Origin of the sequence: Kitasatospora sp. NPDC087271, from assembly GCF_044744605.1 — a bacterium.
Lineage (GTDB): Bacteria > Actinomycetota > Actinomycetes > Streptomycetales > Streptomycetaceae > Kitasatospora.
Map to the genome: position 1 here is coordinate 78,687 of NZ_JBIUYQ010000018.1, position 56,173 is coordinate 134,859.

The 56,173-nt window shown below is 73.8% G+C and carries 48 protein-coding genes (1 of these 48 running past the window's edge); 21 read left to right on the forward strand and 27 right to left on the reverse strand.

The genetic code is table 11. From position 1 onward, the window contains the following. Window positions 1-511: 511 nt before the first annotated feature. A complete protein-coding gene (locus tag ACIO9K_RS26945) occupies window positions 512-1,405 on the reverse strand; it encodes an IclR family transcriptional regulator (RefSeq protein ID WP_079136066.1) in 894 nt (297 codons plus the stop codon). Window positions 1,406-1,830: 425 nt separating this feature from the next. Between ACIO9K_RS26945 and ACIO9K_RS26950 the strand changes: the two genes are divergently transcribed. From ACIO9K_RS26950 to ACIO9K_RS26970, 5 genes are all read left to right on the forward strand, one after another. Next, on the forward strand, window positions 1,831-3,141 hold the full coding sequence (locus ACIO9K_RS26950) for an extracellular solute-binding protein (protein ID WP_363585231.1): 1,311 nt from the start codon (window positions 1,831-1,833) through the stop codon (window positions 3,139-3,141). Between the two features lie 124 nt (window positions 3,142-3,265). Continuing rightward, on the forward strand, window positions 3,266-4,246 hold the full coding sequence (locus ACIO9K_RS26955; RefSeq protein WP_063350256.1) for a carbohydrate ABC transporter permease: 981 nt from the start codon (window positions 3,266-3,268) through the stop codon (window positions 4,244-4,246). Window positions 4,247-4,251: 5 nt separating this feature from the next. Then, window positions 4,252-5,151, forward strand: coding sequence for a carbohydrate ABC transporter permease (locus tag ACIO9K_RS26960; protein WP_400333896.1), 900 nt, complete (start codon window positions 4,252-4,254; stop codon window positions 5,149-5,151). Window positions 5,152-5,440: 289 nt separating this feature from the next. Next, the gene (locus ACIO9K_RS26965) at window positions 5,441-7,834 is read left to right on the forward strand and encodes an excinuclease ABC subunit UvrA (protein WP_363620916.1); all 2,394 of its coding nucleotides are present in this window, start codon (window positions 5,441-5,443) and stop codon (window positions 7,832-7,834) included. An 81-nt stretch (window positions 7,835-7,915) separates the two neighbouring features. Continuing rightward, window positions 7,916-8,503, forward strand: coding sequence for a hypothetical protein (locus ACIO9K_RS26970; protein ID WP_400333761.1), 588 nt, complete (start codon window positions 7,916-7,918; stop codon window positions 8,501-8,503). Here the strand turns inward: ACIO9K_RS26970 and ACIO9K_RS26975 are convergent. The 12 genes from ACIO9K_RS26975 to ACIO9K_RS27030 all read right to left on the reverse strand — a co-directional run bounded on the left by ACIO9K_RS26975 (window position 8,500) and on the right by ACIO9K_RS27030 (window position 23,834). Then, a complete protein-coding gene (locus ACIO9K_RS26975; protein ID WP_400333764.1) occupies window positions 8,500-10,125 on the reverse strand; it encodes an amidohydrolase in 1,626 nt (541 codons plus the stop codon). The genes ACIO9K_RS26970 and ACIO9K_RS26975 overlap by 4 nt on opposite strands. Next, complete coding sequence (locus tag ACIO9K_RS26980) at window positions 10,122-10,976, reverse strand: PaaX family transcriptional regulator C-terminal domain-containing protein (protein ID WP_363620923.1); 855 nt, start codon at window positions 10,974-10,976, stop codon at window positions 10,122-10,124. The genes ACIO9K_RS26975 and ACIO9K_RS26980 overlap by 4 nt, the downstream gene beginning before the upstream one ends. Window positions 10,977-11,029: 53 nt before the next feature. Then, complete coding sequence (locus ACIO9K_RS26985; protein ID WP_363620925.1) at window positions 11,030-11,788, reverse strand: Asp/Glu racemase; 759 nt, start codon at window positions 11,786-11,788, stop codon at window positions 11,030-11,032. A 48-nt stretch (window positions 11,789-11,836) separates the two neighbouring features. After that, entirely contained in the window at window positions 11,837-12,739 is a 903-nt protein-coding gene (locus tag ACIO9K_RS26990; protein ID WP_363620927.1) for a fumarylacetoacetate hydrolase family protein, read from the reverse strand. Between the two features lie 52 nt (window positions 12,740-12,791). Beyond that, complete coding sequence (locus tag ACIO9K_RS26995; protein WP_363620929.1) at window positions 12,792-13,973, reverse strand: cupin domain-containing protein; 1,182 nt, start codon at window positions 13,971-13,973, stop codon at window positions 12,792-12,794. Further along, a complete protein-coding gene (locus ACIO9K_RS27000; protein ID WP_400333770.1) occupies window positions 13,970-14,941 on the reverse strand; it encodes a carbon-nitrogen hydrolase family protein in 972 nt (323 codons plus the stop codon). Before ACIO9K_RS27000 ends, ACIO9K_RS26995 begins: the two co-directional genes overlap by 4 nt. A 17-nt stretch (window positions 14,942-14,958) precedes the next feature. Next, entirely contained in the window at window positions 14,959-17,361 is a 2,403-nt protein-coding gene (locus ACIO9K_RS27005) for an FAD-dependent monooxygenase (RefSeq protein WP_400333773.1), read from the reverse strand. Then, entirely contained in the window at window positions 17,358-19,385 is a 2,028-nt protein-coding gene (locus ACIO9K_RS27010) for an AMP-binding protein (protein WP_400333776.1), read from the reverse strand. The genes ACIO9K_RS27005 and ACIO9K_RS27010 overlap by 4 nt, the downstream gene beginning before the upstream one ends. Before the next feature lie 209 nt (window positions 19,386-19,594). Continuing rightward, on the reverse strand, window positions 19,595-20,584 hold the full coding sequence (locus tag ACIO9K_RS27015; protein ID WP_400333779.1) for a hypothetical protein: 990 nt from the start codon (window positions 20,582-20,584) through the stop codon (window positions 19,595-19,597). A gap of 301 nt (window positions 20,585-20,885) precedes the next feature. Then, entirely contained in the window at window positions 20,886-21,899 is a 1,014-nt protein-coding gene (gene adhP / locus ACIO9K_RS27020) for an alcohol dehydrogenase AdhP (protein ID WP_363620936.1), read from the reverse strand. 109 nt (window positions 21,900-22,008) lie between these two features. Beyond that, window positions 22,009-22,512, reverse strand: a complete 504-nt coding sequence (locus ACIO9K_RS27025; protein ID WP_363585211.1) for a GNAT family N-acetyltransferase — start codon at window positions 22,510-22,512, stop codon at window positions 22,009-22,011. Then, window positions 22,509-23,834: a DUF6271 family protein gene (locus tag ACIO9K_RS27030; RefSeq protein ID WP_400333783.1), complete on the reverse strand. Its 1,326-nt coding sequence runs from the start codon at window positions 23,832-23,834 to the stop codon at window positions 22,509-22,511. Before ACIO9K_RS27030 ends, ACIO9K_RS27025 begins: the two co-directional genes overlap by 4 nt. A gap of 374 nt (window positions 23,835-24,208) precedes the next feature. On the opposite strand from ACIO9K_RS27030, the gene ACIO9K_RS27035 reads away from it, so the two are divergent. Continuing rightward, window positions 24,209-25,408 (forward strand): peptidoglycan-binding protein, encoded by a 1,200-nt coding sequence (locus ACIO9K_RS27035; RefSeq protein ID WP_400333785.1) that lies wholly within the window; start codon window positions 24,209-24,211, stop codon window positions 25,406-25,408. A gap of 71 nt (window positions 25,409-25,479) precedes the next feature. Next, entirely contained in the window at window positions 25,480-26,487 is a 1,008-nt protein-coding gene (locus ACIO9K_RS27040) for an LLM class flavin-dependent oxidoreductase (protein WP_400333788.1), read from the forward strand. Between the two features lie 77 nt (window positions 26,488-26,564). Here the strand turns inward: ACIO9K_RS27040 and ACIO9K_RS27045 are convergent, their stop codons facing one another. Together ACIO9K_RS27045 and ACIO9K_RS27050 are read right to left on the reverse strand one after the other, a co-directional pair. Further along, the gene (locus ACIO9K_RS27045) at window positions 26,565-28,127 is read right to left on the reverse strand and encodes an APC family permease (RefSeq protein WP_400333791.1); all 1,563 of its coding nucleotides are present in this window, start codon (window positions 28,125-28,127) and stop codon (window positions 26,565-26,567) included. 131 nt (window positions 28,128-28,258) lie between these two features. After that, the gene (locus tag ACIO9K_RS27050) at window positions 28,259-29,869 is read right to left on the reverse strand and encodes an amidohydrolase (RefSeq protein WP_363620946.1); all 1,611 of its coding nucleotides are present in this window, start codon (window positions 29,867-29,869) and stop codon (window positions 28,259-28,261) included. Between the two features lie 259 nt (window positions 29,870-30,128). Here ACIO9K_RS27050 and ACIO9K_RS27055 point away from each other — a divergent pair, with 259 nt between their 5' ends. From ACIO9K_RS27055 to ACIO9K_RS27075, 5 genes are all read left to right on the forward strand, one after another. After that, window positions 30,129-30,737 carry a TetR/AcrR family transcriptional regulator C-terminal domain-containing protein gene (locus ACIO9K_RS27055; RefSeq protein WP_363585199.1) on the forward strand — a complete coding sequence of 203 codons (609 nt, stop codon included), beginning with the start codon at window positions 30,129-30,131 and terminating at the stop codon, window positions 30,735-30,737. A 667-nt stretch (window positions 30,738-31,404) separates the two neighbouring features. Then, entirely contained in the window at window positions 31,405-31,788 is a 384-nt protein-coding gene (locus ACIO9K_RS27060) for a hypothetical protein (protein ID WP_063350270.1), read from the forward strand. A gap of 88 nt (window positions 31,789-31,876) precedes the next feature. Continuing rightward, window positions 31,877-32,929 carry a hypothetical protein gene (locus tag ACIO9K_RS27065; RefSeq protein WP_400333796.1) on the forward strand — a complete coding sequence of 351 codons (1,053 nt, stop codon included), beginning with the start codon at window positions 31,877-31,879 and terminating at the stop codon, window positions 32,927-32,929. A gap of 82 nt (window positions 32,930-33,011) precedes the next feature. After that, on the forward strand, window positions 33,012-33,407 hold the full coding sequence (locus ACIO9K_RS27070; protein WP_350879110.1) for a roadblock/LC7 domain-containing protein: 396 nt from the start codon (window positions 33,012-33,014) through the stop codon (window positions 33,405-33,407). Window positions 33,408-33,500: 93 nt separating this feature from the next. Continuing rightward, window positions 33,501-33,875 carry a hypothetical protein gene (locus tag ACIO9K_RS27075; RefSeq protein WP_063350272.1) on the forward strand — a complete coding sequence of 125 codons (375 nt, stop codon included), beginning with the start codon at window positions 33,501-33,503 and terminating at the stop codon, window positions 33,873-33,875. An 87-nt stretch (window positions 33,876-33,962) separates the two neighbouring features. On the opposite strand, the gene ACIO9K_RS27080 is transcribed toward ACIO9K_RS27075, so the two are convergent. The 7 genes from ACIO9K_RS27080 to ACIO9K_RS27110 form a co-directional block, all read right to left on the reverse strand. Then, complete coding sequence (locus ACIO9K_RS27080) at window positions 33,963-34,379, reverse strand: DUF6188 family protein (protein ID WP_363620949.1); 417 nt, start codon at window positions 34,377-34,379, stop codon at window positions 33,963-33,965. A gap of 129 nt (window positions 34,380-34,508) precedes the next feature. After that, window positions 34,509-35,636, reverse strand: coding sequence for an NUDIX domain-containing protein (locus tag ACIO9K_RS27085; RefSeq protein WP_400333801.1), 1,128 nt, complete (start codon window positions 35,634-35,636; stop codon window positions 34,509-34,511). A gap of 108 nt (window positions 35,637-35,744) precedes the next feature. Then, window positions 35,745-36,626 carry an SGNH/GDSL hydrolase family protein gene (locus ACIO9K_RS27090; RefSeq protein ID WP_400333804.1) on the reverse strand — a complete coding sequence of 294 codons (882 nt, stop codon included), beginning with the start codon at window positions 36,624-36,626 and terminating at the stop codon, window positions 35,745-35,747. Beyond that, a complete protein-coding gene (locus tag ACIO9K_RS27095) occupies window positions 36,601-37,797 on the reverse strand; it encodes a glycosyltransferase (protein ID WP_400333807.1) in 1,197 nt (398 codons plus the stop codon). The genes ACIO9K_RS27090 and ACIO9K_RS27095 overlap by 26 nt, the downstream gene beginning before the upstream one ends. After that, window positions 37,794-39,011: a glycosyltransferase family 4 protein gene (locus ACIO9K_RS27100; protein ID WP_400333810.1), complete on the reverse strand. Its 1,218-nt coding sequence runs from the start codon at window positions 39,009-39,011 to the stop codon at window positions 37,794-37,796. Before ACIO9K_RS27100 ends, ACIO9K_RS27095 begins: the two co-directional genes overlap by 4 nt. 108 nt (window positions 39,012-39,119) lie before the next feature. Then, window positions 39,120-39,308 (reverse strand): DUF1508 domain-containing protein, encoded by a 189-nt coding sequence (locus ACIO9K_RS27105; RefSeq protein ID WP_063350276.1) that lies wholly within the window; start codon window positions 39,306-39,308, stop codon window positions 39,120-39,122. A 192-nt stretch (window positions 39,309-39,500) separates the two neighbouring features. Continuing rightward, window positions 39,501-40,334, reverse strand: coding sequence for a helix-turn-helix transcriptional regulator (locus ACIO9K_RS27110; RefSeq protein ID WP_400333814.1), 834 nt, complete (start codon window positions 40,332-40,334; stop codon window positions 39,501-39,503). 142 nt (window positions 40,335-40,476) lie between these two features. Between ACIO9K_RS27110 and ACIO9K_RS27115 the strand changes: the two genes are divergently transcribed. Both ACIO9K_RS27115 and ACIO9K_RS27120 read left to right on the forward strand, forming a co-directional pair. Then, complete coding sequence (locus ACIO9K_RS27115) at window positions 40,477-40,743, forward strand: Atu4866 domain-containing protein (protein ID WP_363620961.1); 267 nt, start codon at window positions 40,477-40,479, stop codon at window positions 40,741-40,743. After that, the gene (locus ACIO9K_RS27120; protein ID WP_400333817.1) at window positions 40,740-41,474 is read left to right on the forward strand and encodes an SDR family oxidoreductase; all 735 of its coding nucleotides are present in this window, start codon (window positions 40,740-40,742) and stop codon (window positions 41,472-41,474) included. Before ACIO9K_RS27115 ends, ACIO9K_RS27120 begins: the two co-directional genes overlap by 4 nt. 447 nt (window positions 41,475-41,921) lie before the next feature. Here ACIO9K_RS27120 and ACIO9K_RS27125 read toward each other — a convergent pair whose 3' ends face one another. Continuing rightward, the gene (locus ACIO9K_RS27125; RefSeq protein ID WP_363620965.1) at window positions 41,922-43,634 is read right to left on the reverse strand and encodes a protein kinase domain-containing protein; all 1,713 of its coding nucleotides are present in this window, start codon (window positions 43,632-43,634) and stop codon (window positions 41,922-41,924) included. Between the two features lie 141 nt (window positions 43,635-43,775). On the opposite strand from ACIO9K_RS27125, the gene ACIO9K_RS27130 reads away from it, so the two are divergent. Then, window positions 43,776-44,570, forward strand: coding sequence for an FHA domain-containing protein (locus ACIO9K_RS27130; protein ID WP_363620967.1), 795 nt, complete (start codon window positions 43,776-43,778; stop codon window positions 44,568-44,570). Here ACIO9K_RS27130 and ACIO9K_RS27135 read toward each other — a convergent pair. The 3 genes from ACIO9K_RS27135 to ACIO9K_RS27145 all read right to left on the reverse strand — a co-directional run bounded on the left by ACIO9K_RS27135 (window position 44,561) and on the right by ACIO9K_RS27145 (window position 48,234). Further along, window positions 44,561-44,812: a hypothetical protein gene (locus ACIO9K_RS27135; protein WP_363620969.1), complete on the reverse strand. Its 252-nt coding sequence runs from the start codon at window positions 44,810-44,812 to the stop codon at window positions 44,561-44,563. The genes ACIO9K_RS27130 and ACIO9K_RS27135 overlap by 10 nt on opposite strands. Before the next feature lie 32 nt (window positions 44,813-44,844). Next, entirely contained in the window at window positions 44,845-47,418 is a 2,574-nt protein-coding gene (locus ACIO9K_RS27140) for a hypothetical protein (RefSeq protein WP_400333822.1), read from the reverse strand. An 81-nt stretch (window positions 47,419-47,499) separates the two neighbouring features. Further along, window positions 47,500-48,234, reverse strand: a complete 735-nt coding sequence (locus tag ACIO9K_RS27145; RefSeq protein WP_363620974.1) for a Crp/Fnr family transcriptional regulator — start codon at window positions 48,232-48,234, stop codon at window positions 47,500-47,502. Window positions 48,235-48,407: 173 nt separating this feature from the next. Between ACIO9K_RS27145 and ACIO9K_RS27150 the strand changes: the two genes are divergently transcribed. The 6 genes from ACIO9K_RS27150 to ACIO9K_RS27175 all read left to right on the forward strand — a co-directional run bounded on the left by ACIO9K_RS27150 (window position 48,408) and on the right by ACIO9K_RS27175 (window position 55,870). Further along, complete coding sequence (locus ACIO9K_RS27150) at window positions 48,408-49,151, forward strand: hypothetical protein (RefSeq protein WP_363620976.1); 744 nt, start codon at window positions 48,408-48,410, stop codon at window positions 49,149-49,151. 7 nt (window positions 49,152-49,158) lie between these two features. Then, window positions 49,159-49,575, forward strand: coding sequence for a hypothetical protein (locus ACIO9K_RS27155; RefSeq protein WP_400333826.1), 417 nt, complete (start codon window positions 49,159-49,161; stop codon window positions 49,573-49,575). Further along, window positions 49,572-50,774, forward strand: coding sequence for a protein phosphatase 2C domain-containing protein (locus ACIO9K_RS27160; protein ID WP_400333829.1), 1,203 nt, complete (start codon window positions 49,572-49,574; stop codon window positions 50,772-50,774). The genes ACIO9K_RS27155 and ACIO9K_RS27160 overlap by 4 nt, the downstream gene beginning before the upstream one ends. Continuing rightward, a complete protein-coding gene (locus ACIO9K_RS27165; RefSeq protein WP_400333832.1) occupies window positions 50,771-51,916 on the forward strand; it encodes a hypothetical protein in 1,146 nt (381 codons plus the stop codon). Before ACIO9K_RS27160 ends, ACIO9K_RS27165 begins: the two co-directional genes overlap by 4 nt. Before the next feature lie 16 nt (window positions 51,917-51,932). After that, window positions 51,933-52,583 (forward strand): VWA domain-containing protein, encoded by a 651-nt coding sequence (locus ACIO9K_RS27170; RefSeq protein ID WP_363585981.1) that lies wholly within the window; start codon window positions 51,933-51,935, stop codon window positions 52,581-52,583. A 1,451-nt stretch (window positions 52,584-54,034) separates the two neighbouring features. Continuing rightward, entirely contained in the window at window positions 54,035-55,870 is a 1,836-nt protein-coding gene (locus ACIO9K_RS27175) for an ABC transporter ATP-binding protein (RefSeq protein ID WP_363620984.1), read from the forward strand. 66 nt (window positions 55,871-55,936) lie between these two features. Here the strand turns inward: ACIO9K_RS27175 and ACIO9K_RS27180 are convergent, their stop codons facing one another. Further along, window positions 55,937-56,173, reverse strand: the 3' portion of a protein-coding gene (locus ACIO9K_RS27180) for a hypothetical protein (RefSeq protein WP_363620986.1). It continues 183 nt past the right edge of the window; 237 of the gene's 420 nt are visible here — the last part of the coding sequence; its start codon lies beyond the right edge, outside the window; the stop codon is at window positions 55,937-55,939.

Here is a 56,173-nt window from a genome sequence, read left to right on the forward strand (position 1 = left end):
TGATTCCTCGTCAGGCGTCAGTGGTGCTACCAGAGCACGTCCTACTTTCAGTAGGAAGAGTCCGTGCGATCCGGGCCTGGCGCTCCAATTGTCGGACGGGGTCCGGTGCCTTTCTAAAGGTGCCGGGCCTTGTTTGCTTTTGGGGTGTGGGTTGGTTGGGGTTCGGTGTGTGGGTGTGGGGCTGGTATTGTTCTGGGTGTCGCGAGGGGGATGATTCCTCGTCAGGCGTCAGTGGTGCTACCAGAGCACGTCCTACTTTCAGTAGGAAGAGTCCGTGCGATCCGGGCCTGGCGCTCCAATTGTCGGATGAGGTCCGGTGCCTTTCTAAAGGTGCCGGGCCTTGTTTGCTTTTGGGGAGGCGATCTCCGTGCTCGGCCGGACGACGACGTCGGTGATCCTCTCCTCCCCGGTGGAGCAGCGGGTCCTGCTGCCCTCGGAATAGCCCCGGCCGGAAGCCCGGAAGCCCGGAAGCCCGGAAGCCCGGAAGCCCCGGCCTGGGCCGGGCCGGGGCTCAGGACGGTTGGCGGTCGGAACCGAGTTCGCGGGAGATCCGCAGTCCGGCCTGGGCGACGACGGGGCCGAGGGCGCGGACGCGGGCGGCGGTCATGCGGGAGGTCAGGCCGGAGACCGACAGGGCGGCGGTGACCTCGCCGGCGTGGTCGAAGATCGGTGCGGCGACGCAACGGACCTCGGGTTCGTTCTCGCGGTCGTCGATGGAGTAGCCGCGGGCGCGGATCCGGGCGAGGTCGGCGCGCAGCCGGGTCTCGTCGGAGATGGTCCAGGCGGTGACCGGGCGCAGGCCCGCGGCGACGACCTCGGTGACGGCCTCGTCGGGCAGCCAGGCGAGGATGGCCTTTCCGGTGGCGGTGCAGTAGGCGGGGGCGCGGCTGCCGACGCGGGAGGCCATGCGGACGTTGGTCTCGTCCTCGACCTTGTCCAGGTAGACGATTCCGGGGGCCTGCCAGACGGTCAGGTGGACGGTCTCGCCGGCCTCGCGCTGGAGTCGGCGCAGGTGTTCGGCGGCGACGCTGCGCAGGTCGAGGGTGGAGAGGTAGGCCTGGCCGAGGCGCAGTGAGCCGTGGCCGAGCCGGAACCAGCCGGTCTCGCGGTCGCGGTCGAGGAGGTGCTCGTCGAGCAGCGGGCCCGCGAGCCGCAGCACGGTGCTCTTGTTGAGGCCGAGCGCTTCGGCGAGTTGGGCGAGCGGGACGCCGCGCCCGTCGCTGTGGTCGCGGACGTGGCCGAGGACGGCGAGCGCGCGGCGCAGCGAGGACGACTGGTTGCGCTCGGTCGCGGGTTTGCGCCCGGCGGCCGCGCCCGAGGGCCGTTCGGCCGCAGCGCCGGTGGGTCTGTCGGCCGCCGTGCCCGCGGGCCGCTCGGTCTCCGCGTCGGGCCCCGTCTCCGTCATGGGTGGTCCGTCCCTGTCTCGTTCCGCTGTCGAGTGCCACTGCCGTGTACTGCAGCTGTGTGCTGCCGCCGCGTGCTGCCGGTGTTCCCCCGCTCGACGGCGGCGGTTGTCAGAAGGTACCCGTTCGCGTCCGCAACGCCGCTTCTTCGACACAACGTTGTGCAGTGCAAAACTTCCCGAACCCCCTCTTGTTGGCGCCGATCGCCCGCGCTTAACGTCCCTGCCATCGAGCAGGCGACGCCGCCCCACCCGAACGGTCCGCCCTGCCGTACCCCCGTACCGGCCTGCCCGGGACGCCCCCCAACGCGTCCGGGCCGTCCTCCACCCACACCCACCATCGGCCCCGGTCAGGGCCTGCTTCGACGTACCCGTCCCCAGCGGCGCACGTCTCGGCGGCAACTGTCGGGAGGGGAGGTTCTCCACCCATGCGACTCATCAGACGGACTGCCGCGGCCGCCGTGCTCGCCGCCAGCTGCCTCGCCGCGACCGCCTGCGCGCCGGGCACCGCCGCGCCGGCCGGCGACAAGGCGGCCGACGACCGGACCGGCACCCTCCAGGTCTGGCTGTACAACGAGGCGGGCAACGCGGCCAAGGAGGCCGTGGTCGGCAAGGCGGTGAGCGAGTTCCAGGCCTCCCACCAGGGCGTCACCGTCAAGGTCAGCTACATCGACACCGACGCCTCCGCCCGCGCGGCCAAGATGAAGGGCGCCTTCAACGACCCGGGCAGCGCCCCGGACCTGGTCGAGTTCGGCAACACCGACCTCCCCGGCTACGTCGCGGCCGGTGGCCTCGCCGAGATCGGCGCCGACCTCGACAAGTGGCAGGACAAGGGCGACCTCGACCCGGCGATCGTCAAGACCGCCGTGGTGGACGGCAAGACGTACGGCCTGCCCTGGTGGGTCGCCGTGCGCGCGCTCTACTACCGCAGCGACCTGTTCACCGAGGCCGGGCTGACCCCGCCGACCTCGTACGCCGAACTTGTCACCGCCACCCAGAAGATCCACGCCGCGAACCCCGACACCTTCGGCATCGCCGTCGGCGGCAAGTACACCTTCGGGGCGCTGCCGTTCGTCTGGGACGCGGGCGGCGACATCGCCGCCAAGGACGGTTCCGCGTACAAGGCGGCCATCAACTCGCCCGCCTCGCAGGCCGGGATCAAGCGCTACACCGATCTCTTCGGCGCTGACGGCTGCCCCGCCCAGCAGTGCGCCGACCTCACCGGCGGCAAGACCGTCGACCTGTTCGCGGCCGGCAAGTCGGCGATGGCGATCCTGCCCAACTCCAGCCGAAGCAAGGTCGACGGGGGCCCGGTGAAGGGCAAGTACGGCGTGGTGCCGCTGCCCGGGGAGAAGGCCGGCTCGATCGCCCCGGCGTTCGCGGGCGGCAACAACCTCGGCGTGATGAAGGCGGCCAAGCACCGCACGCTCGCCCTCGAATTCGCCGAACTGCTGGCGGGCCCGGCGTACCAGGAGCAGATGTACGACGCGATGGGCAACCTGCCGACGCTCAAGTCCGTCAGCGGCAAGGTCGCCGCCAAGGACGCCTTCCTGAAGCCGTTCACCGACACCATCGCGGCCGGCACCAGGTTCGTCCCGCTCGACCAGGCGTGGGCGCAGATCGACGCCCAGGCGGTGATCCCGACCATGCTGCAGCAGGTGGTCACCGGCAAGGCGGACGTGGCGAAGGCCTCGGGCGACGCCGCGAACCAGATCACCTCGGCCTTCGCCGCGCACTGACGGCGGCCGCGCACCCGCCTCCGACCCCGGCCCCGCCTCCAACCCCCGTACCAACCCCTGGTTCCGTACCACCTCCTGGTCCCGCACCGACCTCCTGGTCCGCGGAAGAGAGCAGGTCCCGCACGTGTCCGCATCCACCACGACCGCCCCGACGGCGCCGCCTTCCCCGCGCGGGCGCCGTGGGGGCACGGCGCCGGCCGCACCCTCGGGCGGCCGGCGCCGCCGGCCCCCGCTGCTGCTGCTCCTGCCGGCCGCGGTCATCCTGATCCCGCTGGTCGCCTACCCGATCTACCAGCTGGGCCTGCTGTCCGTGCTGGACTTCGGGCAGGCCCAGGCCTCCGGGGGCGCCCCGACCTCCTTCGTCGGCTTCGGCAACTACTCGAAGATCCTGAGCGACGGCCAGTTCTGGTCGGTGCTGCTGCAGACGGTCGGTTTCGCCGCGTTCTGCGTGGTCGCCACCCTGGCCGTCGGCGCGACCCTCGCCGTCCTGCTGACCAAGGTCGGGCGGTGGCCCCGGCTGGTGCTGACCACCGCCGCGATGGCGGCCTGGGCGGCTCCGGCGATGACCGGTTCGACGGTGTGGAGCTTCCTGTTCGACACCAACCTCGGCCTGGTCAACCACACGCTGGTGAAGCTCGGGCTCACCGGCTTCCACGAGTTCAACTGGTTCTACGACAAGTGGACGGCGTTCCTGATCGTCGGTGCCGTCGTGGTGTGGCACTCCTTCCCCTTCGTGATGGTCACCCTCTACGCGGGGATCCGGGCGATCCCGGAGGAGATCATGGAGGCCGCCGCCCTGGACGGCGCCAACACCTGGACGACCTTCCGCCGGATCACCGCGCCGATGCTGCGGCCGATCCTGACCATCGTGGTGATCCAGTCGGTGATCTGGGACTTCAAGGTCTTCACCCAGATCTACGTGATGACCGAGGGCGGCGGCATCGCCGGCCAGAACCTGGTGCTCAACGTGTACGCGTACCAGAAGGCGTTCGCCTCCTCGCAGTACGGGCTCGGCGCGGCGATCGGTGTGATCATGCTGCTGATCCTGGTGATCCCGACGGTCCTCTACATCCGCACCCTGCGACGGACGGGGAACGAACTGTGAGCGCCCTGAACCCCGTCCGGGACTCCCGGACCGGCACCGCCCGGAGCCGCACCACCCGCAACACCCGCGGCCGTTGGCGGCTCGCCGCCAACACCGGCGCGATCGTGCTGGCCGTGGTCACCGCCTTCCCGATCTTCTGGATGGTGCTGTCCGCGTTCAAGCCCAAGGGCGAGGTGCGGTCGCTGGACCCGAAGCCCTGGACGGCGCACCCCACGCTGGAGAGCTTCCGCCAGGTGCTCAGCGTGGACGGCTTCGGCCGGTACTTCGTGAACAGCCTGGTGATCGCGGTGTCGGTGGTGGTGCTCTCGGCCGTCGTGGTGTTCCTGGCGGCGGTGGCCGTGACCAGGTTCCGGTTCAGGTTCCGCACCACCATCATGGTGATGTTCCTGATCGCCCAGATGATCCCGGTCGAGGCGCTCACCATCCCGCTGTTCTTCATGTTCCGCGACGCCGGCCGGTTCGCGCCGGGCATCGGGCTGAACACCCTCGCCTCGCTGATCCTGGTGCAGTTGGCGTTCTCGCTGCCGTTCGGCATCTGGATGATGCGCGGCTTCGTCGCGGCCGTCCCGGTGTCGATCGAGGAGGCCGCGCAGATCGACGGCGCCAGCCGCACCCGCATCCTGTGGCGGATCCTGCTGCCGCTGGTGGCCCCGGGCCTCGCCGCGACCAGCGTGTTCTCCTTCATCGCCGCGTGGAACGACTTCGTCTTCGCGAAGACCTTCATCATCAGCGCCACCCAGAACCAGACCCTGCCGTCCGCGCTGCTGGTCTTCTTCAAGCCGGACGAGAACGACTGGGGCGGCATCATGGCGGCGTCGACGCTGATGACGGTGCCGGTGCTGATCTTCTTCATCGCGGTCCAGCGCAAGCTGGTGTCCGGGCTGGCGGGCGCGGTGAAGGACTGACGCCGGCGGGCGCGGTGAAGGACTGACGCCGGCCAGCGTGGTGAAGGACTGAGGCCGACCGGGGCGGTCGGGCGGGCTCCCCCCGTCCGGCCGCCCTGCGATCGTGCCACGCCGTGCGGCCGGTACCGGACGCCGATCCGCGGGCCCACCGGCGCCGGGCCGTCCTCGGGACGGCGGTTAGGCTTCCGCCATGCCTGGCCGGCACCGGTGGACGGGGCTCCCCTCCCCGGTGCGGCGGCCGACGATCAGCCACCGCGACGGCGGCTCCGCCGCACAGATGGGGAAGACGATGAGCAAGCCCACGAGGACGGCCGCGCAGCCGCCGGCGGCACCCGGTGCCGACAGTCACGACCTGATCCGCGTGCACGGTGCGCGCGAGAACAACCTCAAGGACGTCAGCGTCGAGCTCCCGAAGCGGCGGCTGACGGTGTTCACCGGTGTCTCCGGCTCCGGCAAGAGCTCCCTGGTGTTCGACACGATCGCCGCCGAGTCGCAGCGGCTGATCAACGAGACCTACAGCGCCTTCGTCCAGGGCTTCATGCCGACCCAGGCGCGGCCCGAGGTCGACGTGCTGGAGGGGCTGACCACCGCGATCATCGTCGACCAGCAGCGGATGGGCGCGGACCCCCGCTCCACGGTCGGCACCGCCACCGACGCCAACGCGATGCTGCGGATCCTCTTCAGCCGGCTCGGGCAGCCGCACATCGGCTCGCCCAAGGCGTTCTCCTTCAACGTCCCCTCGATCAGCGGGGCGGGCGCCGTCACCGTCGAACGCGGCGGGAAGACCGTCAAGGAGCGGCGCAGCTTCAGCATCACCGGCGGCATGTGTCCGCGCTGCGAGGGCCGCGGCAGCGTCTCCGACATCGACCTGACCCAGCTCTTCGACGACACCAAGTCGATCTCCGAGGGCGCGATCACCATCCCCGGCTGGAAGACCGACAGCTGGTGGACGGTGGGGATCTACGCGAACTCGGGCTTCCTCGACCCGGACAAGCCGATCCGCAAGTACACCAAGAAGGAGATGCAGGACTTCCTCCACCGCGAGCCGACCAAGGTCAAGGTCAACGGGGTCAACCTCACCTACGAGGGGCTGATCCCGAAGATCCAGAAGTCGATGCTCACCAAGGACCGGGACGCGCTGCAGCCGCACATCCGGGCGTTCGTCGACCGGGCGGTCACCTTCACCGCCTGCCCCGACTGCGGGGGCACCCGGCTCAGCGAGGCGGCCCGGTCGTCGCTGATCGGCGGGACCAGCATCGCCGACGCCTGCGCGATGCAGATCAGCGACCTGGCCGCCTGGGTCCGCGACCTCGACGAGCCGGCCGTGGCGCCGCTGCTCGGGACCCTGCGGCACACCCTCGACTCGTTCGTGGAGATCGGGCTGGGCTACCTCTCGCTCGACCGGCCCTCCGGCACGCTGTCCGGCGGCGAGGCGCAGCGGGTCAAGATGATCCGGCACCTCGGCTCGGCGCTCACCGACGTCACGTACGTCTTCGACGAGCCCACCACCGGCCTGCACCCGCACGACATCCAGCGGATGAACGAACTCCTGCTGCGGCTGCGGGACAAGGGCAACACGGTGCTGGTCGTGGAGCACAAGCCGGAGACCATCGCGATCGCCGACCACGTCGTCGACCTCGGCCCCGGCGCCGGGACGGCGGGCGGCTCGGTCTGCTTCGAGGGCACCGTCGAGGGGCTGCGGTCCAGCGGCACCGTCACCGGCCGCCACTTCGACGACCGGGCCGCCGTCCGCAAGGCGGTGCGCGAGCCGAACGGCACCCTGGAGATCCGCGGCGCGACGGCGAACAACCTGCGCGACGTCGACGTCGACATCCCGCTCGGGGTGCTGACCGTGATCACCGGCGTCGCCGGCTCCGGGAAGAGCTCGCTGGTGCACGGCTCGATCCCCACGGGCGCGGGCGTGGTGTCCGTCGACCAGGGCGCCATCCGCGGCTCCCGGCGCAGCAACCCGGCGACGTACACCGGACTGCTGGAGCCGATCCGCAAGGCCTTCGCGAAGGCCAACGGCGTCAAGCCGGCCCTGTTCAGCGCCAACTCCGAGGGCGCCTGCCCCAACTGCAACGGCGCCGGGGTGGTCTTCACCGACCTGGCGATGATGGCCGGCGTGGCCAGCACCTGCGAGGAGTGCGAGGGCAAGCGCTACCAGGCCTCGGTGCTGGAGTACCACCTCGGCGGCCGCGACATCAGCGAGGTGCTCGCGATGCCGGTGACCGAGGCCGAGGAGTTCTTCGGCACCGGCGAGGCGCGCATCCCGGCCGCGCACCGCATCCTCGCCAACCTCGCCGACGTCGGGCTCGGCTACCTCAGCCTCGGCCAGCCGCTCACCACGCTGTCCGGCGGCGAGCGGCAGCGGCTCAAGCTGGCCACCCACATGGCCGAGAAGGGCGGCGTCTACGTCCTCGACGAGCCGACCACCGGCCTGCACCTCGCCGACGTCGAGCAGTTGCTCGGGCTGCTCGACCGGCTGGTGGACTCCGGCAAGTCGGTCATCGTCATCGAGCACCACCAGGCGGTGATGGCGCACGCCGACTGGATCATCGACCTCGGCCCGGGCGCCGGCCACGACGGCGGCCGGATCGTCTTCGAGGGCACGCCCGCCGACCTGATCGCCGCCCGCTCCACCCTCACCGGCGAGCACCTGGCGGCCTACGTCGGGGGCTGACGGCCCCGGCGGTCGACCCCTTCGGCGGTCGAACCCTTCGGCGGCAGGGCGGTGCCACGCCCCGGGCACTACCCTGCTGCCATGGCGATCCACGGCTTCGGGGCCACCGAGTTCCAGCTCGTGCTGCTGCGCCGGATGGCCGACTTCAACCCGGAACCGGTCGAGCAGGCCGTGCGGCGGCTCTGCGCGACCCGGGCCGCCATGCGGGAGGCGAACAAGCGCTGGCAGGCGATGGTCCGCTCGCCCCGGTTCCCGCGCGGCGCCGACCGCTGCGCCGCCGTCCTCGGCCCGCCGCAGGCGGTGGTGCCGCGCCGGATCGGGGACCTCGCCTGCACCGCGCGGCAGTGGGCGCTGCCGCTCTGGCCGGAGCTGCGCTTCGAGAGCCTGCTCGGTCCGGCGCAGGCAGGGCGGCCGCTGCTGAACGAGTGGCTGGTGCGCGGACCGGACGCCCCGGCGCCCGGGCTGCGCACCCTCGCCGACCTCGCGCCGTGGAGCTGCGTGGTCGCCGACCTGGGCGCCGCGTTCCCGCCCGCCCGGCCGCGCGAGGGCAGCGCGCCGACCCGCTTCCAGCTCGACTTCACCGCCCCGGACGCCGACGGGCGGGCGCGCCGGTGCACCGCCGACTTCACCTGGGGGCTGCTCCAGGAGGTCCGGCCGGACGGTCCTTAGGCCTGGGCCGGGTGGACGGTCCGCCCGCCGACGACCGTGCGCTCGGGCCGCAGCTCGCGCAGCACGTCCACCGGGCAGCTCAGCGGATCGACCGGCCACACCGTCAGATCGGCCAGCGCCCCCGGCCGCAGGCTGCCGCGTTCGGGGCTCTCGCCCATCAGCCGGGCCGCGTGGACGGTGTGCAGCGCGACCGCCTCGGCCCGGTCGACGGCGTGCTCGGGCCCCACCACCCCGGCGGTGGTCCGGCGGGTCGTCATGCCCCACACCGACACCATCGCGCCGTACGGGCCGACCGGGAAGTCCGAGCCGGCGGCCAGCAACGCGCCCTCGTCGAGCCATTCGCGCAGCGGGAAGATCCCGGCGGTCCGCTCCTCGCCCCAGGCCCGCTGCTGGGCGAGCGCGCCGTCGTGCAGCAGCGGGTGCTGCACGGTGACGGGGATGCCGAGCGCGATCGCCCGGGCCCGCTGGTCGGCCCGGGCCAGTCCGCCGTGCTCGACCACCAGCGTGCCGGGCGGCAGGCCGGGGCGCCGGCCGAGCACCTTCTCGAAGACGTCCAGCAGGGTGCGCAGGCCGCGGTCGCCCCAGGCGTGCACGCCGACCCGCCAGCCGCGCCCGACCACCCGGTCGACGGCCGCGACCAGCTCCTTCGGCTCCCAGAGCAGCCGGCCGTGGTAGCAGGGCCGGTCCTGGTACGGCTCCTCCAGCGCGCCGGCCTCGAAGCCGCCGTCGATGCCGAACTTCACCCCCCACAGCCGCAGCAGATCGTCGTCCTCGCCGGCGGCGCGCCAGGCGTCCATCCGGTCCAGCAGCTCGTCGACCTGCTCGGGGGCGCGGGCGGCGAAGCCGGAGACCAGCGCCCGGACCCGGACGGCGAGCGCGCCGGCGGCCCGGGCCGCGAGCAGCACGTCGAGGTCCTCGACCGGGACGAGGCAGTCGCGGACGGTGCCGATGCCGGTGGCGGCGTAGTCGGCGGAGGCGGCGCGCAGGCCGGCCACCCGTTCGGCGAGCGCGGGGCGCGGCAGCACCCGCTCGACCAGTTCGACCGCCTTGTTGACCAGCCGCCCGGTGAGTCGCCCCCGGTCGTCGCGTTCGAGCAGGCCGCCGGGCGGGTCGGGGGTGTCGGCGGTGATGCCGGCGAGGCGCAGCGCGGCCGAGTTGAGCACCATGTTGTAGGCGCCGCGGCGGACCAGGACGGGGTGGTCGGCGGTGGCCTCGTCCAGTTCCGCGGTGGTGGGCAGCCGCTGCTCGGCGAGCAGCACCTCCTGCCAGTTGACGGTGGTGTGGATCCACTGGCCGGGCGGGGTGCGGGCGGCGCGTTCGCGGATCAGGCCGAGGAACGCGGCGAGGTCGCGCGCCCGGTGGACGGGGACGCCGTGGACGCTGTGGCCGGCCAGGATCAGGTGGGTGTGGGTGTCGTCGAAGGCGGGCAGCACCGTCGCGGCGGGGGCGTCCAGGACCTCGGTGGCCGGTCCGACCAGGTCGTCCAGGCCGTGCGGGTCGGGGGACAGGGCGGTGATCCGTGCCCCGGTGACGGCGATCGCCCGCTGTGGCGGCCGGCCGGGGACGAGGGTGTGGACGGCGGCGGCGCGGACGAGGAGGTCGGCGGGGGCGGGGTCGGTCATCGCGGCTCCTGGTGGGGTGGGGCGCCGGCCGACAGGCCGGTGACCTTCTCGACGTGCCGCAGGCTGGGCTCGGCGAGCAGCGCGTGCAGCTCGGTGAAGACGGCCCGCGCGGCGACGGCGTTCCAGTCGGCGGGCAGCAGCGGTTCGGGCAGGCCCGGGTCCAGGTAGGGCAGCCGGCGCCACTGGGTGAGCATCGGGACGTAGTCGCGGAACGCCTCGACCGGGTCGACCCGCGGCCGGCCGCGCAGTTCGGCGGCGACCGGGCGCCAGGCGTCGTCGAAGGCCGCGTACTGCGCCTCGATCGCCGGGAAGTCCCACCAGCCGGCCACCGCGGTGCGCAGTTCGGCGAAGCCCGCGTACTCGGCGGACAGGAACAGGTGCACGTAGGCGCTCAGCCCGAGGCGCTCCAGCAGCCGCCGGGCGTCCGGCAGCAGCCGGGCGGGCGCCAGCCAGACGCCGGGGGCGGCGTTGCCGAAGCCGAGCCAGCTCAGCCGGGAGCGCAGCTGGTGGCGGTGGGCGCGCTCGGACTCGGGCACCGAGAAGACCGCGACCACCCAGCCGTCGGCGAGTTCGGCGGGCTCCAGGCTGTGGAAGATCCGGCGGTCGCCCTCCTCGAAGACCGGGCCCATCGCCGGGGCGAGCCGGTAGCCGGTGCCGTCGCGGCGCTCCTGGAACAGGGTGCGGGCCTTCTTCAGCCGGGAGATGGCCGAGCGCACCGCCGGGCCGTCGACGTCGAGTTCGGCCATCAGCGCGATCAGGTCGGCGATCGAGATCCAGCCGCCGAGGCGGCGCACGAACTCGCCGTACACGGTGTGGATGAGCGAGCTGGGCCGGGTCGTGCTCTCCGACATGGTGCGCCTCCTCCCCGGCAGCTCGTGGTGATCATAGCGGTGGGAGCCCGGCGTCAGGCCTGGGCGTAGGCGCCGGAGAGCAGGTGCCCGGCGCCGGGGGCGACGGCCGGCAGGCCGAGGGCGCGCAGCAGTTGGTGGGCGGTGCAGATCGCCGCCGAGACGACCGGCTTGCCGAGCTGCTGTTCGGCTTCCTCGACGGCGGACAGCGAGGGCAGCTGCACGCAGGCCGAGAGCACCACCGCGTCGGCCTCGGCGTGGGCGAGACGCCGGGCGATGGCGGGGAGCCGCGCCGGGTCGTGGGCGGCCACGTCGAGGTTGTCGGGGATCTCCAGGGCCGCGTAGTCGAGCACCTCGATGCCCTCGTGGGCCAGGTAGTCGACCACGGTCCGGGCCAGCGGCCGCAGGTACGGGGTGACGAGGGCGACCTTCTTGGCGCCGAGCGTGTGCAGGCCGGTCACCAGGGCGCCCGCGCTGGTGACCACGGGGGCGGGGGAGCCGTTCTCGGCGGTGCGCCGGTGCAGGCGCTGTTCGGCCTCGCGGTGGTAGCCGGGGCCGGTGGCCATCACGGCGACCAGGCAGGCGTAGCCGAGCACGTCGACCCGGGCGTCGGAGAGTTCGGCCGCGCAGCGGTCGGACTCGGCGTCCATGGCGCGCAGTTGCTCGGGGGTGACCCTGGTCATCCGCATCCGGCTGGAGTGGAAGGTGAACCGCTCGGGCGCGACCGCCTCGCGGGCCCGCAGCAGGGCGGGGACCTCGGTCTCCATGGTGACGTTGGAGCTGGGGACGATCTGGCCGATCCGGTAGGTGGTCATGGGGTGCTGGGGCTCCTCTCGGGAGCTGGCCGGGGTGGGGTGCTCCGCTCAGCGGGCGTCGACCACCGGGTTGGCGAGGGTGCCGATCCGCTCGATGGTGGCCTCGACCAGGTCGCCGGGCTGGAGGAACTGCGGCGGCACCAGGCCGGCGCCGACGCCGGACGGGGAGCCGGTGGCGATCACGTCGCCCGGTTCGAGGGTGACGCCGGAGGAGATGTCGGCGATCAGGCGGGCGATGCCGAACAGCATGTGGCGGGTGTTGGAGTCCTGCCGCAGTTCGCCGTTGACCCTGAGTGAGAGGTCGAGGTCCTGCGGGTCGGGGATCTCGTCGGCCGTGACCACGACCGGGCCGAACGGCGCGTAGCTGTCCTGCCCTTTGGAGAAGAACCACTGCCCGGAGCGGCGCTGGTCGCGGGCGCTGACGTCGTTGACGATGCTGTAGCCGAAGACGTGCCGCCAGGCATCCCGCTCGGCCACCCGGAAGGCCGGTTCGCCGATCACCACGGCGAGTTCGCACTCCCAGTCGAGCTGCTTGGTCAGGTCGGCGTTGTGCCGGATGGGCTGGCCCGGGCCGGTGACGGCGGTCGCGGGCTTGCTGAACAGCACCGGCCGGTCGGGCAGTTCGCGATCGGTGTCCAGGGTGCGGTGCGATTCGGCGACGTGCTCCACGTAGTTGAGGCCGACGCCGACGATCTTGCCGGGCCGCAGGGGCGCGCGCAGCGAGACCTCGGCGAGCGGGCGGACGGCGGGGTGGCCGGGCCCGGCGTGGGCCAGCAGCGTGCGGGCGGTGGCCAGCGCGGCCTCGCCGGCCCGGACCAGGTCGAGCAGGCCGTCGGGCAGCCGGGCGCCGGCGGCGGTGGCGAGGGCGGTCAGGTCGGCGACCTGGTCGCCGAGCCGGGCGCCGAGGCGCGGGGTCTCGTCGCCGTCCGCGCAGTAGGTCAACAGGTGCATGGTCGGGGCTCCTCGGGGTTGCCGGGCGGTGGTGGGGGGCGTGTCCGGTGGGTCAGGCCGGGCCCTGGTGCCCGTCGTGCGCCGGGTGGGCCTCCTCGCGGTAGAGGCCGAGCGAGTGCATCACCGGGAAGTCGTTGAAGGAGAACAGGCAGGCGTCCTCGCCGGGGTCGAGGTTCGCGTGCTCGTGCCAGGCCCAGGACGGGACGACGAAGACGTCGCCCTGCTGCCACTCGAAGCGCCGCCCGGCGATCACCGAGACGCCGCGCCCCTTGGCCGCCGTGTAGACCACCGAGCCGGTGTGGCGGTGGGCGCGGGTGGCCTGGCCGGGGCGCAGCAGTTGCAGGTGGGCGGCCATGGTCGGCATCACCGGGCCGCCGGTGACCGGGTTGGTGTACTCCATGATGACGCCGTCGTACGGCGATCCCCCGGTGGCGCGGGCGAGTCGGCACAGCGCGTGGTAGCTCGGCTCCCAGGGCCAGCCGAGCAGGGGGGAGTAGGGCCTGCTCCAGGTCTCGACGCCGTACGGGAGGAGGTTGCCGCCGTAGCTCAGCAGCGAGGAGTTCACCACCGGGCCGGGCCGCTGGTACAGCTCCGGGTGGACCTCGTAGAAGTTCGCGTCGAGCATGTTGACCAGCGGGATGTCCAGGCCGTCCTGCCAGATCACCGGGGCGTCGTCGGACTCGTTGCCGTGCTCGTGCCAGGAGTTGTTGGGCGTGATGGCGAAGTCGCGCGGGCCGACCCTGAGCTTCTGGCCGTCCACGACCGTCCAGGCGCCGGTGCCCTCGTGGACGAAGCGCAGGGCGGCGGCCTGGTGGCGGTGCGCGGTCATCGCCTCGCCGGGGCCCATGATCTGGAGGCCGGTGTACAGCAGGCCGACGGCGGCGCTCAGTTCGCGGCGCCCGGGGTTGACCAGCATCACCACCCGGCGGCCGGCGTCGTCGGCCTTGACCAGCGGCAGCGCCTTGCGGACCAGCGGGCGCAGGTCGGCGTAGCGCCAGAGCACCGGCACCGACTTGGGCTGCGGGTACCAGGGCTCGATCTCGTTCGCCACCGTCCACAGGGCGCCGGCCTCGTGCTCGGCCAGTTCCTCGTAGTAGGCGGTGAGTTCGGGGCTGTCGGTGACCCTGGCGCGGCCGGGCTGGTCGTCGTCGTGGTCGGCCGTGCGCCCCTGGTCGGCGGTGCCGTGGGGGTCGGTGGTGCCGTGGCGGTCGGTCGTGCCGTCGTGGCTGGTCATGCCTGCTCCTCCGGGAACACCAGCGGCCGCAGTGGGCGGTTGTCCACGTGCAGCCGGAAGACGTCGAAGCGGTTGTAGTGGCCGACGATGTCGTGCATCTGCTTGGGCTGGATGCACCGGCCGAGGTCGATCTCGGCGTAGACGATGCCCTCCTCGTCCACCAGCGGCTCGCCCACCGGGCGTCCGTCGGGGCCGAAGACGCCGGACAACGCGCTGCGCGGGCGGGCGAGTTGCTTGCGCACCTGGTGGTCGTCGCCGGCGATCAGGTCCACCATCTCGGGCGAGATGGTGGAGCAGGAGACCACGGTGAACAGCTTGCCCTCGAAGCAGTGCGCGGCGGCGCGCAGCGCGATCGCCTCCGCCATGTCGTAGTCCTCGGGGGCCACCGGCAGGGCGATGTAGCTGGCGGCGTGGACGAGTTCGCCCTGGGCCAGCAGGGTGAAGCGGGCCAGGGTGTTGGTGTTCTCGCCGCAGGCGAGCACGCCGAGCGGGCCGACGGCCGTGCGGTGCACCCGCAGGGAGCTGCCGTCGCCGGGCGTCCAGGTCAGCTTCTCGGCCCAGGTCGGCACCAACTTGCGGTGCACGGCGAGGAGTTCTCCGTCCGCGCCGATGATCAGCAGGGTGTTGTGGAGCACCCCGAGGCTGTGCCGGCCGCGTTCGTTGACGCCGATCACCAGCACCACGCCGGCCTGCCGGGCGGCGGCGCGCAGCGTGTCGACGTACGGGCCGGGGACGTCGACGGCGGCGCGGTAGAGGCGCTCGTACCAGGGCGAGCCCTGCACCGGGTTCATCGTCCAGTTCCAGTACGGGTAGCCGGGGACGAAGACCTCGGGGAAGACCACCAGGGCGGCGCCGTGGCCGGCCGCCTCGTGGATCAGGGCGACGGCCTTGTCGACGGTGGCGGCCGGGTCCAGGTAGACGGGGGCGGCCTGGACGGCCGCGGCGGTGAAGCGGGGCAGGTCGGGCATGGTTCCTCCTCGGCTGCTCAGCGCGGTTCGGGGGTGGGCGGCGGCCAGCGGCGGTGCACCGGCGTGGCGGGCTCGGCGAGCAGGTGCAGGCGCGGTGCGACCCGGTCGGCGTTCGGGCCCGGTGGTCTGCGGCTGCCCGCCGACCAGGGGCCGGGCCAGTGCGCGCCCGGCCCGGTGTAGCCCTGCTCGGCGGCGGCGTGCAGCGTCCAGAGCGGGTCGTACAGCTGGGCCCGCCCGATCGCGACCAGGTCGGCCCGCCCGGCCAGGAGCACGGAGTTGGCGTCGTCGTGCCCGGAGATCGCGCCGACCGCGATGGTCGGCAGGCCGGTGGCGGCGCGGATCAGCTCGGCGAACGGGGTCTGGTACCCGCGTCCGTACGGCGGCCGCTGGTGGGCGACCACCTCGCCGGTGGACACGTCCACCGCGTCCGCCCCGCCGTCGGCCAGCGCGCGGCCGATCGTGACGGCCTCCGGTGCGGTGGTGCCGCCGGGCGCCCAGTCGCAGGCCGAGATCCGCACCAGCAGCGGCCGCCCGGCCGGCCAGGCCGCGCGGACGGCCGCCAGCACCTCCAGCGGCAGCCGCAGCCGGTGCGCGAGCCGGCCGCCGTAGCGGTCGGTGCGGTGGTTGGTCAGCGGTGAGAGGAAGCCGGAGAGCAGGTGGCCGTGGCCGAACTGCAGCTCCAGCGCGTCGAATCCGGCCCGTGCCGCGCGTTCCGCCGACTCGGCGAAGTCCGCGACGACGGTGGCCAGTTGGGCGGCGGTGGCCGCGTGCGGGGGAGGGCTGTCCGGGCCCCAGGGGAGCGGGGAGGCGGCGAGCAGCGGCCAGCCGTCGGCGAGTGGGCGCCCGATCCCGTCCGGGCCGGGTGCGGCGGTGGCGCCCCGGCGGCCGGCGTGGGTCAGCTGGAGGCCGACCGGGGTGTCGCTCACCGCGCGGACGGCGTCGACGAGTTCGCGCCAGGCCGCCTCCTGGCGGTCGTTCCACAGCCCCGGGCAGCGGTCGGTGGCCCGCCCCCCGGGGCTGACGGCGGCCATCCCGGCGAGGACCAGCCCGGCGCCGCCGAGCGCGTGCGCGGTCAGCTGGGCCCGGTCGAAGCCGCTGGGCAGGGTGTCGGTGGAGGTGAAGGTGGCGAGCGGGGGCACCACGACGCGGTTGCGCAGCTCCAGGGCGCCGAGCTTCAGCGGCCGGAACATCGGCGGCACACCGGGCGGGCCGCCGGCGGCGGCGTCCACCGCGTCGACGAAGTCGGGGTCGCGGGCCCGCAGGTTGCCGTAGGTGACCCGGCGGCTGCGGGTGAGCAGGTTGAACGCGAACCGGTCGGCGCCCTGCGCGCTGCGCCGCTCCACCGTCTCGAACCACTCCAGGCTCGCCTGCGCCGCTCGCTGGGTGGACTCCACCACCGGGCGCCGCTCCGCCTCGTAGGCGGCCAACGCCTGCTCCAGCGCCGGCTGTTCGTGCAGGCTCGCGGCGAGCGCGAGGGCGTCCTCCAGGGCGAGCTTGGTGCCCGAGCCGATCGAGAAGTGCGCGGAGTGCGCCGCGTCGCCGAGCAGCACCACGTTGCGGTGGCGCCAGCGGGCGTTGCGCACGGTGGTGAAGCGGATCCAGCGGGAGGCGTTCGGGATCAGCCGGTGGCCGTCCAGGTGCCCGGCGAGCAGGTCCGCGCAGCGCCGCACGCTCGCCTCGTCGCTCGCGCCGCGGGCCGGCTCCCGGGCGGCGAGGGCGGCGAGGGCGGCGAACCCGGCGCGGCGCCAGGCGTCTTCGGCGATCTCCACGATGAAGGTGGAACGGGTCGCGCTGTACGGGTAGGCGTGCACCTGGAGGGTGCCGAAGTCGAACCGCTCGACGATGAAGGTGAAGGCCTCGAAGACCTTGTCGGTGGCGAGCCAGATGTAGCGGCAGTGCCGCTCGTCCAGGTCGGGTCGGAAGGTGTCGGCGTAGGCCGCGCGGGTGCCCGAGTGGATGCCGTCGGCGGCGACCACCAGGTCGTACTCGGCGGCGAGCCGGTCGACCGGAGGGGCGGGGGTGCGGTAGCGCACGTCCACCGCGAGCTGCTCGCAGCGCTGTTGCAGGATCGCGCGCAGCCGGTTGCGGTCGAGTGCCGCGAAGCCGTGCCCGCCGCAGGTGCGGACCTCGCCCGCGTAGTGCACGTCGATGTCGCTCCAGCGGGCGAACTCGGCGCCGATCGCGGCGAAGACCTCCGGGTCGGCCTGGGCGATGCCGTCCAGCGTCTCGTCGGAGAACACCACGCCGAAGCCGAACTCGTCCTCCCGGCCGTCGCGTTCGAAGACGGTGATCTCCCGGTGCGGTGCCAGCCGTTTGGCGAGCGCGGCGAAGTAGAGCCCGCCCGGACCGGCGCCGATCACCGCGATGCGGCGGGCCGCGGTGGTGCGGGCGGCGGTGCTGCTGCGGGCCGGGGTGGTCACCGCACCACCTCCGGCTGTTGCGGTCCGGCCTCGGCCAGCGCGCGGCGCACCGGCGCGGGCCAGGGTTCGGCGCCCTTGGCGTTCGGCGCGGCGTGCACCACCGACATCCGCCCGGACGCGGCCAGGCCGTGCGGGCCGTGCACCTCGAAGGCGTAGTGCAGCGAGGAGCCGCCGACCCGGACCACCCGCAGCTCGGTGCGGACCAGGTCGCCGAACCAGAGCCGCTCGCGGTAGTCGGCCTCGAAGTGCACCCGCGGGATCCGCCCGAACAGCTCGGCCAGGCCCAGCCGGCGCAGCAGCGCCGCCTCCGCGGCCTCGGCCCAGCGCTGGACGGCCGAGAAGTGGTAGTGCCCGGCCGCGTCGGTGTCGGACCACTCGACCCGCCGCTCGATCGCCACGCTGGCCGGGGCGGTCGCGGCCAGCCGGCGCAGCTCGGCGCGGTGCAGCTTGCCGGTGGCGGTGCGCGGCAGCCGGGTGACGAACTCGACCGCGCGCGGGTACTTGTACGGGGCGATGGTTCGTTTGACGTGCTCCTGGAGGCTCCGCACCTGCTCCGGCCCGGCGGGCGCGCCCTCGCGCAGCACCACGTAGGCCTTCACCACGGTGCCGCGCCGTTCGTCCGGCGCCCCGACCACCGCGCAGTCGGCGACGTCGGGGTGGGCGGCGAGGGCCTGCTCGACCTCGGGGCCGGCGATGTTGTAGCCGGCCGAGACGATCATGTCGTCGTTGCGCGCCTGGTACCAGAAGTAGCCGTCCCGGTCGCGGACGTAGGTGTCGCCGGTGAGGTTCCAGCCGTTGCGGACGTAGTCGCGCTGGCGCTCGTCGTCCAGGTAGCGGCAGCCGGTCGGGCCCTTGACGGCGAGCAGGCCGGGCACGCCGTCCGGCACCGGTCGGCCCTGCTCGTCGAGGACGGCGGCCCGGTAGCCGGGGACGGGGCGGCCGGTCGCGCCGGGGCGGATGTCGCCGTCGGCGGCGGAGATGAACACGTGCAGCAGCTCGGTGGCGCCGATGCCGTCGATCAGCCGCTGCCCGGTGGCCGCGTGGAAGGCCTCCCAGAGGGTGGCGGGCAGGTGCTCGCCGGCCGAGACGCAGCGCCGTACGCCGGACAGGCGGTCGGCGAGCCCGGCGGCCAGGATCGCCCGGTAGGCGGTCGGCGCGGTGAACAGCACGCCGACCCGGTGCCGGTGGACCTGCTCGGCGAGCTGCTCGGGGGTGGCCTGCTCCAGCAGGAGGCTGGCGGCGCCGGCGCGCAGCGGGAAGACCACCAGGCCGCCGAGTCCGAAGGTGAAGGCGAGCGGCGGGGTGCCGGCGAACAGGTCGTCGGGGGTGGGGCGCAGGAGGTGGCGGGAGAAGGTGTCGGCGTTGGCGAGCACGTCGCGGTGGAAGTGCAGGGTGGCCTTGGGCCGTCCGGTGGTTCCGGAGGTGAAGGCGATCAGCGCGACGTCGTCGGCGGCGGTGGGCACGGCGGTGAAGCCGCCGCTCTTGGCGGCGCAGCGGGCGGTCAGGTCCTGGGGGCCGGGCCCGCCGAAGGCGAGCACCCGCAGGCCGGGTGTCTCGGCCCGGGCGAGGTCGTCCAGGTAGCGGTGGTCGCACAGGGCGATGGCGGGCCGGGCGATCCGGTGCAGTCCGGTCAGTTCGGTGGCCCGCAGCAGCGGCATGGTGCTGACGGCGACGCCGCCGGCCTTCAGGACGCCGAGCCAGCAGGCCACCAGCCAGGGGGTGTTGGGGCCGCGGAGCAGCACCCGGTTGCCGGTGGCCAGGCCGAGGTCCTCGGTCAGCAGCCGGGCCACCCGGTCGGCGTGGTCGCGCAGTTCGCCGTAGGTCCACTGGTCGGTCGGGGTGAGCAGGCAGCGGCGGTCGGGGCCGTACCGGGCGATCGTTCCGTCGAGCAGCGCCTGGGCGCAGTTCAGCCGGTCCGGATAGGACAACTCCGGTATGTCGAAGCGGAGTTCGGGCCACTGGTCGAAGGGCGGGAGATGGTCGCGGCAGAACGTGTCCACGTGCGCGGAGGGGGATAGCTCCATGGGCGGGCACCTCATCGTGCGAGCGGGGAGTGAGGCCAGTATGGCGTGTTGGTGACGCCAGTCAAGAGAGCGATACACGCATTCGGGGGAGCGGGCCCCTCGCGGCCTCACCGGTGGCCCCACCCGTGTCCCGGCGCAACGGCAGCCGCACCCGGCGACCGGTCCGGTCGGGGTGCGGCGCGTTCAAGCAGGGGCTGCGGGCGGCCGGGTCAGGCGGTGGCCCCCTGGGCGGCGGCGTCGGGCTCGCGGCCGTCCTCGGCCTGCTGGGCGCGCTCGGCCAGCAGGCGGGCGAACAGGGCCAGCACCGGAGTGGCGGCGTCGGAGCCCGGGCCCGAATCGCGGACGTACAGCAGCGTGGTGCCGACCCGCACCAGGGCCTCCGCCCCTTCCGCGCCGTGCGTCCGGGCGGCGCGCTGGTCGCCGATCGGGGGGAGGGGGACGGCGGCGGCCGCGTCGGCGCCGCCGACGTGGGCGAGCATCGCGTCGAAGGCCCGGCCGGCGGCGTCGGCGGAGGCGAAGGTGACCACGGTGAACTGTGCGCTGTGCGTGGTCACGGCGCGGAACGTCACGGTGGCGTACGCGAGTTGCTGGTCACAGGCGTCCGGGAGCAGGCAGGGCACGTCCTGGCCCGGGCCCGCTCCCGACTGCGGGCCGCTCTCCACCTGCCAGCCGCCCGGCATGGCCCGCAGGTCGGGTAGCACGCCCTGCACCTGGGCCGGGTCGCGCAGCGTCCGCCCGGCGTGGGCCAGGTCGGGCCCGCCCGGCCGCAGCAGCGGGCGCGAGCCCAGGTTGATCCCGACGGCGACCAGGGCGGCGACCACGATCAGCGCCAGCGTGACGAGGACGGGGGCGGCGCCGATCCGGGCGGCCCGGGCCTGGGCCCCGGCGACGGCCGGATCGACCCGGAGGTGGACGGTCGGCGGGTCGGCGGGCCGGCCGAGCTCGGTGGTGGCCAGGTACCGCGCGAACGCCGGGTCCGTGGTGAGCAGTTCGCCGACGGCGGCGGTCAGCCCGGCCCGCGCCCGGGCGTCCCCCGGGTTCGCCTCGACCGCGTCCACGGCCCGGGCGCCCTCCGGCGTCGCCCGCAGCCGCACCCGCACCAGATCCGCCACCGACCGCCCCGGGCCGCCCGACACCCCCTCGGCCGCCCGCACCAGCACGCCCACCACCACGGGCACCAACTCCTGGCCGTCCCCCACGGCAACTCCCCCCCGCCCAACGAGTCGTTGCCCCCACGATCCCGGACCGGGCGGCGCGGGGCCCCCGCCGGACGGAACGGAGACGGAACTGCAACCGGGCCCGGACGGGGGTGGGGCGGGCGTGACCCGCGGGGCCTCTGGTGCCCGAACGGGCCGGTCAAGGGGGCGGATCGGCCGCGAGCCGCGCCCCGACGGGGGACGGACGGATGCCGGGCGCGGCGAACCGGCGGGCGCGGCTGACCGGTGGGCGCACCCGTTCGGCCGGGGCCGGGTTCAGCGCAGGCCGCTCAGTGCAGGCCGCTCAGCGCAGGTCGAAGACCAGCCGGGCGGAGACCTTGCCGCCCAGCACCTCGTCGAAGCAGGCGTTCACCTCCTCCAAGCGGCGGGGCTCAAGGATGACGCGGGTGCGGCCGAGGGCGTGCAGCCGGAAGACCTCGGCGAGGTCCTGGCGGGTGCCGACGATCGAGCCGATCACCCTGGTGCCGTTCAACACGGTCTCGAACACCGGCAGTTCGAGCTTCCCGCCGGCCGGGAGCGCCACCAGCACGAGCGTGCCGCCGCGCCGCAGCGCACCGTAAGCGGCCTGGAAGGAGGCGTTGCTGACGGCGAGGGCGATGGCCGCGTGGGCGCCGCCGAGCCGCTGGACCTCCGCCGCGACGTCCTGGGTGCGCGCGTCGAGGACGTGGTCGGCGCCGAGTTCGCGGGCCAGGGCGAGCTTGTCGTCGGTGACGTCGACCGCGATGGTCTCGGCGCCGAAGATCCGCGCGTACTGGAGTGCGAGGTGGCCGAGCCCGCCGATGCCGGAGACCAGGACCCGGGTGCCCGGGCGGGCGCCGGAGACCTTGAGCGCCTTGTAGGTGGTGACGCCCGCGCAGGACAGCGGCGCGGCGTCGAGCGGGTCGAGGCCGTCGGGGACGGGCACCACGTAGTCGCCGTGCGCCAGCGCGTACTCGGCGTAGGCGCCGTCCACCGAGTAGCCGCTGTTGTGCTGCTGGAGGCAGAGCGTCTCCCAGCCGGAGACGCACTGGTCGCAGCGCCCGCAGGCGTCGGCCAGCCAGGGGATGGCGACCCGTTCGCCGACCCGCACGTTGCGCACCTCCCCGCCGACCGCCTCGACGATCCCCACGCCCTCGTGGCCGGGCACGAACGGCGGGCTCGGCTTGACCGGCCAGTCGCCGTGGGCGGCGTGGATGTCGGTGTGGCAGAGGCCGGACGCCTCGATCCTGACCCTGACCTGGTGCGGCGCGGGCTCGGGGACGGGGCGGTCCTCGATGACCAGCGGCGCGGTGAAGTCGTGGACGACGGCGGCCTTCATGCGCTCTCCCTCGGTCGGTGGTGATGCTGCTGGCGGCTGGGCACAGCCGTCAGCAGCATCACTCGACGGGGTGAGTGCCGCAGCCCGGACTACTCCGGACGAGTGAAGGTCAGCCGGCTGCCACCGGCATCGACATGTAGACGGCGCGCTTGCCGTAGCAGGACGGCACCGTCACCTCGCGGTGGGCGCGGTAGCCGAGCAGCCGCAGCAGGATGTCGGTGCCGCGGACCGCGACCATGGAGATCCGCTCGAAGCCCTGCTCGGACGCCTGCTCCCGGAAGTGCCGGATGAACCCCAGTGCGACGTCCCGGCCGCGCAGGTCCTCGGCGATCACCAGGTCGTGCACGTGCAGGTTGTCCGACGCGAACACCGCCTCCTCCGGCCGGTCGAGGTCCGGGCAGCGCAGCGGTGGGTACGGCAGGCTCAGCAGGTAGCCGCGGACGGCGCCGTCCTGCTCCAGCACGAAGCAGGTCCGCGGCGAGGCGAGGGCGCGGGACTGCAGCGCCTCCCGGCCCTCCGACAGGCCGTCGGCCGCGTAGGCGTCGTGCTCCAGGGCGACCACGGCGTCCCAGTCGCCCTCGGCCAGGAGCCGGATCCGGAGGTCCTCGCTCACCCGGCCGCAACCTCCGAGGCGGTGCCGAGCCCCTCCGCGCGGGAGGCGGCCACCAGCGACGCCCACGCTCCCATCAGCACCGCCCAGCGCTCGGCGTCCTCCTGCGCCTCGTCCAGGAGCTGCTGGCGCTGCTCGGCCACCGCGTCCGCGAGTTCGGCGTACTTGCCGCCCAGCTTGCGGTAGGAGCGGTCCAGGACGTCCAGGCAGTACTCGTTCCCGGCCCGGTCCCAGTCGACGCTGCCCCGCACCAGGTCGAGGATCGGCTCGACCTTCAGCCCGTGCCGCTCGTCCAGCAGCCCGCGGCCGAGGTCGATCATCCCGCCGTAGACCGGGTACAGGTACAGCATCGACAGCAGGAACTTGACGAACCGCATCTGGTAGGAGATGAAGCCGGCGCCGATGCGGCGTTCGGGCGTGTAGTAGTTGACGATGTGGCGGTTGTGGACGACGCCGGGCAGCCGGGAGTGGACCATGGCGTGCAGCAGGGCGTAGTCGCTGCCGATGGTCTTGACCGAGGGCAGCAGCGGCAGCACCTCGTAGGCCCGGTGGTCCAGCGCGATGTTGCACATGTAGACGTCCCAGATGTCGGGCACGCCGAGGACGGATTCGTCGGTGGTGAACGGCTCGGAGCCGGCGCCCTTGAACGAGACGTCCACCATCGCGTCCCGGTCCTCCTCCGGCCACACCGGCGGGGTCCACAGGCGCACCACGTCGCGGTAGATGTCCGGGTCCAACTCGTGGATCTCGCTGATGTCCACGTTGAGTTCGCCGATGAAGGAGCCGCTGACCAGCATCACCGGCTTGTCCGCGTCGGCCGGGTCGAGCTCGGAGCGGGTCACGTCGGCCGCCGCCTCGCCGGCCGGTCGGCCGATCGAGAGCAGCTCGTGGTGGATCGGGAAGATCTTCCGACCGTCGACGACCTGGAAGTCGGCGTCGTCGTTGCGCAGGTGCGCCGAGGTGCAGCCCAGGGCGGCCGCGCCCAGGAACAGCCGGTTGACGCAGGAGCCGTACGCGACGGCCGGCGGGAGCATCATGTCGAGCAGCAGTTCCGGGTCGGCGGCGCCGGAGCGCTCGGCCACCCGGCGCAGGAACTCCCGCTGCTGCGCGTTGCCGAGGTGGTGGACGACCACGCCGGGGGTGGGCTCCAGGGCGGCCACGGCGCCCGCGTTCTCCGCGAACTGGGCGGCGTCGGTGGTGTCGAGGATGAGGAGGTGCACCTCGACGTCGAAGTTCGCGACGGCGTAGGCCGCCTCCTCGGCGAGTTCCACGATGGTGTCGGGGCAGGATCGCATGGTGGGCAGGGCGAGGCAGACTCGTTGCATAACGGTGGAATCTCCGTCGGTTCGTCAGAATCGTGGCGGTGATGACGGTATGAGTGCTTTTCGCGCACCACCGTGGACTAGACCAGTTCCGAAGTCAACGATTGACAGAGCGGCTGCGGCGGGGTGGAATGCGCCCCCGCCCGACGGCTTTCCGGAGGCTCTCGGGCTTCCTTCCGGGCAGGGTGGAGCACGGGTCCGGCGGCACGCGGCGCGGGCCTCCGGGTCCGTACGCGAGGACGAATTCCCGTCACAGATCCGAACGGGCGCGCGAGCGCGGGTGGTTCATTGCCGTGCATTGCGCCGTTGGGGTCAATCCGGAGGGCGAACCTGCCGATACCCGCAACGACGTCCGTTCGCCGCCTGGAGGAGACCGCATGTCCGACCTGTGGCTGCCCGGTGCCGAGATCCACGACCTCGGCGACCACGCGCCGACCGACCAGCAGTACCCCCCGAGAGCCATCGCCCACATCACCTGGGACCGCAACGCGACCGCCGCCGCGCCGCAGGACTGGTGCACCTACGAGGACCTGGTGAACTACTTCACCGGCAGCGGCGCCGGTGACGCGCCGCACCTGGTCTGGGACCCGTTCAGCGGCCGGATCGCCCAGCTGTTCCCGGCCGACTCCCGCTCGAAGAGCCTGCTCAGCCCGACGACGAGCCCGACCCGCACCAACCGGGCCGGGCGCGTGGTGATCCAGATCGAGGCGGTGTTCTTCCCCTACTGCACCTACCAGGGCACCGTGTACCCGCGGCTGGTCGACACCCCGTGCGCGGGCTGGGACCGGATCCACGCCTGGATCGCCTCCTGGGGCGTGCCCGACGTGTGGCCGATGGGCCGGCCGGTCGACTTCACCAGCCACCGCGACGAGCAGGTGTGGGAGGCCAGCGGCGGCTGGTACGCACACGCCCACGTCCCGTTCAACGACCACACCGACCCCGGCTCCTGGCCCGACTTCACGGCCGGCCCAGGCACCCCGATCCCCTCGCCCTCGCAGCACCCCCCGGTGCCTCCGGCGGACCCGACCCCGGCCCGGTACCAGACCACCATCAACGGCCTCCCGTACGGCTACGGCGCCCAGGGCTACCAGGTCACCGTGGTCGGCCGGGGGCTCGTCGCCCAGGGCTTCGGCGCCCACTACCGCTCCGGCCCCGGGCCGAACTGGAGCGACGCGGACACCGAGAACTACGCGGACTACCAGCGGAGTCTGGGCTACTCCGGCCAGGCGGCGGACGGCGTGCCGGGGGAGAGCTCGCTGCGGCGGCTGCTCGGCTACCTGCCCGGTCCCCGGACGGTGTCGCTCGCGCACGTCGTGGCGGCGGCCCGCACCGACCCCGGGGCCGAACAGGGGCACCGGACGTACGGCGCCGAGGTGGCGATCGTCGAGCAGGCCCTGGCGGACGAGGGGCTGCTCGAACAGCGCTGGGTGGACGGCTCGTTCGGCAGCCTGACGGTCACCGCCTACGCCGGGTGGCAGCGCCGGTGCGGGTACGCCGACGCCGCCGCGGACGGGATCCCGGGGCAGGACTCGCTGCACCGGCTGGGCGCGGCGCAGGGCTTCTCCGTGACGGACTGACCGGGGCCCGTCCGTACCGGGGCACGGCGGAGGGGGGAATGCCCGGCTCGGCGGCGGGCGTTGTCCACCGCGTGACCAGCGCTGCGCCCATGACCAGGCTCTCCGTCCTCGACCGCTCCCGGACCAGACGGGGCGAGGAGCCGGCGCAGGCGTTGCGGGACACGGTGGCCTTCGCCCGCGAGGCCGAGCGGCTCGGGTACCACCGCTTCTGGGTCTCCGAGCACCACGGCGTGCCCGGGGTGGCGGGATCGGCGCCGACGGTGCTCGCCGCGGCGGTGGCGGCGGCCACCACCCGGATCCGGGTCGGCACGGGCGGGGTGATGCTGCCCAACCACCAGCCCATGGTGGTGGCCGAGCAGTTCGGGGTGCTCGCCTCGCTCTTCCCCGGCCGGATCGACATGGGGCTCGGCCGCTCGGTCGGGTTCACCGACGGCGTGCGGCGGGCGCTGGGCCGGGAGAAGGACTCCGCGGACGACTTCGGCGCCCAGCTGGCCGAACTGCTCGGCTACTTCGACGGCTCGCAGCAGGCCCACCCCGGCGTCCACGCCCGCCCGGCCGAGGGCCTGCGGGTGCCGGCCTTCGTCCTGGCCACCGGCTCGGGCGCCGACCTGGCGGCCGACGCCGGGCTGCCGCTGGTCATCGCCGCCGTCCGGGGAGAGGAACGGATGCTCGCGGCGATCGACCGCTACCGCAGCCGGTTCCGCCCCTCGGCGCAGGCCGCCGAGCCGTACGTGGTGGTCTCGGGCACGGTCGCGGTCGCCGGGAGCGCCGACCGGGCGCGGGAACTGCTCGTTCCGGAGGCGTGGTCCGGCGCGTACTCCCGCACCCACGGCGAGTTCCCGCCGCTGGCGCCCGCCGCCGAGATCCTGGCCCGGCCGATGAGCCCGCGCGAGCAGGCCGCCTACGAGCAGTCGCTGAAGGGCCACATCGCGGACACCCCGGAGCGGGCCGTCGCCGAACTCGCCGCCCTGGTGGCGCGCAGCGGCGCGGACGAGTTCCTGGTCACCACCAGCACCTACGACCGCGCCGCCCTCCTCGACTCCTACCGGCTGCTCGCCGAGGCGGTCGGCCAGGCCTGAGGCCGCCGGCCGGGCCGGGGCGGGTGGGTCAGGCCTGCGTCGCCGCCGTCCCGCTCAGCCCGCGTCGACCTCCGAGCTCAGCCCGCGTCGACCTCCGACGTCCCGAGCCGGGCGTACACCTCGGGCCGCCGCGCCCGCAGCCGCAGCGCGATGGCGACGCCCGTCAGGAACACCACCGGCACGATCGCCACCAGCGGCCAGTTGACCTCCGGCCCGGCATTGGTGAACAGGTCCAGCCGCCACACCACCAGCGCCGTCGCCCCGCACAGCAGCACGGTGGCGGCGACCGGCGCCACGACCGTCCGGAACGCCCCGGCGCTCGCGGCCGCCTCGCGATTGCGGCGGAAGAAGGCGTACACGGACAGCCCGGCGAGCGCCTGCAACACCAGGATGCCGACCACGCCGGGTGAGTTCACCCAGAGGAAGAACTGGTTGTACGGGTCGGCCCCGATCAGCGCCGCCACCACGACGGCCACCGCCGCCAGCACCGACTGCGCGATGCCGCCGATCCACGGGGAGCCGTGGCGCGGGTGGACCCGGCCGAGCGCGGCCGGGGCGGCCTGCTCGGTGGCGAGGGCGTAGCCGTAGCGGGTGATGGTGTTGTGGAAGGCGAGCAGCGCGGCGAGCAGGCTGGTCACGATCAGCACCCGCTGGAGGTCGGTGGCCCAGGCGCCGACGTAGTCGGTCATCGCGGTGAAGAACATCCCGGCCGGGTCGGCGGTGGCGGTCGCGACGGCCTCGGTGGCGCCGAAGGCCTGCACGATCATCCAGGTGATGAAGGTGTAGAAGAGGCCGAGGAAGGCGATCGCCGCGTAGGTGGCGCGCGGCACCGTCCGCCGTGGCTCGCGGGCCTCCTCGCGGTAGATGGCGGTGGCCTCGAAGCCGATGAACGCGGCGAAGGAGAGCCCGAGCACCCCGCCCATGCCCCCGGAGAACACGTTGTGCGGGGCGAACGAGGACAGGTCGAGCCCGTGCGCGCCGCCGCGCACCAGCACCGCCACGGCGAGCACGAGCAGGATGCCGGTCTCGGCGATCAGCAGCGCGCCGAGCACCTTCGCACCGAGGTCTATCGAGCGGTAGCCGAGGAGCCAGACCACCGCGACGCCGAGCAGCGCCCAGACCGGCCAGGGCAGGTCCAGGCCGAGCAGGTCGGCGGCGGTGGTGTGGGCGAAGAAGCCGAAGGCGCCGTACATGCCGATCTGGATGGCGTTGTACGAGAGCACCGCGAGCAGTGCGGCGCCGAGCCCGGCGGGGCGGCCGAGGCCGCGGGTGACGTAGGCGTAGAACGCGCCGGCGTTGCGGATGTGCGCGGTCATGGTGGTGAAGCCGACCGCGAAGAGGGCCAGGATGACACCGGTGGCCAGGTAGGCGACGGGCGTGCCGATGCCGCCGAAGGCGATCGCGAACGGTGCCACGCCGGCCATCACGGTCAGCGGTGCGGCGGCGGCCACGACGAAGAAGACGATGTCGCCGGTGCCGAGCACGCCGCCTTCCAGGCGGGCGGGGCCGGTGGAGCCGGCGGCCGCGGTGCCGGGCCCGGTGCTGTCGGGCCCGGTGTCGGGCCCGGCGCGGCCGGTGCCGGGGCCGGTGCGGGGGGAGCCGGGTGCGGTCGGGGAGGCCGCTTCGGAGGGCAGGGTCATGGGGGAGCTCTCCTGGGGTCGTACGGACGAGGGTAGAGCGGCCGGCCGCGGATCGGGTGCGGGCGGTCGACGGGGCGCGGACGCCGTGGGGGGCGTTCCGGCGGGCGGGGTACGGGGGCCCGCCCTGGGGGTCAGTGCGTGCGTCGGCCGCCGAGCCAGGTCCCGGCCACCGGGACGGCGGCCAGCTCGTCGGCCGGCACCGCGTAGGGGTCGGCCGCCAGGTGCACCAGGTCGGCCCGCATCCCGGGCCGCAGCACGCCCCACTCCGCCTCCTCGAAGGCCTGGTGCGCGACACCCGCCGAGTACGCGGCGAGGGCCTCGGTGAGACCGATCCGCTCCTCGGGCAGCCAGCCGCCGGCCGGCAGGCCGTCCGGGGTCTGCCGGGTGACGGCGGTGGCGAGACCGGCCAGCGGCTCGTAACGGGTGACCGGCCAGTCGCTGCCGAAGGAGACCCGGGCGCCACCGCGCAGCAGCGCGGCGATCTGGTACTGCCGGGCGCCGCGCTCGGGGCCGAGCCGGGGGAGGGTGAGTTCGGTCATCAGCGGGTCGGTCTGGGCCCACAGCGGTTCGAAGTTGGCGATCACGCCGAGTTCGGCGAAGCGGGGCAGGTCGGCCGGGTCGACCAGCTGGACGTGGGCGATCACCGGGCGGCGGGCGCGCAGGCCGTTGCGGCGGGTGGCGGCCTCGACGGCGTCCAGGGCGATCCGGACGCCGTGGTCGCCGATCGCGTGGATGTGCGGCTGGAAGCCGAGCGCGTCGACGGCGGTGACGGCGTCGGCCAGTTCGGCGCCGGTCCAGTTGGCGACGCCGTGGGAGTGCGGGCAGTCGCTGTAGGGCGCCAGCAGGGCGGCCGTCCCGGACTCGACGACGCCGTCGGCGAAGAACTTGACCGCCCGGGCGGTGAGCCGGCCGCGCCCGCCGGCCTCGACCCGCTCCCGGTCGGCGGCCAGGGCGGGGAGCCGTGCGCGCCAGCCGTCCGGTTCGAGCAGCAGGGCGAGCCCGGCCCGGACGGGCAGATCGTGCTCGGCGACGGCGGCGAGCCAGGTGTCGACCTGCGCGGGCTCGATCCAGGCGTCCTGGAGCCAGGTGAGCCCGGCGGCGGCGAGTGCGGCGGTGGTCTCGCGCAGGGCGGCGACCTGTTCGGCGAGCGGGGGCGGCGGGACGAGCGCGAGGACGGGGTTGAGGGCGCCGAACTCGCGCAGGGTGCCGAGCGGGGAGCCGTCCGGGCGGCGGACGATCTCGCCGCCCACGGGGTCGGGCGTGTCCGGCCCGTACCCGGCGCGGCGCAGCGCCTCGCTGTTGGCCCAGCCGGTGTGGTGGTCCATGGTGCGCAGCAGGACGGGCCGGTCGGGGACGGCGGCGTCGAGCAGCCGGGCGTCGAACAGGCCGCCCTCGGCGAGCCACGGATTGACGGCGTCCCCGGTGATCCACTCGGCCTCGGGGTGCCGGGCGGCCCAGGTGCGGACGGCCTCGACGACCTCCTCCAGGCTGGTGCAGTCGCGCACCGGCACGCCGCGCAGCCCGATGGCGCCGAGCAGCGGGTGGAGGTGGCCGTCGCCGAAGGAGGGCAGCAGGGCGCCGCCGGCCAGGTCGACGGTCTCGGTGCGGTCGTCGCGCAGGGCGAGCGCCGCGTCGCCGAGGGCGGTGATCCGCCCGGCGGTGACGGCGAGGGCGTGGGTGGCGGGGTGGGCGGGGTCTCCGGTGTGGATCCGGCCGCCGGTGAAGATCGTGTCGGCACGCATGGGGGAGCGTCCTCTCCGGGTCGTGGCAGGTGACGAGGGCGACCTGCCTAAACCGAATGGGGTTCGGTTACCGTAGGCGCGGCACCGGCGGGTGCGGAAGAGTTTTATTGAAAGCCATTCAGTAACGCTTGGGTAACGATGATCTTGGGGGTTCTCCGGAGGGCTCTCCGGCCCCCGCCCTCCCGGAGATCCTTCGGAAGGCTTCCTGAGGGACTCCCCGAGGGGCCCCGAAGGACTCCCCGAAAGACGAGGAACCGGCATGGCCAGGCCGCGCACACCCCTGCTGGACCGGCAGCGCATCGTCGACACCGCGCTGCGGTTGGTCGACGAGGCGGGCGACCTCACCATCCCCGGCCTCGCCGGCGCCCTCAAGGTCAGCCCCTCCGCGCTCTACCACCACGTCGCCGGCCGGGCCGAGATCGTCGCCCTGATGCGCGCCGAACTCGTCCGCACCATCGGCGAGCAGTCCATGTGGGACCAGCCCTGGGACGCGGCGCTGCGCACCTGGGCGCACGCCTACCGGGACGCCTTCGCCGAACACCCCGGCATCGTCCGCCTGCTCGCCACCGCCCCGCTCGCCGAACCGTTCATGCACGCGCTGTACGAGCGCGCCGTCGCCACCCTGGAGGGCGCGGGCTTCGCCGCACGGGATGTGATGGGCGTGATCACCGCCCTGGAGAGCTTCATCCTCGGCTCCGCCCTCGACCTGGTCGCCCCGGACGTCATGGTCGACGCCGTCGACCGTGACGCCACCCCGCGCCTGGCCGACGCCCTCGATGCCGTCCCCGCCGGCCGCGAACGTGCCGACCGGGCCTTCGAGCTGGGCCTCACCGCCCTGATCGCGGGTTACCGGGCGCTGCTGCCCTGACCGCCCTCCGTGCCGGGGCTGTCGGGGGCGCCGCGCCGGGGTCGGGTCGCCGCGGTTCCGCCGGGTCCGGTCCCGTTCCTCCCTCCGGTTTCTGAGCAGGCGTGATGACCTGCTAATGTTCTTCTCGTCGGGAGGGAAACAACCTCCCGAACAGGCGTCAGCGGTGCTACCAGAGCACGTCCTACTTTCAGTAGGAAGAGTCCGTGCGACCCGGGCCTGGCGCTCCACCCGAAGGGGCTCGTTCCGTCCAGCGGAACGGGCCCCTTCGTCATGCCCGGGGCTCCTTCGTCATGCCCGAGGGCCCCGGCGGCAGTCGGGCGGCGACCCGGTGGTGTAGACCTGCTCGCCCGGTCCTTCTACCGCATGACGGCGGTCGAAACCCTGCCGTGCGGCCGGTTCTCGGCCAAGCTCCCCTGCCAGGTGGTCGGCGGGTGGCGGTGGACTGCGGGCCTCGACCGTCCCCGGGCCAGCGGGTTCGCCCGGCGGCGGAGGCTGACGCCTCGTCATACCTTGGCCGGAAGTGGAGGCTACTGATGTGAATATGCCATTGGAATGTTCGTCATATGGAATCCGGCAGTAGCCTTCCGTGTCGAGCCCGCCACTGCTGGTGGCGGCCCGGCCGTGCCGTGCTGCGCCCGGCTGCCCAGACCCCCTCGAAGGAGCCGGTGTGCCGGGTATCGACGAATGCCTCGCCGGAGCGATGTCGATCTCCGGGGCACGCTCCGCGAGCCTGGTCGACTGGAGCAGCGGACTCGCGCTCGGCAGCCTCGGCGAGTGCCCGACCGGCGACCACGAGACCGCGGCCGCCGAGACAACCGACTTGGTACGGGCGGCCGTTGAGAGCCAGACCTTCACCGGGGCGGAGGACCGGCGGTCGCCGTTGCAGGACGTCATCGTCACCGCCGGCCGCAGCTACCACCTCATCTGCTTCATCGACACCGTCTTCGACAGCCGCCTCGTCCTCCACCTCTGGCTCGACCGTGCCCAGGGCAACCTCGCCGCCGCCCGCTACCGCCTCCAGGCGCTCGCCGAGGAACTGGTGCTGGGGTGAACGGGACGCTCACCGCGGCCATCGGGTTTCGGCCAGCACGCCGGACGGGCCGCCCCCGCCGCCCGCGCTCCACCGGCCGGTGGCCCGGATGACCGCCGCGCCCGCCGCCGTCCGCCCGCCCGCACCGCCGCAGACCCCCGGCGAGGCCCTCGGCCTGCTCGCCGCCCGCCGCGCCACCGGCGCCCTGTGCGGCCCGCTCGGCAGCCTGCACCTCGTCGACGGCCAGGTGGCCCACGCCGACTCCCCGCGCGCGCCCGGCCTGGCCGAACTGCTCACCGGCTGCGGCCGGATCACCCCCGGGCAGTGGGCGGAGCTGCTCCGGCTCCACGGCCCGCGCGCCCGGGTCGGTGAGGCCCTGGTCGAACGGCGGCTGCTCACCCGGGGCGAGCTCGAACTCGGCCACCTGGGCACGCTCTTCGACGCCGCGTTCTTCGTCCTCGCCGACCGGACCGGCGGCGTCTGGCGGTTCGAGCCCGACGCCCGGCACTGGCTGGGCCCGGTGGCCACGGTCGACCCCGGCCGGCTGCGCCGCGAGGTCGAGCGCCGGGGCCGGCTGCTGGAACGGATCTGGCCCTGGCCGCAGCTCGACACCGCGCCGGTCCGCCCGGTGGTGCCGGTCCCACGGTCGTCGAACCGCCCGCCCGGCCGTCGCCGACGCGAACTGCTGGACCACGCCGACGGCCGAAGAACCCCGGCGGACCTCGCGCGCCTGCTCGGCCGGTCCGGCTTCGGCGTCACGGCGGACGTCCGCCGCCTGGCCGCCGCCGGGCTGCTCGCCGCTCCGCGGCACGCCGCACCGGCGGCCGCGCCGGCGGTGGCACCGAGCGCTGCGACATCCGTGGCACCCGCGACATCCGTGGTACCCGCGACGCCCGTGGCACCTGGGGCGCCGAGGCCCGCGGCGCCCGTCGCGGAAGCCGAGGCGCCGGCCCCGGACGCGCCGGCCCCCGCCCGCCCGCCGGGAGGCCTGCACCGCCGGGTCCCCGGTGCCACCCTCACCGGCGCCACGCCGTCCGGCCCCGTGGCCCCCACCCACTCCGATCACCCGCCCACCACGGCCACGGCCCACCCGCTGGCCGTCCCCGACCCGGACATCGCGCTGCTGACCCGGGTCCGAACCCTTCTGGAGGCCCGACTTTGAACCACTCTCCACCCGCGACCCCGCCGTCCCGGCCATGAGGCGGGCGCTCAAGCAGCGTGTCGGAAGGAGACAACTGATCGCCTTGGAGACCGAACTGCTCGCCGAGCTCCGCGCCGTCAAGCAGCGCGTCCCGCACCTTGCGGGTGGCCTGGTGGCCAGCGTGGACGGCCTGTTGGTCGCGCACGACACCCACGGGGCGGAACCCTCCGGCCTGGCCGCGATGACGGCGGCCTCGCTGTCGCTGGCCCAGCGGCTCGCCGACACCACCGGCCAGGGCGAGTTCCGCGAGTCGCTGGTGCGCGGCGAGCACGGCTACGTCGCCACCTACGCGGCCGGGGGCAGTTGCGTGCTGGCCCTGCTGGCGCACCCGGACGTCAACGTCGGCCGGCTGCACCTGGAGGCCCGCCGCTCGGCCCAGCGGATCGCCGGGCTGCTCAGCGACAGCCTCCTGCCCAAGGACCCCCGCGACCCGGCCTGACCGGTCTGACAGGTCAGGACCCCGGCCCGACCGCACCTTCCACCCCAGCACCCCAGCACCCCAGCACCCCACCACCGAAAGGGAGTTACCCAGATGACCGACGCAGCCGGCGCGCTCAAGCAGGCCATGACCAGCATCGAGGGCGCCATCGGCGCGGCACTCGTGGACTACAACAGCGGCATGGCGCTCGCCACCCTCGACGGCCCCGGCGGGCTGGACCTCAACGTGGCCGCGGCAGGGAACACGGACGTGGTCCGCGCCAAGATGCGCACCATGGACATGCTCGGCCTGCAGGACGGGATCGAGGACATCCTGATCACCCTCAGCAGCCAGTACCACCTGATCCGGCCGCTCGCCGGCCGCACCGGCAAGGGCCTCTTCCTCTACCTGGCGCTGGACAAGGCGCGGGCCAACCTGGCGATGGCCCGCCACCAGCTCACCAGGATCGAGGCCGACCTGGAGGTCTGACAGGCCGGACAGCTCGGACAGGCGGACAGGCGGACAGGCGGACAGGCCGGAGAGTCCGACCGGACGACGCGTCGGCCCGGCGTCGGCTCAGGCCGCGCCGGGCGCCGTCCACCGGACCTCGCCGCCCGGCAGCCCCGCGCACATCGCCCCCTCCGCGGTCTCCACGCTCCACGGCGCGAGCTGCGCGTGCGGCGGGACGGACAGCGCGCCGCCCTCCGCGAAGGCCAGCTCCAGGCCGCCGGCGAGGGTGATCTCGGCGGTGTCGACGGTCCGGCCGACGAGCGCGAGCAGGGTGCCGGTCGGGCGGATGGTCAGCGCCGGAAAGTAGTGTTCGACCTCCGCCGGGGCGGTGAAGGAGGGCGCGGCGAGGCGGAACTCGTGCGCCACCCGGACGGTCACCGGCCCGTCGAGGGTGAGGTCCAGCCGGTCGCCGCCGCTGACCGACGCCACTCGCCGGCCGGCCAGCGCCTCCGTGATCCCGTGCTGCGTGATCCCGTTCTGCATGGGCCCAGTGTGACCCACCCGACCCGGCCCTGTCCGCCCTGCCCGACAGCCCCGTCCGACCAGCCGGTCCCCCCGACTCGCCCTCCTGAACCCTCCTGAACCCTCCTGAGCTCGCCCGCCCGCCCGCCGCTACCCGACGGCGCGTCCGCGCACCAGCTCGGCCGGCCCGCCCGCCCGCTCCCGCGCGGCCAGCGCGGCGGCCGTCCGGGCCCAGGACGGGCCGGTCAGCAGCGCCCGCGCCTCGGCGGGGCCGCAGAGCCGCCACTCCACCAGCTCCTCCTCCGGCAGCGCGATCGAACCGAGCATCCGCTCCGTCACGGTGCCCCCGTCGAACACGGACACCAGCACGGCGGTGTCCCGCCCGGTCGCCGGGTCGGCCTCCGGGTCGGCGGCCGACCCGGGCTGCCAGTCCAGCGCCAGCAGCCGCCCCGGTTCGACCTCCCAGCCGAGTTCCTCGCGGATCTCGCGCCGGACGGCCGCCCGGGGCAGTTCCCGGTCCGCCTCGATCCCGCCGCCCGGCAGCGTCCAGCGCGGCACCCGGCCGCGCGGCCCGTCCCACGGCCGCAGCCGGACCAGCAGGACCCGCCCGGCGTCGTCGGTGAACAGGGCCCGTGCCTTGGCCCGGATCCGCGGGCGGGTGGCGAAGTAGGTGGCCCGGTCCATCGGCGGCTCGTACCCGGGCCCCGCCGCCGGCCCGCCGGGGGCGGGGCCCAGGGCGGTCACCCCGGCCAACCCGGTGTACGCGGGCGGCGGTTCGTCCGCCGGCAGGTGGTCGAGGGTGTGCCCCACGGGCCTGCTGTCCTCCAGCTCCAGCGGACCGGCCGACCGCGGCGCCCGCAGGCAGGCCGTGACCCGGCGGGACAGCAGGGGCGGCAGCGCGTGGCCCGCCTGGTCCGGGGTCAGCCAGGTCCAGCCGCCGACCTCCGCCGCGTCCGGCCGGATCGCCGCGGCCTGTTCGGCGCTGAGCGGCTGCGCCCAGTACAGGTACGCGGCGATCGGCGGCCGGAAGTGGTCGAGCGTCCAGTCGACGCAGGCCAGCGGCCCCAGCCGGGGCGTGAACCCGAGTTCCTCCACCACCTCGCGCAGCGCGGTCTCCCGTGGGGACCGGTCCTGCGGCTCCCACCCGCCGCCCGGGATCGCCACCGGATGCTTCCGGTCGTACGGCAACCGCACCACCAGCACCCGCCCCCGCCCGTCCGGGAACAGCACCCCCGCCGCCGCCAGCAACTCCCGCCCGCTCCCGGATGACGCGTCCACCGCTGCTCCCTCCGTCAGGCCCGGTTCGAAGGCCGTGTCCCCCCGACGACTCGGCGGACCCCTTTCATGGTTCCCCCCACGAGCCGTCCTAGCCGGGCCCTCGCCGCCTCACCCCAGTGACGCGAGGGCCTGCGCCGCCGCGCGGGCCATCTGCTCGTCGTGCCGCCCGTTGGACCCGCGCAGCCGGGCGAGGCCTTCGGCCGCCGCCAGGGCGAGCAGTCCGGGCAGCAGGTCGGTGCTGCGGGCGGCCACCCAGCGGGTGCCCTGGGTGGCCATCCACCACAGGTCGGCGGCCCGGCCGGGTGGGGCCTCGGCGGGGGTGTCGACGGGCGGCGGGCCGAGGGGGTGGCCGGCGGCGGCGAGCAGCTCGTGGAACCCGCGGGCGATCAGGTGGTGGCCCTCGGCGCTGGGGTGCAGCCGGTCGACACTGAGCAGCCGGCGCTGCGCGCACCAGGGCAGCTCGGCGATGTGCAGGTGCACCGCCCGGTGCCGGGCGGCGAGGGCGTGCACGACGGTGTTGACGGCCTGCATCCGCCGCGCCAGCGGTCGGGCCAGCGGCGCGGGCAGGCGGAGCAGGGTGCCCGGGTCGGGCAGGCAGGCGGTCAGCAGGACGGCGCCGTTGCTGGAGAGTTCGCCCAGGGTGGCGTCCAGTTCCAGGGTGGTGCGCCGGATGTCGAAGCCCGCCCGCAGGGTGTCGTTGCCGCCGACCACCACGGCCGCGAACCGCGGCCGTAGCGCCAACGCGGAAGGGAGTTGACGATTCGTCAGATCGGTGGTCAGGGCGCCGCTGCACGCCAGGTTGGTGAACTCGACGCCGCCCTCGGGTGCCAGCGACCGGGCCAGGACGGCGGCCCAGCCGCGCCATCCCTCACCGACCGGGTCCCCGACCCCTTCGGTCAGCGAGTCCCCGAGCGCGACGAACCGCACCGGCCCGCCGGTGGCCGGCCGGCCGTCCGCGGACCGGTCACGCCCGGTGCCGAGCACGCTCATCCCAACCCTCCTCCACCGCACCGGGGTTCCGCACGCCGTGGGCCGCGAGGAACGCGGCCACCGCGGCCGGCCAGCCGTACCGCTCGGCACGGGCCCGGGCGCCGGCCCGCCGTGCCTGCTCCGGGCGCGCCAGCAACTCCCGTACCGCCGCGGCGAATCCGGCGCCGGTGTCGGCGGCGGCCACCCCGGCCAGGCCGATCAGCCCGGGCAGCGCGGAGGAGCGGCTGACCGCCACCGGCGTCCCGCAGGCCAGCGCCTCCAGCGCGGCGAGCCCGAAGGTCTCCACCGGCCCGGGCGCGAGCACCACGTCCGCGCAGCCCAGCAGCCGGGCCAGTTCCTCCCGCCGGCCCAGGTGCCCGAGGAGGCGCACCGGCAGCCGCAGCCGCTCCGCCCGGGCCGCCAGCCGGTCCCGCAGCGGTCCGGTCCCGGCCACCACCAGGACGGCCGGCAGCCCCCGGGCCCGCAGTGCGTCCAGCGCCTCGACCGCCCGCTCGGGCCGCTTCTCGGCCGAGAGCCGGGAGCAGAGCACCAGGAGTACGTCGTCCGGCCCGCAGTACCGTGCCCGCTCCCGGGCCCGCGCGGCCTGCGGCAGCGGGCGCATCGCGTCCAGGTCCACGCCGAGCGGGGCCCGGGCCAGGTTGGGCGCGCCGATCCGCCGGAACTCCGCCGCCGCCCAGTCGGTGGTGCAGAGCACCGCGTCGTACGTACGGGCCGTCGCCGTGTTGAGCCGGTCGGCGGCCGCGTCGGCGAGCGGGCGGGGCAGCCCCCAGGTGCGCAGCACCCCGACGGCGCTCTCGTGCGACACCATCACCGAGCGGACGCCGTGCCGCCGGGCCCAACTACCGGTCCAGCGCAACGTGGTGCGGTCGGACACCTCCAGCCGGTCGGGTTTCAGCCGGGTCAGTTCGGCGGCCACCGCCCGCCGGTCGGTGAGCATCCGGTAGCCGCCGCTGGCCGGCAGCACCGGCCCGGGCAGGGTGACCACCAGGCCCTGCTCGCCCTCCTCCTCGCTGCGCCGCTCCCCGGGCACGATCAGCACCGGCCGGTGCCCGGCGGCCAGATAGCCGGCACCGAGGTGGCGCAGCGCGGTGCGCAGGCCCCCGGAGACCGGGGTGACGAAGTTCGCGAGCCGCACGATGGTCAGCGGCTCGCGGTCGGCGGTGTCCGTCATGCCAGCAGCTCCTCCACGACGGCGACCGGCTCGACGACCGCCGGGGGAGCGGAAGGGGGAGCCACCGGTGTGCCGCGGTGCTCGGCGAGGACCTCCGCGTAGTGCCGCAGCAGCAGGTCTCCGACCGCCTCCCAGGTCCGCGCGGTCACCTCGGCCCGTCCCGCGCGCCCGTACACGGCCCTCCGCCCGGGGTCGGCGGCCAGTTCCGCCACCGCCCGGGCCACCGCGGCGCCGTCCCGGGGCGGCACCAGCAGGCCCGTCCGGTGGTGCGCGACCAGGTCCAGCGGGCCGCCGGCGGCCGGGCCGATCACCGGCACGCCGCTCGCCATCGCCTCCTGGATGGTCTGGCAGAAGGTCTCCAGCGGGCCGGTGTGCACGAACACGTCCAGGGTCGCGAAACAGCGGGCCAGTTCCTCGCCGGTCCGGCGGCCGAGGAACACCGCGCCGGGCATCGAGGCCCGCAGCCCGGGCCCGGACGGCCCGTCCCCGATCACCACCACCCGCACCCCGGGCAGGGCCGACGCGGCGGCCAGCAGGTCGACCCGCTTCTCGGGCGCCAGCCGCCCGACGTACCCGACCAGCACCTCCCCGCCCGGGGCGAGCGCCCGGTGCAGCGCCTCGTCCCGGTGCCGGGGGTGGAACCGCACCGAGTCCACCCCGCGCGGCCACAGCTGCACCCTGGGTACTCCGTGCGCGGTGAGGTCCTGGGCGGCGGGCGTGGACGGCGCCAGCGTCCGGGCCGCGGCCCGGTGCACGGCCCGGATCCGCCGCCAGGCGGCCGCCTCCCCGAGGCCCCGCCCGGCCCGGTAGGCGTGCGCGTACCCGGCGAGGTCGGTCTGGTAGACGGCCACGGCGGGGACGCCGAGGCGGGCCGCGACCTGCACCCCGCGCGCGCCGAGCACGAACGGGCTGGCCAGGTGCACGATGTCCGGCCGGTGCCCGGCGACGGCGGCCGCCAGCTGCCGGCTCGGCAGCGCGATCCGCACCTGCGGGTACCCGGGCAGCGGCACCGACGGAATGCGCACCACCGGCAGCTCCACCGCTTCGGAGCCGCCGAAGGTGTGCGGCGGGCACGCGGCGCCCCGCGCGGGTGCGGGGGTGACGACGAGTGGCTGGTGGCCCCGGCGGACCAGATGCTCGGCCGTCCGCAGCACGCTGTGGGCGACTCCGTTGACCTCGGGCGGAAAGGATTCGGTGACGATGACGACGCGCATGCCGGTGTTCTGTCCGCGCCCGGCGTGCACCCGGCCAAAGGGATCTGTCGTAGAAGCGAACGCGGGTCGGCGATTTGCATCGCCGACCCGCTCCCGCACCGCGCCGCCTCAGTGCGACCCGGCCGCCTCCTTGAGCTCCGCGTACGGCGCGAGCTTGCGGAGCGACTCGATGCTCCTGAGGCACTCGTCCTTGCTCTCGTGCGGGTCCCCGGTGACGATGACCGTCCCGTTGCTCGCCTTGAGCCGGAAGCGGTGCATCCCGCTCTCGTCCTTGTACAGCTCGAATTTCCCGGCCATGCCAGTGACAGCCTTTCGCTCGATGGCCCCCTGGCACCGCACCGTAGGGCCAAATCCTCTGTGATGCTCGCTAGTTGACCCAGTCTGGTGGCGACCATTCGAGTTACGGAGTCACGGAGAGCGAAGTGTGGCGCCGTGGTCATCAGGCGAGTTGATCACTGCGCGCTCAACGCAGCTGACCGTCCTCACCGTTTACCCGGCGCCCCGGTTCAAGGTGGCGCGCAGGGACCCAAGCAGGCTGAGGGCCTGCGCGCTGGAACCGCCGGGCCCCGCCTGGTAGACGATCAGCTGCTGGCCGGGAGCATCGCGCACGTCGAAGGCCTGGTAGGTGAGGGTCAGTGGGCCGACGTCCGGGTGGAGGAGGTGCTTGGCCTCCTGGGTCTTGCCGCGCACCGCGTGGGCGTTCCACAGACGGGTGAAGTCCGTGCTGTGACCGGTGAGGGTGCGGACGAGCTCCCGCAGCCGGGGGCTGTCCGGGGCGAGCCCGGCCGCCTGCCGCAGGTGGCCCACGACGGCCTGGGCCGTGTGGCCCCACCGTTCGTAGAACTGCCGGCCCGCCGGGTCGAGGAAGGCCATCCGGGCGAGGTTGTCCATCCGCTCGAAGGGTGAGTGCAGGGCCTCGGCCAGGGCATTGGCCGCCAGGACGTCCAAAGTCCGGTTGATGACGAACGCCGGGGTGGCCGGGTAGCCGTCCAGCAACTGGCGCAGGGCGGGGCCGACCCGGTCCGTGGTGTGGGCGAACCGGCTGCTCGGTATCGTCCCCGCCAACTGGTGCAGGTGCGCGTGCCCATCCGAGTCAAGCCGCAGGGCGCGGCCGAGCGCGTCGAGGACCTGGGCCGATGGGTGGCGTTCTCGCCCCTGTTCCAGGCGGGTGTAGTAGTCCGCGTTCACCCCGGCCAGGACGGCGACCTCCTCCCGGCGCAGTCCGGCGACCCTGCGTACCCCGTGGCTCGCCACGCCGGCGTCCTGCGGCAGCAGGGCCGCACGGCGTGCGCGCAGGAACTCTCCCAGGTGGTTGTCGGTCACGCCCTCACCCTAGGCCGCGCCGGCGGTGCCTTGCCTGGGTGCACCGCACCCAGGCAAGGCACGTCCTGGCCGGTCACCCGCGTCCCGCCCAGACTCGGTCTGGCGGAACGGATCCGCATCCGTCGACGAAGGGAGTCCGTCCTTGACGGGCAGTACCGAGGAGGGCCGGGCCGACGTGGTCGGCTTGTGGGTGACGGCGGACGGTCACATCCGTCGGGAACTACGGGCGGACGGCCGATACGACGAGGCCCGCGGCCACCGCCGCAGCGCCTACACGGGCCGCTACACGGTCACCGGCCATCACATCGACTACGTCGACGACACCGGGTTCACCGCCACGGGTGACATCCGAGACGGAGTCCTCCACCACGAACACCTCGTGCTCCACCGGGAGGAGAAGCAGGCATGACGCAGACACCCAAGGTCGTACTGGTCACCGGAGCAAGCAGCGGGATCGGCGAGGCCACCGCGCGCAGCCTCGCCGCCGACGGCCACCACCTGTTCCTCGGCGCGCGGCGCACCGACCGCCTCGACGCGCTCACCGGCGAACTCACCGCCGCAGGCGGCACCGCGGCGTTCCGGCGTCTCGACGTCACGGACGCCGCCGACGTCCAGGCCTTCGTGTCCGCCGCCCGTGAGCGCTACGGCCGGGTCGACGTCCTGGTCAACAACGCCGGAGTCATGCCGCTCTCGCCCCTGGAGGCCCTGAGGACGGACGAGTGGGACCGCATGATCGACGTGAACCTGCGGGGAGTCCTGCACGGCATCGCCGCCGCACTGCCCGTGATGCGGGCCCAGGGCGGCGGGCACTTCGTGAACGTCGCGTCCGTCGGCGCGTACGAGGTCTCTCCCACCGCCGCCGTCTACTGCGCCACCAAGTTCGCCGTCCGCGCGATCTCCGAAGGGCTGCGCCAGGAGTCCGCCGGAGACATCCGGGTCACCCTCGTCTCTCCAGGCGTGACCGAGTCCGAACTCGCCGAAGGCATCTCCGACCCCACCGCCAGGAAGGCCATGAGGGCGTACCGCGCAGTGGCACTGCCCGCCTCCGCCGTCGCGGAGGCCATCGCCTACGCCGTGTCCCAGCCCCGGCAGGTCGACGTCAACGAGCTCGTCGTCCGCCCCGCGGCGAGCGCCCAGTGACCGCCCACGGGTTCCCGTCGGTCACGGTGCCCCGCTCGCCCCCTGGTCAGGTGGCCGCCCCGCCCGGCTGGTGACCGCCGACGCCACCGGTCTCCAGGCGAGCCGGCAGGTCGCTGGACCACGAGGCTCAGATCGGCCGACGGGGACGATATGACCGACGATGATCTGCTGACGGCCCTGCACGGGTGGTGGCCTCTACAGCTGGAGTTCCGACCGTCCGGTGAAGCCTCTTCGGACAGTGGGATCACCGCTGGTGCGTCGTTCGGCCGTATGCCGGTCGTCGGAGTGACCCCGACGGCATCTGCGGATGCCGGCGAGAACTTACGAAGCAGGTGTCGGCGGTTCGAAAGCGTCCGCGCCCACCCCGTGAACAGCTGAGACGCGTACTGCGGCCCAGGTCAGGAGCATGATCCCGCCCCGGGCCGCAGTCGTTCCGGCAGCCTCGTTTCACCGGCGGACCGGGGTGGTGCCGTTCATGCCGAAGCGAGCGGAGCACTGCTCGCCGGACCGGTTGTTCGCGTTCCAGACGCAGATCCACATCGTGTAGCCGATGTCTGGGACGAAGCTCGTCTTCGCGGCGCCCAAGGAGGCGCGGAAGGTGTACGTGATGCCGTCGCTGCGGGCGAGCTCGGCGACGCAGGTTTGGGCCAGGGAGGTGTTGAGCACGCCCGCGAGCGAGCCGGAGCCGTTGTCGTCCAGCCAGGCGGAACAGGCGGCGTCGGGGCCGAACCAACTGGTGTCCGCCTCGGAGCCCTTGACCTGTGCCGGGTCGTCGCTGCCGTTGATGCCGCTGATCGATGACGAGGTGGGGCTGGGGGCAGCCGCTGAGGGTGCGGCGGGGGCCGTGCCCGGTGGGGTGGCCGTGCCAGGTGGGGTGGTCGGGGGCTGGGTAGCGGGTTTGGCGGTGGCGAAGGTCGAGGGCCGCAGGCTCGGGGAGGGTGTCCGCGTGGTGCCGGCCGGGACGGTTGAAGGCGGGGGAGAGGGTGTGGCGGTGGCGGTGGCGGAGATCGAGGTGCTCGGGCTCGCGGAGGGCCCGGGCGTCGCCCCGGCCAAGGGCTCGACGGCGACCGGCACGCCGCTGGACTCCTGCGCGTTGTGGTGCTGCGGGGAGGTGGACGGGCTGAGGGCGAACACCGCGACCGCGCCGAGGGCGGTCGCCGCGGCGATCGGCAACAGGAACAGGTGCTTGCGCGGGCGGCGAGGTGATGCCAGGGGTGCGGGCCCGACGTCAGGCTTCGGGTCCGTGCTCGTATCCGGTGGCGGGACGGTCTCCAGCTTGCCGACCGGCGTTTCGGCGAAGGCACGTCGAGCGTCGATGCGTGACATGACCTCAGGCGGCCAGGACGGGGGAGGAGCGAGCCGGTGCGTGCGCGCCGCCAGGACGATCTCGTCGGCGGTGGGGCGCGCTCCGGGGTCGGTGGCGAGACAGGGCCCGAGGAGGGCGGCGAGGTCGGCGTCCACGGCGCGCAGCGGCTCCACGTCGGAGGCGGCGCCGGGTGTGCGACCCGAGGCGGCGTAGAGCAGGAGCGCCGCGAGCGAGTAGACGTCCGCGGGCGCTGCCACGTCCTCGTCCCCGGCCTGCTGCTCCGGTGCCGAGAAGCCCTGTGTTCCGTAGCTGCCACCGATCCCGGTGAGCCTCGCCTGGTCCGCGGCGCGCGCGATGCCGAAGTCGATCAGCTTCACGCCGTCGCGCACCAGCATGACGTTGGCGGGCTTGATGTCGCGGTGCGCGATCTCGGACGCGTGCACGGACCGCAGTTGAGCGGCTGTCTCGGCCAGCAGCAGCCACAGCGCCTCGGCGGGCAGCGGGCCGTGCAGCCGGACCGCCTCGTTCACCGTGAGCCCGGGGACGTACTCGGTGGCGAACCACGGGCGTTCCGGAGTGGCGTCGCTCGCCAGCACCCGCGGTCCGACTCCGAGCGGCACACGGTAGAGGATGCCGACCTCTCGGTCGAAGCGCTCGCTGGGGACCAGCCGCGGCCGGACGAGCTTGACAGCGGCGTAGCCCCTGTCCGAGACCCCGAGGTAGACCTCGCCCATGCCGCCGGTGCCGAGCAGGCCGATGATGCTGAAACGGCCGATCTCCTGCGGATCGCCCGGACCGAGTGGTTCGGCGACCATGCTGTCGATCGCGGCAGCCCGCCGACTGATCTCGCTCACGGCGGGCAGGCTATCGAGCAAGTCCACTCCGGACAAGCGGAGTTGGCGGTTCCGCAGGCTCGACACGCCGCATGCCCGCAGGAGGACTGGTCCTCTCGGTGCGCTCATACACTGGCGCGAGCCGAAGCGGAGGTATGCGAGATGGCGTACGAGAACTTCCCACCTCAGATGCTGCCGCCGGGCAGTCCTTCCGGCAGGGTGCCCTCGGCGCCACCGGGGACGATCTTCGTGCTCGGCCCGGAGGGCGGGTACGCCGTGCCGCCGCGCCGGTACACCCTGCTGTTCGGGCGCGACCGCGAGGACGTGCACGTACCGGTCGGTGTCGACGACCCGACCGTCAGCCGTCGGCACGGCGTCTTCACCCGCGCCGGCACCGATGGCGACTGGTGGCTGGTCAACACCGGCAGTCTGCCGATCGAATTGCCCGACGGCGTGCTGATGCTCACCAGCCACAAGCGGATCATCGGGCCCGGGTACACCCCGCTGGTGATCAACTCGTCCAAGCGGCGGTCCCACCTGGTGGAGGTCCGCGTCGTGGACGGGGATGACCTGCACCCCCGTTCCACGAGCAACGCCGATACCGCGGCCCCCGAGACGGTCTACCTGCTCTCCCTGCAGGAGCGGCTGGTGCTCACCGCACTCGCCCGGCGCTACCTGGAGGGCCAGGACGCCTTCCCGCTCCCGTCGGCCTGGGAGGAGACCGCCCGGCTGGTCAACGCCTCGCCCCACGCGACCAAGTCCTGGACCCACAAGTCGGTCGCCAACACGGTCGAGGACGTGCGCGAACGGCTGCGCCGGCGGGGCGTGCGCGGACTGACGCGCGACGAGGTCGGCGAGCCGGTCGGCTCGACGCTCAGCGTCAACCTGATCAGGGAACTGCTGAAGACGGCGACGCTGAACGCCCAGGACCTGGAGTTGCTGGCCGATCAGGGCTGAGGCGTTTCTCGGGCCTCCGGCTCGGGCGCGGCTTCGGCGTTGTGGTTGTAGGTGACGTGCATGGTGCCGTGTTCCACGGCGAAGACGGCTGCCTGGTCCTCGGCCGAGTTCTGCTGGCGCGGTTGGGGCTGCGGCTGCTCGGGGTGGTGCGTCGTGTTCGTCACGTGGTTGTTGTCGCCCACGATGAAGGTGCCGGAGACGTCTCCGGCGTGGATGGTGCCGGGGGTGGATTCCGCAGGCATGGTCGGCCTTTCCTGGTCGGTCTTGTGGCGGATTACCAGGCGATGCAGTGGATCGCCAGACTCTGCCAGGCCGAGTTGTATGCCGAAGCCTGGCTGGCCGTGTTGTAGCCGGTGGTGAGATCGTTCCGAGCCGCGCGGAACTGGTTCTCCTCCTGCTGGCTAGCGGTCAGAAGGCCCTTGAGGTCGGATACCACGGATCCGTCCCGCGCTTGCGAGAGGGCTCCCCGCAACGTGGACTCGCTGGCGCGCAGGTCTTTGAGGATGATGTCGATACGGGATTTCACCGTGCTGTCGTCGGGAACGGTGGAGGTCCGTCGAGAGTTGTACGCGGCTACGGCGTTGTTGTACGAGTCGAAGGCGCTGTGAACGGCGGTCAGGTCGGCGTTGTGCTGCCGGGTCTCTTTTCCCAACTCCGGTACCACCGTTGCGCACACGGGATCGACGGGGTCCGGTGTGACGACGGGGGCAGGGACCGGCGGCTTGGGGGTGTAGACCTTCGGAGACGGGGCCGGCGGGGCGGGAGTGTAGACCGGCGGGGCGGGGGTGTAGACCCTCGGAGGCGGGGCCGGCGAGTAGGTGGGCTGGGCCGGCTCAGCCAGGTTCGACTGGTTCTGGGTGTAGACCATGGCGCCCACACCGAGTACGGCTGAGGCGCCGACCACGCAGGCGACGACGAGGGCTGCTCCGCCCTTGGCGGCCGCTGCGCCGGCGGTGGTGACCGCGTGGCCCGTGCTGGACGTGGTGGTGGCGCTCGCGGCGTGCGTCGGCTGGGCGGCGGAGTGGTGCGCCCCCGAGAGGTCGATTCGGTGCGGCGCCGCCTGCGAGGGGGAGTGTGCGCCGGCCACATGGCCCCCGGCCGGGGGCTGCGGAGCGGAGTGGGACAGGTCGATCACCTGCGGTGTACCCGGCGGGTGCACGGGCGCCGGAGCGCCGGAGGCGGGGAGGGGGTGGGTGACGGTCGGTGGTTGGACGACCGGGTGGGTGACCGTCGGCGGCTGGACGACCGGGTGGGTGACGGTCGGTGGTTGGACGACCGGCTGGACGACCGGGTGGGTGACCGTCGGCGGGCTGACCGCCGGGTGCGTGATCAGCGGGGACTGGCCGACGGCGTGTGCCGTGGTGGCCGGATCGATCGGCGGCACGGTGGTGATCGCCGTCGTGGCGGCCTGGTGGGCCACCGAGTGCGCTTGCAGGGCGGCGAGTTCCTGCCAGAGCACCCCCGCCTCCAGCACCAGGGCCGTCGTCAGTGCCGCCCGGCCGATCGCCTTGCGGCGGGTGCGCGCCTCCCCCAGGAAGAACTCCTCGCCCGCGCGGTCTCCCGCGCTCTTCGCGGCGGCCCAGCCGGCTCCGAGGAGGCTGCCCCACGCGTCGAACTGCCGGGAGAGCGCCAGTTTCGGCGAGGCGGCGCGGGCCAACTCCACGCCGAGCTGCGCCTGTCCGCTCCTTTCCGCTCCCAGCACCGCGACGTCCAGGGCCTGGAAGTGGGCCGCGACCTCGTCCGGGGTGGTCTCCCGCGACTCGACCCACGCGGTGAGCGCCCGGCAGAGCGGCGCGGCGGGGAACTGCGTCATCCGGCTCTTGAGCACGCACTCGGCGACGTCCGGCGGACACCCGTAGCCGGTTTCCGAGGCGACCAGCAGGCCGTGCCGCACCAGTTCGCCGGCGAGCGCGTCGCTGTCCGTCCGGCCGAGCAGGGCGTCGAGCTGCCGGGCGGCCAACTCGGCGCCCGACAGCGAGCCGAGCAGGTACAGCAGGTCGCGCTCCTCCGGCCGGAGCCTGTTGAGCAGCGCGGGAAGGAGCGCGGGGAGGTCGGCGATGCCCGGCAGGCCCTTGCCGGTCGCGGCCGACAGGGCGATGCGCCGCAGACGGAGCGGATTGCCGTGCAGGGCGTCGCACAGCGCCGTCACGGTCCGCGCTTCGTCCGGCCGCAGCGCGCGGGCCAGGACCGTCTGCACCAGGACCACCCCTGCCGGGGCCGTCAGTCCGTCGAGTCGGATCGGGTGGACGCCGGTGACCGACGACCGGCGCTGCGAGGTGAAGACGAACGTGGAGTGCTCGGCCAGGTCGAAGAGCCGGTGCAGGTCCTTCTCGTCGAGCCCCGCGTCGTCCAGGTAGATCCGCAGCCGCAGGGTCTTCAGGTGCTCCTTCAACACCTCCAGTGACGGCTTGTAGTTCGGCGCGTCGAAGCTGATGTCGAAGATCGCCTGCGCGAGGTCGTCGGCCGTCCGTCCGCCGGCTTCGATGTAGGCCGCGCCTTCGGGCCCGCGTGGCAGGGTGCGGGCGAGGTGGCGCAGCAGCGCACTCTTGCCGACCCCGGAGGCGCCCCAGATCTGCACCAACTGGCGTGCTCCGATGGCCTGTTGCAGTGCCTGGAGCTCCCGCTCCCGGCCGATCAGCGGATCGGCGGCGGAACGCGGCAGGTGGGAGATCGGCTGACGCTTGACCGGGTTCGGCGGAGGCCCCGCGTTCACGGTGATGGCCGAACCGTGTCCGGTGGTGATGTTCAGGTTGGTCACGGTGTTCCGGTTGCCGACGATCATCGTTCCGGACACGTCGCCCGCCCGGATGCGCGCGGAGCCGTCCGGAGCACCGTTGTTCTCTGGCATCTGTTTCTCCGGTCCTCTCCAACGCTCGGGTCCCGGCACTCGGTCATGCTGGCGCCGACCCGTCGTCGGAACCCGGCGCTTTTACCTGTTTGGTGAGATCGCCCGCGAACCGGCCGGTTCGGTCGCGGCGGCGATCCGGGCGAGGTGATCCAGGTCGAGGATCGTGATCCTGCGGTAGCCCGTGACGACCGCGCCCGACTCCCGCAGGGCCCGCAGGGCCTTGTGGATCGACGACTCCGCGGCGCCGACCAGTGTGGCCATCTCCGGCTGTGACAGCGGGAGATGGGCTTCGTTGCGGCCGGGGCGCCCGTAGGTGACGGCGAGGTGGTGCAGGATCCTGGCCAGCCGCCCGAGCACGTCGCAACCGGTGAAGTCGACGATCCGGCTGGTCGCCGTGCGCAGCTTGGCCACCACGCTCGCGTTGAGTGCGAGCCCGATGGCGGGGTGCTGCTTCGTGCACGCCAGCAGTTCGGTGGGCAGGATGTAGCGGGCCAGCACCCGGCCGCAGGCGGTCACGGTGCCGATGCGCGGCTGACCGTCGATCCCGGCGAACTCCCCGACGAGGTCCCCGGCCATCCGTACGGCCAGCAGCGCGTCCCGACCGTCCTGTGCGTGCGCGGTGACCTTCACCGTGCCGCCGATCAGGAGCAGCGAGAAGTCCGAGGTGTCGGCCTCGCGGATGGTGATCTGACCGGCCGGGTAGACCACGCCGTGGCCGAGCCCCAGCAGGACTCGGCGATCGGCCTCGCCGACCCGGCCGAGCAGCCCGGTCGTCGGCCAGTAGGCCCCGGCCCCGCGCATCCGTGTGTTGCTCATCGGTCACTCCTCCTCCTCGTCCGGCCGAAGCCGGACAAGCCGTATTAGTAGCCGGTTTACCCGAGGACCCCTCCCCTACGTTCTGGTTAACCATCGTGTCGGCACCGGGAATTCGGTGCCGACGGCAGATCGATCTTCGAACTGCCGGCCCTCGTCGTGATCGCGGAGGGAATGTGAATCCGAGGTACGAGTACCGAGCTCTGCTGGCGTGCGACATCGCGGGTTCCGCGGGCCGCGGTCAGCAGCGGTTGCAGGAGATCCGCGGCGTGCTGCGGTCCGCGCTGTTCGGCGCCCTCGGCGTCGCGGAGCTGGACCGGCGGGACTTCGCGTACGTGGACACCGGCGACGGCTGCCGGCTCGTCGCCCCGGCCGGGTTGCCCAAGGCCGGACTGCTGGTCCCGCTGCTGCCGGAGCTGGGCTCGCGGATCCGCGAGCACAACCGGCACGCCGGCCCGGACGCCCTGCTGCGGGTACGGGCCGCCGCGCACGCGGGGGAGGTCCGGGTCGATCCGGACGGCACCGTCTCCGGCACCCCGTTCGAGGCGCTCGCCCGGCTGCTCGACTCGCCCCCGCTGCGGCATGCGGCCCTGGACGGTCCGGACGGCACCCCGGTGGCCGCGATGCTGTCGCAGCACTACTACGAGGAGACGGTCGGGCACGGCTACGAGGGGCTCGAAGCCGGCGCCTTCACCGCGGCCGAGGTCCGGGTCAAGGAGTACGCCGCACGGGCCTGGCTCTGGTACCCGGGCAGCCCGGTCGGGCCGCACGGCGGTCCCGGCCCGGAGTCCGGCTCCCGCGAGCGGCCTGCGGAAGCCGAGCCGCCGTCAGTGAAGCAACTCGTCCGAGCCACGGGGAACGGCACGGTCTTCGCCGTCGGCGAAGGTGACCAGTGCATCCACTACAACGAACGGGGCTGAAGCGTCGATGAACCAGGAACTCGCCGAGCTGGCCGCGAGCGGAGCCACCGCTCTGGTGTCCGCGATGGGCACCGATCTGTGGAACGAGGCGAGGCGACTGATGAGCGGCGTCATCGCCCGGGCCCACGGCAGCCGCCGCAGGGAACTGTCCGCCGCGCTGGAGCGGGGGTCGACCGCCACGAGGGGAGCGGTCGACGCCGCTGCCGTGGACTTCTGGACCGAGGCCCTGTTCCAGTTGCTGGACCGGAACCCGGCTCTGGCCCAGGACGTCACAGCTCTGGCGACGCTGCGGACCGAGCAACGGCCGGACGTCGTGGTCCAGGTCAACTCCGCCACCGGTTCCGGCGAGGTGTTCGCGGTGCAGCACGGTGACCAGCACTTCGCCTCCGGGCCGAGGTCCCGCGATCGTGAGGAACGGCCGTGAGCGGGGGCGACGGCCGGCGGGACGGCCTGACGGACGGCTGGGTGCGGGCGGGGCTGCTCGCAGCCGTCGTCATCGGGGCCTGCGCCGAGGTCGGCACGCCGCACCGGCACTACGGCTGGCTGGTGGACGCGTTCGCCCTCGCGGCGGTGGGCGTCGTCGGCGCGGCGGCCGCACTGGGGTCCGAGGCCGCCGCGACGCCCGCCCGGCAGCGGGACCGGCCCGAACGGGGGCCCCGGCCCGACGCGACGGCGCCGGTCTGCCGCTTCGTCGCGGCACCGGCGGTGTCGACGGCCCAGCCAGGCAGGCCCCGGCCGTTCCTGCGCGAGAGGCCGACCGACCTGAGCGTGCCCCGCTTCGGTGAAGGCGCGCGGGCACAGGGCTATCCCTGGATGCTGCCGGAGCGCACGGTGCAGAACGGCATCGCCGCCGACGAAGCCACGGTCGGTGCCCTCACCATCCGCGCCGCCTCCGTCGTCGGGCCCGGCCACCGCTGCGGCCGGCCCGCCGAGCCGCGACAGGACTCCTACCGGATCGGGCGGAGCCCGGACAGCCGGTACGCGATCGTGGCCGTGGCCGACGGCCTGTCCAGCGCGGCCTGGTCCGACGTCGGGGCCACCGCGGCCTCCAGCCAGGCCGTCACCCTGCTGCGCGAGCAGATCGAGGCGGTCGGCTTCGACCGGCTCGACGTCAAGGCGCTGTACGGGCGGGTCGCGGAATCGATCGCCGCGCACGCGGCCGGACGCGGCGTCGGCACCTCGCACCTGGCGACCGTGCTGATCACCGCGGTGATCGCCGAGCCGGACGCGCACGGCGTGGCGCGGGCATGGGTCGGCTGGCTCGGTGACAGTTCGGCCTGGACACTCGACCCGCGCGTCCCGCTGTGGCGGTTCTCCGCCGGCGAAGCCAAGGACCGCGCGGCCGTGGTGGTCTCCAACGAGGTCGCCGGCCGACTGCCGGACACGCCGCACCTGGCCGTGGACGGTTACGTCACCCTGGCGTCCGGTGCCGCCCTCGCCCTGGTCACGGACGGGATCGGCGACGCGTGGGCGGACCGGGCGGGCAACGTCAACGAGTACTTCGCGAACGCCTGGCGCTCGCCGGTCCCGGCCACCCGGTTCACCGCCGACGTGGGCTTCGACGCACCGCAGTGCCTCGACGACCGCACCGCCGTCGTGGTGTGGAACGGCAGCGGGACATGACCGACTCCGATCCCGTCGCCGGCGAAGACGCCCCGGCGGTGGACCCGCGGGGCTGGGCGTTGCCGAGGACCGTGGGCCTCGGCGATCTCGGACCGCTCGCCGAGCCGATCTCCGAACACAACGGCCAGGCCGTCGCCGTACGGCCGCTGACGGGCCATCCGGGCTGGCTGGCCAAGCTCTACCGGCCCGGCCCGCACCAGGAGGACGGCCGCCGGATCGACCTGCTGATCTCGGCTCCGGACACGCTGCCGGAGGCGGAGCGGGCGACCCTGTACGCCGGGACGTGCTGGCCCGCGGCCCGGATCCGCGAGCCCGGCAACCCGGCCGTCGGGTGCGTGATCCCGATGGCGCCCGAGCAGTACCGTTCCGAGCTGCGGCGCGGCAAGTTCAGCGAGCGCCGGTTCCTGGAGATCGACTGGCTGGCGAAGTCCGACGAGTCGATCCGGGGCGTCGGCCTGCCCTGTCCCGGATTCGAGGGCCGACTGGCTGCCTGCCGTCAACTGACGGAGCTCGCCGCGATCCTGGAGGGCCTGGGCCTGGTCTACTCGGACTGGTCGTTCTCCAACGCCTTCTGGAGCCCGGAGGGGCGTTCCGTCTACCTGATCGACGTCGACGGCTGCCAGCCGAAGAAGATGCCCGACATCCACCAGCCGAACTGGGCCGACCCGCTCACGCCGCCGGGCTCCGACGCGGACCAGTACACCGACCGCTACCGGCTCGCCTTGCTCGTCGCCAAGTGCCTGACCGGCCGGCGCGACGCGAGCACCTTCCACGGCGTCGCCGCGTCCCACTGGCCGAACCAGCCCGCCGTGTCCGAGGTCCTGCTGGACATGCTGCTCGCGACCGACCGGGAGCGACGGCCCGCGGCCGCCCAGTTGAACCAGGCGCTGAACAACGGGCCCTACCTCAGGGCCGTGCCGCGTCCGACACGTACGCCGCTGCCCCAACTGCCCCCGAAGCAGCCGACGGTGGTGCTTCCGCGGTCCGCGCCGCACGCGATCCCGGAGCCCCCCACCGTCACCGTCACCCGCATCAGCGCGGTCGAGGAGAAGAAGAAGCCCGCGACCGGCTCGTCCACCAAGTGGATCTGGGTGCTCGCCTTCGTCGTGATCCTGGTCATCATCATCGCCTCCAACCACTAGCTCAGAGGTGCACACGATGTCACTCTGCCTGCCCACCTACGTGGTGATCGACGCCTCCTCGTCGATGAAGCCGCACGAGGCGGTGCTCAACGCGACCCTCTCGCGTCTGCACTACAACCTGGCGACGAATCCGCGCGTCTCGGAGTTCGCCAGGGTCAGCGTGGTCGCCTTCTCCACCGACGTGCACGTGGTGATCCCGATGTCGGACATGGAGCAGGTCCCGAGCATGCCCGAAGTGATCTGCGGCGGGGGCACCGAGTACGGCAAGGCCTTCGACCAGTTGCGGCAGAGCATCGAACAGGACGTGAGCAGCCTGCGGGCGCAGCAGTACAGCGTGCTGCGGCCGGCGATCTTCTTCCTGACCGACGGCGCCCCGACCGACGCGAAGTGGCGGGACTCCTTCCGCGCGCTGGTGGACCGGAACTGGCCGCGCCACCCGCACGTGATCGCCTACGGCTTCGGCGCCGCCAGGCGCGACGTGCTGAAGGAGGTGGCGACCAAGGCGCTGTTCATCGCCGACGGTTCGGACACCGAGTCGGCGCTGAGCGGGGCGATCACCGGCCTGCTCAACACCCTGATCGCCTCCTCGCAAACCGGTCAGATGCACATCGCCACCGACGTCAAGGGCTTCGAGTACGTGCAGGTCGCCCAGGAATACGTGGACTGAGCGTGGACACCGACCCGCGAACCACGGCGCCCCGGGCGCTGCGGGCCTCCGCAGGGCTGTCCGTGCTGGCCGCGGTGCTGCTCGCCTGCGGCGGCGTGGTCGAGGTGGCGGGCCATCTCGGCGGCCCCTCGACGAACGAGGGCGGAGGCGCCTCGTACCCGGCGACGCCGGTGCCGGTACAACCGACCCCGACCCCTGAGGCCCCCTCGCCCGCCGCGGTGCCGTCGCCGAGTTGCCCGCTCTCGGCCTCACCCACCCAGCTGCCCGAGCCGACGACCACCCCCACCGCACCGGTGTCTCCTTCGGAGCATCCTCCAGGGAACGGGGCATCCCGGACGAGGACTCCTGTGACGAGGACTCCTGCGACGAGGAATGCCGTCCCGTAGCCGCGATACCGGCGGGGCCACCGAGGAGCCGAGCAGCACGGGCAGCCGGCGGGCGGGCCGGGGAGTGGGCCGGGGAGTGGGCCGGGGAGTGGGGCGAGGGTGCCGCTGATGGTGGCGCCGTCACCCGAACGCAGTCGCTTCGGGTTCTCGTGGGCCCCGGAGTCGCCCGGAAGGCGGCTGCGGGGCGCCTCCTCAGGGCGGACTCGCCGTGGCGCAGGCGGCGCCGGGGCCGCGTTCCGGTGGTTCCCGCGGGGCTCGACGCGGGGGCTCGCCTCTCGCCGCGCGGGGGTGCGCACCCCCGCCCCGTCGGTCGGCTGCGCCATCCGGGTAGGCGTCGGCGGGCGGGGTCGGCGGCCCGGGCGGGGGTCTTCGAGGAGGGGGCGCGAGGGCCGGGGGCTCGTGCCGACGCCGTCGTCGCGGGGGCCTGCGGTCGACCGGTGGGCGGCGGCGCCCGGTGCGCGGGTGCGGCTGTTTCGAGACGCCGGACGAACGGCACTTGACGGCGGGTCAGTCGCCGAACCGCCCGGGCGGCTGCTCGCCCGACCCGGCTCGTCGGGGGGCCGGTCGGGAGGGCCGGATCCGGCCGCCGGGGCGGGGGTCGGGCGGCCGCGTCCGGTGGCCCTTCGCATGCCGAGGACCGGTCGCGGTTGCGGTCCAGAAGCTGCGAGCGGGGGCGTCAGGCGGATACTGGAGATGTGAGAACGGCTCTGGCAGGCACATCCCTGACGTGCCCGCCGCTTAGGGCTGTCTCACGGCAACGGCAGTCTCTGTCGTGCTCCCCGGGTCCGCGCCGTCGGCGTCGGCCGTGGACGTGCGGCGTGCCAATGCAAGGGAAGAAATGGAGTCGTGATGAGTTACTTCAACCGCAGGGACCGCGGTCGCGGACGTGAACGTGACCGTCGCCGCCGTCGCCACGGCCGCCGTCGTCGGTTTGGCTTCTGGTGACAGATAAGGGCGGTCCGGGCTGTGCTTAACAGTCCGGCATGACACCCATCCCTGGGGCCGGCGGTATCACCGCCGGCCCCTCATCCTGAGTGGGGTTCCTCCATGCACGGTGCGACGCCCATGGGGGGTCCGGAGGACCGGGCAGCCGACCGGGCCATCGACCAGGGGCCGGTGGCGGACTCGCCCGCCATCTCGCTGCGCGAGCTGTTCCGGCGGTTCTGGCCGTGGGTCAGACCGGACTTGCGCTGGCTGCCGCTGAGCGCGGTGCTGCTCGTGCTCGGCGCCTTCGGCGAGGTCGTCTCGGTCTGGATGTTCAAGGACCTGATCGACGAGGTCCTGGTGCCTCGGCACTTCGCCGAGTTCTGGCCGCTCGGCGGCACGATGCTCGCCGCGGCCGCGGCGGCGGCGCTGTTCACCTTCGCGGGCACCTACACCGGCACCTGGATCGCGGAGCGGTACCTGCTCCGGCTCCGTACCGGCACACTGGCCCATCTGCACAGCCTGCCGCCCGACACCCTGGAGACCCGCTGGCGCGGCGACCTGGTGGCCCGGATGACCGCCGACATCGCGACGATCGAGCAGATGGTCGCGACCGGCCTGGTCGAGGGCGCGGTGGCCTCGGTCAGCCTGGTGCTGTTCGCCGGCGCGGCGTTCTACCTGAGCTGGCCCCTCACCCTGGCGGCGCTGATCGTCGCGCCGCTGTTCATCCTCACCACCGGTTTCTTCGGGCGCCGCATCCGCATCCGGGAGCGGCAGGTCCAGCGCCGCGCCGGCGGCGTCACCGCGCTGCTGGAGGAGACGCTGCGCAACGTGGTGGTCACCCGCACCTGCGGCCAGGAGGAGCGCGAGGTCGAGCGGGTGCACCGCGAGGGAAAGGCCCTGCTGGACGCCGAGCTCTCCGCCGCCCGGATGTCCGACCTCTACCAGCCCCTCCTCAACGTCCTCCAGATGCTCGCCGGTCTGGTCGTGGTGGGCGTCGGAGCCCTCCAGGTGATCCACGGCGGGCTGAGCCTGGGTGGTCTGCTCGCCTTCGCCGCCTTCATGGCGCAGTTGTTCGAGCCGATCCAGCAACTCGCCGGGCTCGTCCCGCTCGCGGGCGCGGCCTGCGCCTCGGGCGAGCGCCTGCTGGAGATCCACGACCTGTCCAGTCCGGTCCGGGAGAGCCCCGCCGCGCGGGACGCCGGCGCGGTCCGCGGCCGGGTCTCCTTCGATGGCGTCCACGTCGCCTACGCCGGCAGCCACGACGCCCCGGTGCTGTCCGACGTCAGCTTCGACGTCAGTCCCGGCAAGGTCCTGGCCGTCATCGGCCCCAGCGGCAGCGGCAAGTCCACGCTCGCCAAGCTCCTGGTCCGCTTCCTGGACCCGCAGGCCGGTACCGTCCGCCTCGACGGCACCGACATCCAGGACCTGACCATCGCCTCGCTGCGTGCGGCGATGAGCTTCCTGCCCCAGCAGGCGCAGCTGTTCCACGCGACCATCCGGGACAACATCGCCTACGGCAGGCCCGACGCCCCGCAGGGTGACATCGAACGCGCCGCCCGCAGCGCGGGCGCCCACGGCTTCATCACCGCACTGCCGCAGGGGTACGGCACGGTCATCGGCGACGAGGGCTTCCAGCTCTCCGGCGGGCAGGCCCAGCGCGTCGCCATCGCCCGGGCCTTCCTGCGCGGCGCGCCGGTCCTCGTCCTGGACGAACCCACCACCGGCCTGGACCCGAAGACCGTCCAGCAGCTGATCCCGCCGCTGCGCCGCCTGATGGCGGGCCGCACCACGATCCTGATCACCCACGACCCGGCCTTCCTCCCGCTGGCCGACCACGTCCTCACCCTCCAGCCGCCGGACGCCCCGCGGCCCCGCGCCCGCTTCGCGGAATCGGCCGCCGGGCGCCCGGAGGCCGTCGCGGTGAACGTGTCCGAGGCGCGGCTTCCCGGTGAGCGGGGCCGCGGGCCCGGGTGACCTTCGCCCCCACCCGAACGGCCGGGATCCGCAGGCTGCGGATCCCGGCCGTTCGGGTGCGTGCGGTCAGGAGACGACGATGGTGGTCCGCAGGTAGTAGACGAACGGCGGGCAGACCGAGCCGCGGTCCGGGAAGGCGCACCGCCAGATCCAGGTGATGTCGCTCGTCCCGGCGGTGGCCGCGTTGAAGGTCGCGTGCGCGGTGTTGCCGGGGTCGGTGCTGCCCGAGGTCTGCGGTAGTACCGAGGGCACGGTCGTCGCCGGGACGGACGACAGCCAGGTGACGGTGTAGTCGCGGTAGGG

What these genes read in the sequence shown, in the direction of transcription:
- ACIO9K_RS26945 (WP_079136066.1), bottom strand. Translation starts at nt 1,405, where the DNA reads ATGACGGAGACGGGGCCCGACGCGGAGACCGAGCGGCCCGCGGGCACG.
- ACIO9K_RS26950 (WP_363585231.1), top strand. Translation starts at nt 1,831, where the DNA reads ATGCGACTCATCAGACGGACTGCCGCGGCCGCCGTGCTCGCCGCCAGC.
- ACIO9K_RS26965 (WP_363620916.1), top strand. Translation starts at nt 5,441, where the DNA reads ATGAGCAAGCCCACGAGGACGGCCGCGCAGCCGCCGGCGGCACCCGGT.
- ACIO9K_RS26970 (WP_400333761.1), top strand. Translation starts at nt 7,916, where the DNA reads ATGGCGATCCACGGCTTCGGGGCCACCGAGTTCCAGCTCGTGCTGCTG.
- ACIO9K_RS26975 (WP_400333764.1), bottom strand. Translation starts at nt 10,125, where the DNA reads ATGACCGACCCCGCCCCCGCCGACCTCCTCGTCCGCGCCGCCGCCGTC.
- ACIO9K_RS26980 (WP_363620923.1), bottom strand. Translation starts at nt 10,976, where the DNA reads ATGTCGGAGAGCACGACCCGGCCCAGCTCGCTCATCCACACCGTGTAC.
- ACIO9K_RS26985 (WP_363620925.1), bottom strand. Translation starts at nt 11,788, where the DNA reads ATGACCACCTACCGGATCGGCCAGATCGTCCCCAGCTCCAACGTCACC.
- ACIO9K_RS26990 (WP_363620927.1), bottom strand. Translation starts at nt 12,739, where the DNA reads ATGCACCTGTTGACCTACTGCGCGGACGGCGACGAGACCCCGCGCCTC.
- ACIO9K_RS26995 (WP_363620929.1), bottom strand. Translation starts at nt 13,973, where the DNA reads ATGACCAGCCACGACGGCACGACCGACCGCCACGGCACCACCGACCCC.
- ACIO9K_RS27000 (WP_400333770.1), bottom strand. Translation starts at nt 14,941, where the DNA reads ATGCCCGACCTGCCCCGCTTCACCGCCGCGGCCGTCCAGGCCGCCCCC.
- ACIO9K_RS27010 (WP_400333776.1), bottom strand. Translation starts at nt 19,385, where the DNA reads ATGGAGCTATCCCCCTCCGCGCACGTGGACACGTTCTGCCGCGACCAT.
- adhP (WP_363620936.1), bottom strand. Translation starts at nt 21,899, where the DNA reads ATGAAGGCCGCCGTCGTCCACGACTTCACCGCGCCGCTGGTCATCGAG.
- ACIO9K_RS27030 (WP_400333783.1), bottom strand. Translation starts at nt 23,834, where the DNA reads ATGCAACGAGTCTGCCTCGCCCTGCCCACCATGCGATCCTGCCCCGAC.
- ACIO9K_RS27035 (WP_400333785.1), top strand. Translation starts at nt 24,209, where the DNA reads ATGTCCGACCTGTGGCTGCCCGGTGCCGAGATCCACGACCTCGGCGAC.
- ACIO9K_RS27045 (WP_400333791.1), bottom strand. Translation starts at nt 28,127, where the DNA reads ATGACCCTGCCCTCCGAAGCGGCCTCCCCGACCGCACCCGGCTCCCCC.
- ACIO9K_RS27050 (WP_363620946.1), bottom strand. Translation starts at nt 29,869, where the DNA reads ATGCGTGCCGACACGATCTTCACCGGCGGCCGGATCCACACCGGAGAC.
- ACIO9K_RS27055 (WP_363585199.1), top strand. Translation starts at nt 30,129, where the DNA reads ATGGCCAGGCCGCGCACACCCCTGCTGGACCGGCAGCGCATCGTCGAC.
- ACIO9K_RS27065 (WP_400333796.1), top strand. Translation starts at nt 31,877, where the DNA reads ATGACCGCCGCGCCCGCCGCCGTCCGCCCGCCCGCACCGCCGCAGACC.
- ACIO9K_RS27075 (WP_063350272.1), top strand. Translation starts at nt 33,501, where the DNA reads ATGACCGACGCAGCCGGCGCGCTCAAGCAGGCCATGACCAGCATCGAG.
- ACIO9K_RS27080 (WP_363620949.1), bottom strand. Translation starts at nt 34,379, where the DNA reads ATGCAGAACGGGATCACGCAGCACGGGATCACGGAGGCGCTGGCCGGC.
- ACIO9K_RS27090 (WP_400333804.1), bottom strand. Translation starts at nt 36,626, where the DNA reads ATGAGCGTGCTCGGCACCGGGCGTGACCGGTCCGCGGACGGCCGGCCG.
- ACIO9K_RS27095 (WP_400333807.1), bottom strand. Translation starts at nt 37,797, where the DNA reads ATGACGGACACCGCCGACCGCGAGCCGCTGACCATCGTGCGGCTCGCG.
- ACIO9K_RS27100 (WP_400333810.1), bottom strand. Translation starts at nt 39,011, where the DNA reads ATGCGCGTCGTCATCGTCACCGAATCCTTTCCGCCCGAGGTCAACGGA.
- ACIO9K_RS27105 (WP_063350276.1), bottom strand. Translation starts at nt 39,308, where the DNA reads ATGGCCGGGAAATTCGAGCTGTACAAGGACGAGAGCGGGATGCACCGC.
- ACIO9K_RS27120 (WP_400333817.1), top strand. Translation starts at nt 40,740, where the DNA reads ATGACGCAGACACCCAAGGTCGTACTGGTCACCGGAGCAAGCAGCGGG.
- ACIO9K_RS27130 (WP_363620967.1), top strand. Translation starts at nt 43,776, where the DNA reads ATGGCGTACGAGAACTTCCCACCTCAGATGCTGCCGCCGGGCAGTCCT.
- ACIO9K_RS27135 (WP_363620969.1), bottom strand. Translation starts at nt 44,812, where the DNA reads ATGCCTGCGGAATCCACCCCCGGCACCATCCACGCCGGAGACGTCTCC.
- ACIO9K_RS27140 (WP_400333822.1), bottom strand. Translation starts at nt 47,418, where the DNA reads ATGCCAGAGAACAACGGTGCTCCGGACGGCTCCGCGCGCATCCGGGCG.
- ACIO9K_RS27145 (WP_363620974.1), bottom strand. Translation starts at nt 48,234, where the DNA reads ATGAGCAACACACGGATGCGCGGGGCCGGGGCCTACTGGCCGACGACC.
- ACIO9K_RS27155 (WP_400333826.1), top strand. Translation starts at nt 49,159, where the DNA reads ATGAACCAGGAACTCGCCGAGCTGGCCGCGAGCGGAGCCACCGCTCTG.
- ACIO9K_RS27165 (WP_400333832.1), top strand. Translation starts at nt 50,771, where the DNA reads ATGACCGACTCCGATCCCGTCGCCGGCGAAGACGCCCCGGCGGTGGAC.
- ACIO9K_RS27170 (WP_363585981.1), top strand. Translation starts at nt 51,933, where the DNA reads ATGTCACTCTGCCTGCCCACCTACGTGGTGATCGACGCCTCCTCGTCG.
- ACIO9K_RS27175 (WP_363620984.1), top strand. Translation starts at nt 54,035, where the DNA reads ATGGGGGGTCCGGAGGACCGGGCAGCCGACCGGGCCATCGACCAGGGG.